Annotated in this window: 32 protein-coding genes, 1 tRNA gene, 2 rRNA genes and 2 pseudogenes (1 of these 37 running past the window's edge); 16 read left to right on the top strand and 21 right to left on the bottom strand. The window is 63.1% G+C overall.

What is annotated here, in order from left to right; all coding sequences use genetic code 11:
* From BMG03_RS00180 to BMG03_RS00170, 3 genes are all read left to right on the top strand, one after another.
* A 23S ribosomal RNA gene (locus BMG03_RS00180) occupies positions 1–2,648 on the top strand; it begins 185 nt to the left of the window's first position.
* An 88-nt stretch (positions 2,649–2,736) separates the two neighbouring features.
* Positions 2,737–2,851, top strand: a 5S ribosomal RNA gene (rrf, locus tag BMG03_RS00175).
* 195 nt (positions 2,852–3,046) lie between these two features.
* Positions 3,047–3,123: transfer RNA gene (locus BMG03_RS00170), tRNA-Met, on the top strand.
* Between the two features lie 87 nt (positions 3,124–3,210).
* On the opposite strand, the pseudogene BMG03_RS00165 reads toward BMG03_RS00170, so the two are convergent.
* From BMG03_RS00165 to tkt, 5 genes and pseudogenes are all read right to left on the bottom strand, one after another.
* A pseudogene (locus BMG03_RS00165) lies at positions 3,211–4,404 on the bottom strand (IS3 family transposase).
* A gap of 49 nt (positions 4,405–4,453) precedes the next feature.
* The gene (locus BMG03_RS00160) at positions 4,454–4,591 is read right to left on the bottom strand and encodes a dihydroxy-acid dehydratase domain-containing protein (protein WP_279627825.1); all 138 of its coding nucleotides are present in this window, start codon (positions 4,589–4,591) and stop codon (positions 4,454–4,456) included.
* A gap of 397 nt (positions 4,592–4,988) precedes the next feature.
* A complete protein-coding gene (locus BMG03_RS20580) occupies positions 4,989–5,297 on the bottom strand; it encodes a CbbQ/NirQ/NorQ domain-containing protein (protein ID WP_244270974.1) in 309 nt (102 codons plus the stop codon).
* Positions 5,298–5,404: 107 nt separating this feature from the next.
* Complete coding sequence (locus tag BMG03_RS00155; RefSeq protein ID WP_244270973.1) at positions 5,405–6,397, bottom strand: nucleotidyltransferase family protein; 993 nt, start codon at positions 6,395–6,397, stop codon at positions 5,405–5,407.
* A gap of 253 nt (positions 6,398–6,650) precedes the next feature.
* Complete coding sequence (gene tkt, locus BMG03_RS00150; RefSeq protein WP_075777655.1) at positions 6,651–8,657, bottom strand: transketolase; 2,007 nt, start codon at positions 8,655–8,657, stop codon at positions 6,651–6,653.
* A gap of 134 nt (positions 8,658–8,791) precedes the next feature.
* On the opposite strand from tkt, the gene BMG03_RS00145 reads away from it, so the two are divergent.
* From BMG03_RS00145 to fba, 4 genes are all read left to right on the top strand, one after another.
* Positions 8,792–9,577: a triose-phosphate isomerase gene (locus tag BMG03_RS00145; protein WP_075777654.1), complete on the top strand. Its 786-nt coding sequence runs from the start codon at positions 8,792–8,794 to the stop codon at positions 9,575–9,577.
* Entirely contained in the window at positions 9,574–10,038 is a 465-nt protein-coding gene (derI, locus tag BMG03_RS00140) for a D-erythrulose-4-phosphate isomerase (RefSeq protein WP_075777653.1), read from the top strand. The genes BMG03_RS00145 and derI overlap by 4 nt, the downstream gene beginning before the upstream one ends.
* A 61-nt stretch (positions 10,039–10,099) precedes the next feature.
* Positions 10,100–11,068, top strand: a complete 969-nt coding sequence (locus BMG03_RS00135) for a class 1 fructose-bisphosphatase (RefSeq protein WP_077701022.1) — start codon at positions 10,100–10,102, stop codon at positions 11,066–11,068.
* A 3-nt stretch (positions 11,069–11,071) separates the two neighbouring features.
* Positions 11,072–12,103: a class II fructose-bisphosphate aldolase gene (gene fba, locus BMG03_RS00130; RefSeq protein ID WP_075777530.1), complete on the top strand. Its 1,032-nt coding sequence runs from the start codon at positions 11,072–11,074 to the stop codon at positions 12,101–12,103.
* A gap of 161 nt (positions 12,104–12,264) precedes the next feature.
* Here fba and BMG03_RS00125 read toward each other — a convergent pair whose 3' ends face one another.
* The 4 genes and pseudogenes from BMG03_RS00125 to BMG03_RS00110 all read right to left on the bottom strand — a co-directional run bounded on the left by BMG03_RS00125 (position 12,265) and on the right by BMG03_RS00110 (position 16,520).
* A complete protein-coding gene (locus BMG03_RS00125; RefSeq protein WP_075777529.1) occupies positions 12,265–13,215 on the bottom strand; it encodes a D-ribose ABC transporter substrate-binding protein in 951 nt (316 codons plus the stop codon).
* A 92-nt stretch (positions 13,216–13,307) separates the two neighbouring features.
* Positions 13,308–14,342 (bottom strand): ABC transporter permease, encoded by a 1,035-nt coding sequence (locus tag BMG03_RS00120; RefSeq protein WP_078542361.1) that lies wholly within the window; start codon positions 14,340–14,342, stop codon positions 13,308–13,310.
* 11 nt (positions 14,343–14,353) lie between these two features.
* Positions 14,354–15,904: a sugar ABC transporter ATP-binding protein gene (locus tag BMG03_RS00115; RefSeq protein WP_075777527.1), complete on the bottom strand. Its 1,551-nt coding sequence runs from the start codon at positions 15,902–15,904 to the stop codon at positions 14,354–14,356.
* Positions 15,901–16,520: pseudogene (locus BMG03_RS00110) on the bottom strand (DUF2291 family protein). The gene BMG03_RS00115 and the pseudogene BMG03_RS00110 overlap by 4 nt, the downstream one beginning before the upstream one ends.
* Before the next feature lie 549 nt (positions 16,521–17,069).
* Here BMG03_RS00110 and BMG03_RS00105 point away from each other — a divergent pair.
* The 6 genes from BMG03_RS00105 (at position 17,070) to BMG03_RS00080 (ending at position 24,136) form a co-directional block, all read left to right on the top strand.
* The gene (locus tag BMG03_RS00105; RefSeq protein ID WP_075777525.1) at positions 17,070–18,671 is read left to right on the top strand and encodes an FGGY-family carbohydrate kinase; all 1,602 of its coding nucleotides are present in this window, start codon (positions 17,070–17,072) and stop codon (positions 18,669–18,671) included.
* Position 18,672: 1 nt separating this feature from the next.
* Entirely contained in the window at positions 18,673–20,181 is a 1,509-nt protein-coding gene (locus BMG03_RS00100; RefSeq protein WP_075777524.1) for a glycerol-3-phosphate dehydrogenase, read from the top strand.
* Complete coding sequence (locus BMG03_RS00095) at positions 20,181–21,113, top strand: sugar phosphate isomerase/epimerase family protein (RefSeq protein WP_075777523.1); 933 nt, start codon at positions 20,181–20,183, stop codon at positions 21,111–21,113. Before BMG03_RS00100 ends, BMG03_RS00095 begins: the two co-directional genes overlap by 1 nt.
* 95 nt (positions 21,114–21,208) lie before the next feature.
* Entirely contained in the window at positions 21,209–22,144 is a 936-nt protein-coding gene (locus tag BMG03_RS00090) for a sugar-binding transcriptional regulator (RefSeq protein WP_075777522.1), read from the top strand.
* Between the two features lie 22 nt (positions 22,145–22,166).
* A complete protein-coding gene (locus tag BMG03_RS00085; protein WP_075777521.1) occupies positions 22,167–22,934 on the top strand; it encodes a DeoR/GlpR family DNA-binding transcription regulator in 768 nt (255 codons plus the stop codon).
* A gap of 212 nt (positions 22,935–23,146) precedes the next feature.
* On the top strand, positions 23,147–24,136 hold the full coding sequence (locus BMG03_RS00080) for a LysR family transcriptional regulator (RefSeq protein ID WP_075777520.1): 990 nt from the start codon (positions 23,147–23,149) through the stop codon (positions 24,134–24,136).
* 62 nt (positions 24,137–24,198) lie between these two features.
* Here BMG03_RS00080 and BMG03_RS00075 read toward each other — a convergent pair whose 3' ends face one another.
* The 6 genes from BMG03_RS00075 to BMG03_RS00050 form a co-directional block, all read right to left on the bottom strand.
* On the bottom strand, positions 24,199–25,455 hold the full coding sequence (locus BMG03_RS00075; RefSeq protein WP_075777519.1) for a TRAP transporter large permease: 1,257 nt from the start codon (positions 25,453–25,455) through the stop codon (positions 24,199–24,201).
* An 11-nt stretch (positions 25,456–25,466) separates the two neighbouring features.
* Positions 25,467–26,045, bottom strand: a complete 579-nt coding sequence (locus BMG03_RS00070) for a TRAP transporter small permease (protein ID WP_075777518.1) — start codon at positions 26,043–26,045, stop codon at positions 25,467–25,469.
* The gene (locus BMG03_RS00065; protein WP_075777517.1) at positions 26,042–27,016 is read right to left on the bottom strand and encodes a TRAP transporter substrate-binding protein; all 975 of its coding nucleotides are present in this window, start codon (positions 27,014–27,016) and stop codon (positions 26,042–26,044) included. Before BMG03_RS00065 ends, BMG03_RS00070 begins: the two co-directional genes overlap by 4 nt.
* Positions 27,017–27,159: 143 nt before the next feature.
* On the bottom strand, positions 27,160–27,915 hold the full coding sequence (locus tag BMG03_RS00060) for an SDR family NAD(P)-dependent oxidoreductase (RefSeq protein WP_075777516.1): 756 nt from the start codon (positions 27,913–27,915) through the stop codon (positions 27,160–27,162).
* Positions 27,916–27,942: 27 nt separating this feature from the next.
* Positions 27,943–28,971, bottom strand: coding sequence for a transketolase family protein (locus tag BMG03_RS00055; protein WP_075777515.1), 1,029 nt, complete (start codon positions 28,969–28,971; stop codon positions 27,943–27,945).
* The gene (locus BMG03_RS00050) at positions 28,968–29,819 is read right to left on the bottom strand and encodes a transketolase (protein ID WP_075777514.1); all 852 of its coding nucleotides are present in this window, start codon (positions 29,817–29,819) and stop codon (positions 28,968–28,970) included. Before BMG03_RS00050 ends, BMG03_RS00055 begins: the two co-directional genes overlap by 4 nt.
* Before the next feature lie 227 nt (positions 29,820–30,046).
* Here BMG03_RS00050 and BMG03_RS00045 point away from each other — a divergent pair, with 227 nt between their 5' ends.
* The 3 genes from BMG03_RS00045 (at position 30,047) to BMG03_RS00035 (ending at position 34,386) form a co-directional block, all read left to right on the top strand.
* On the top strand, positions 30,047–30,865 hold the full coding sequence (locus BMG03_RS00045) for a sugar phosphate isomerase/epimerase family protein (RefSeq protein ID WP_075777513.1): 819 nt from the start codon (positions 30,047–30,049) through the stop codon (positions 30,863–30,865).
* Between the two features lies 1 nt (position 30,866).
* A complete protein-coding gene (dhaL, locus tag BMG03_RS00040; RefSeq protein WP_075777512.1) occupies positions 30,867–32,609 on the top strand; it encodes a dihydroxyacetone kinase subunit DhaL in 1,743 nt (580 codons plus the stop codon).
* 617 nt (positions 32,610–33,226) lie between these two features.
* Positions 33,227–34,386, top strand: a protein-coding gene (locus tag BMG03_RS00035) for an IS3 family transposase (protein ID WP_244270937.1) whose coding sequence is annotated in 2 segments (ribosomal slippage) — positions 33,227–33,476 and positions 33,476–34,386 — 1,161 coding nt in all. Because the reading frame shifts where the segments join, the coding sequence is not laid out codon by codon here.
* Positions 34,387–34,815: 429 nt separating this feature from the next.
* On the opposite strand, the gene gyrB is transcribed toward BMG03_RS00035, so the two are convergent.
* The 6 genes from gyrB to dnaA all read right to left on the bottom strand — a co-directional run bounded on the left by gyrB (position 34,816) and on the right by dnaA (position 42,128).
* Positions 34,816–37,266 carry a DNA topoisomerase (ATP-hydrolyzing) subunit B gene (gene gyrB / locus BMG03_RS00030; protein ID WP_075776770.1) on the bottom strand — a complete coding sequence of 817 codons (2,451 nt, stop codon included), beginning with the start codon at positions 37,264–37,266 and terminating at the stop codon, positions 34,816–34,818.
* 81 nt (positions 37,267–37,347) lie between these two features.
* Positions 37,348–37,968 (bottom strand): LysE family translocator, encoded by a 621-nt coding sequence (locus BMG03_RS00025; RefSeq protein ID WP_075776771.1) that lies wholly within the window; start codon positions 37,966–37,968, stop codon positions 37,348–37,350.
* Positions 37,965–38,393, bottom strand: coding sequence for a VOC family protein (locus BMG03_RS00020; RefSeq protein ID WP_075776772.1), 429 nt, complete (start codon positions 38,391–38,393; stop codon positions 37,965–37,967). Before BMG03_RS00020 ends, BMG03_RS00025 begins: the two co-directional genes overlap by 4 nt.
* Positions 38,390–39,448 (bottom strand): DNA replication/repair protein RecF, encoded by a 1,059-nt coding sequence (gene recF / locus BMG03_RS00015; protein WP_075776773.1) that lies wholly within the window; start codon positions 39,446–39,448, stop codon positions 38,390–38,392. Before recF ends, BMG03_RS00020 begins: the two co-directional genes overlap by 4 nt.
* Positions 39,449–39,500: 52 nt before the next feature.
* Positions 39,501–40,619, bottom strand: coding sequence for a DNA polymerase III subunit beta (dnaN, locus tag BMG03_RS00010; protein ID WP_075776774.1), 1,119 nt, complete (start codon positions 40,617–40,619; stop codon positions 39,501–39,503).
* Positions 40,620–40,733: 114 nt separating this feature from the next.
* Complete coding sequence (gene dnaA, locus BMG03_RS00005; RefSeq protein WP_075776884.1) at positions 40,734–42,128, bottom strand: chromosomal replication initiator protein DnaA; 1,395 nt, start codon at positions 42,126–42,128, stop codon at positions 40,734–40,736.
* Between the last annotated feature and the right edge of the window lie 372 nt (positions 42,129–42,500).

Here is a 42,500-nt window from a genome sequence, read left to right as displayed (position 1 = left end):
TTTTAACCTGAATACATAGGGTTATAAGAGCGAACCCGGGGAACTGAAACATCTAAGTACCCGGAGGAAAGGAAATCAACAGATACTCCGCTAGTAGTGGCGAGCGAACGCGGACCAGCCGAGCCATGAGAATGACCAGAATGATCTGGAAAGATCAGCCAGAGCGGGTGACAGCCCCGTATGGGAAGTTCAATTGGACGTATTAAGTAGGGCGGGACACGTGTAATCCTGTCTGAAGATCGGGGGACCACCCTCGAAGGCTAAGTACTCCTTACTGACCGATAGCGAACCAGTACCGTGAGGGAAAGGTGAAAAGCACCCCGACGAGGGGAGTGAAACAGTTTCTGAAACCGGACGCCTACAAGCAGTCGGAGGAGCCTCGAGCTCTGACGGCGTACCTTTTGTATAATGGGTCAACGACTTGGTCTATCGAGCAAGCTTAAGCCGTTAGGTGTAGGCGTAGCGAAAGCGAGTCTTAACAGGGCGAATTTAGTTCGATGGATCAGACCCGAAACCAGATGATCTAGCCATGTGCAGGCTGAAGGTGAGGTAACACTCACTGGAGGGCCGAACCGACACCCGTTGAAAAGGGTCCGGATGACGTGTGGCTAGGGGTGAAAGGCCAATCAAATCTGGAGATAGCTGGTTCTCCGCGAAAGCTATTTAGGTAGCGCGTCGATTGTATTCTCCCGGGGGTAGAGCACTGCATGGATGATGGGGGCCCACAGCCTTACTGAGTCTAAGCAAACTCCGAATACCGGGAAGAACTGATCGGCAGACACACGGCGGGTGCTAACGTCCGTCGTGGAGAGGGAAACAACCCTGACCAACAGCTAAGGCCCCCAATTCATGGCTAAGTGGGAAAGCATGTGAGACTTCCAAAACAACCAGGAGGTTGGCTTAGAAGCAGCCATCCTTTAAAGATAGCGTAACAGCTCACTGGTCTAGTCAAGAGGTCTTGCGGCGAAGATGTAACGGGGCTCAAGCCATGAGCCGAAGCTTTGGATGCACAGTGATGTGCGTGGTAGCGGAGCGTTCTGTGATATAGAACGCTGCCTCCTTACTCCCCTCGGGGATATTGGAGGCAATGTTCTGACTGTGAAGCCGGGCCGTAAGGCATCCGGTGGAGTGATCAGAAGTGAGAATGTTGACATGAGTAGCGACAAACAGGGTGAGAGACCCTGTCGCCGAAAGTCCAAGGGTTCCTGCTTAAAGCTAATCTGAGCAGGGTAAGCCGGCCCCTAAGGCGAGGCCGAAAGGCGTAGTCGATGGGAACCAGGTTAATATTCCTGGGCCATGTGGTGGTGACGGATCTGAGCCGTTGTTCGATCTTATCGGATTGATCGGGCAGCCAACAGGTTCCTGGAAATAGCCCCACTATCGGACCGTACCCGAAACCGACACAGGTGGACTGGTAGAGAATACCAAGGCGCTTGAGAGAACCACGTTTAAGGAACTCGGCAAAATGCCTCCGTAAGTTCGCGAGAAGGAGGCCCGCTTCGTACGCAAGTATGGGGCGGGGGCACAAACTAGGGGGTGGCGACTGTTTACTTAAAACACAGGGCTGTGCGAAGCCGTAAGGCGACGTATACAGTCTGACGCCTGCCCGGTGCCGGAAGGTTAAAAGGAGGAGTGCAAGCTCCGAATTGAAGCCCCGGTAAACGGCGGCCGTAACTATAACGGTCCTAAGGTAGCGAAATTCCTTGTCGGGTAAGTTCCGACCTGCACGAATGGCGTAACGATCTCCCCGCTGTCTCAAACGTGGACTCAGCGAAATTGAACTGTGTGTCAAGATGCACACTACCCGCGGTTAGACGGAAAGACCCCATGAACCTTTACTATAGCTTCGCACTGGCATCAGGCATGTGATGTGCAGGATAGGTGGTAGGCTTTGAAACGGGGACGCCAGTCTCCGTGGAGCCATCCTTGAGATACCACCCTTCGCCTGCTTGATGTCTAACCGCGGTCCCTTATCGGGATCCGGGACCCTGCGTGGTGGGTAGTTTGACTGGGGCGGTCGCCTCCCAAAGTGTAACGGAGGCGCGCGAAGGTTGGCTCAGACCGGTCGGAAATCGGTCGTTGAGTGCAATGGCAGAAGCCAGCCTGACTGCAAGACTGACAAGTCGAGCAGAGACGAAAGTCGGCCATAGTGATCCGGTGGTCCCGAGTGGAAGGGCCATCGCTCAACGGATAAAAGGTACTCTGGGGATAACAGGCTGATGATGCCCAAGAGTCCATATCGACGGCATCGTTTGGCACCTCGATGTCGGCTCATCTCATCCTGGGGCTGGAGCAGGTCCCAAGGGTACGGCTGTTCGCCGTTTAAAGAGGTACGTGAGCTGGGTTTAGAACGTCGTGAGACAGTTCGGTCCCTATCTGCCGTGGGTGTAGGATACTTGAGAAGAGTTGCCCCTAGTACGAGAGGACCGGGGTGAACGGACCACTGGTGGACCAGTTATCGTGCCAACGGTAGTGCTGGGTAGCTATGTCCGGACAGGATAACCGCTGAAAGCATCTAAGCGGGAAGCCCCCTTCAAAACTAGGTATCCCTTGAGGGCCGTGGAAGACCACCACGTCGATAGGCTGGAGATGTAAGCGCGGCAACGCGTTCAGTTGACCAGTACTAATTGCCCGATTGGCTTGATTTGATCCGGTAGTAGCCAGACCTCTGGTAACCGATCAAACAGCATGCACAATACAAAGTGTACGACTTGAACTTCATCGCTTCTTCCTCGGTTTGGTGGTCATAGCACGAGCAAAACACCCGGCTCCATTCCGAACCCGGCCGTTAAGTGCCGTCGCGCCAATGGTACTGCGTCTTAAGACGTGGGAGAGTAGGTCACCGCCAAACCTAGAAAGAAGCGACGAAAAACTTCATCTCTCAAAAAACGATGACAAACAAAATCCCGATCGCAAACACTAAATGCCCTCGGGAACAAACGCGGGATCGAGCACCCCGCAAGCGAGACAAACTCTACTCGAGAGTTTGAAAAACGCGATCGCCGCGTCAGGCTCATAACCTGACAAAAGGCAAAAGCTCAACGGACGCGGGATGGAGCAGCCCGGTAGCTCGTCAGGCTCATAACCTGAAGGTCGTAGGTTCAAATCCTACTCCCGCAACCAAATCTTCTAAGTCATATCCATACGCTCACAGCCGCCTTCGGGCGGTCTCTTGCGTTGTGCTTGACCTGCTCCCCTTCGAGTCCGCGTTTATAGGTTAGCTCTGTTCAGGGTTTGGTCCTCTTTCGACCTTTGGTGATACTCCCACGGGGTGAGCCCGTCGAGGCTCGTGTGGGGGCGGTGATGGTTGTAGTCATCACGCCACGCCGCGATCAGACTGCGGGCATGACGCAGGTTGGCGAACAGATGCTCGTTGAGGCATTCGTTCCTGAGGCGGCCATTGAAGCTCTCGACAAAGCCGTTCTGCATCGGTTTCCCCGGCGCGATGTAGTGCCATTCGACCCGGCGCTCCTCCTGCCATTTGAGGATGGCGTTGCTGGTCAGCACGGTCCCATTATCGCTGACCTTCATGCAGGGATGGCCTCTGACCTCGGCGATCCGGTCCAGCTCCCGGGCGACCCGGATGCCGGAGAGCGAGGTGTCGACGACCGCAGCCAGACATTCCCGGCTGAAGTCGTCGATCACGCACAGGATCCGGAAGCGGCGGCCATCGCTGAGGCTGTCCGACACGAAGTCGAGGCTCCAGCGCTGGTTCGGCCCCTGCGGGATCGCCATCGGCGCCCTGGTTCCCAGTGCCCGCTTGCGACCGCCCCGTTTACGACTGTTAAGCCTTCTTCCCGGTAGATCCGGGAGAGCTTCTTCCAGTTCAACGCCCAGCCCTCCCGCCGCAGCAGGATGTGCAGACGCCGATATCCGAACCTCCGCCTCTCGCCCGACAACTCCTGCAGCCGCTCGCGCAACTCCCGGTCCTCCGGTCTGGTCGGCTGCCGCCGATACACGCGCGGGTCGATCCCGGCCAGCGCACAGGCCCGCCGCTGCGAGTAGCTCTTCTCCTTCATGGCCCAGTCCACGGCGCGCCGCCTCGAACCGGGCCTGAGAAGCGTCCGCAGGCTCTCTCGAACGCATGGCGTTCGCCTGCTCCCATTCCCAACATCTCCTTCAGCGTCGCGACGTCGAGCATCTGGTCGGCCAGCGTTGTTCGGGGCAAACGCCCCACTGGGGCCTTTGCTGATCCCTCCAACTCTTCAGCTTCGCGTTCTCGGCCTCCAGCGCCTTCAGCCGGCGGGCGTCCGACACCTCCATGCCGCCATATCTCGAGCGCCACTTGTAGAAGGTCGCGTCGCTGATGCCATGCTTACGGCACAGCTCCTTCGCGCCCAGCCCGGCCTGGTGCTCCTTCAGGATGCCAATGATCTGCTCTTCGCTGAACCGGCTTCTCTTCATCGTCTGTCTCCTCGTCTGGAGAACAGGCTAACCTCAAAACGAGAACATTTCAGGGGAGCAGGTCAATTGATTTGTGCATTGCCGAAAGCCGGATGCGGTCTCCATCTCGGACCAACGCCAGTGGCCCGCCAAGGTCTGCCTCTGGCGTCACATGTAGCACAATCGTGCCAAACGTCGTTCCCGACAACCCACGTAGGATTGCGCGCAACGTTGCGGGCTGTACGCTGAATTTGTTATTAGATTCTGGCGAGTTTCAAGCAAAGCTTTGCGGTTCTTTTGCGCATAGGTTTGCGCAAATTTCGCGTAACTTTGCATTTTAACTCAGTATCTTCCGAAGAAAATTCTTTCCGAGTTGACCTTAGCTTTTTTCTGTTTTGATGGAAAGAAAAACGGACGCATATTCTTAGCATTTTTTGAAAATGAGAAACTCGGCGGCTCCGATTCCGGGATCATTTTTCGTACCAGTCGCGAGAACGCGCGAAATCAAGATCGCTTCGTCAGCATTCCCGCGGAGGAACTGCTCACTGGGGGGCTGTCGGCGTCAAACCGGCCATTCAGCCCTGCCGCAGCTACCACTGCTTGGGCTACGACCCTGCAGGAGTCTCCTGCTGCCGGCCGTCCGAAGCATTGTATGGGCCGACGCTTTCCTCCATATCCATGCGCGAGAGCTTGCGGATATGCCCGGCGAGGCGCACCAGAGGCACCACCTGCGCGACCCGCAGGCCGGTCTCGGCGGCGATCACGCGGGTCTCCGCATCGGGTTCGGCGACGTCGAAGGCGATCGACAGGAACCGCCGCCGGGTCGAAGGCTTGAGCCGCTTGAGCGCGCTCTGAGAGCCTTGGGGTGTCGGGGACCGCGAGGATGAAGCCCTCGGGGGCCACCAGTTCCTCACCGGTGGCCCGCATATGCTGAACCAATTGTGCTCGCCTTGAGGCGTTCGGTCATCGGGTCGTCGCGCAACTCCTCAGCAGTCGCCGGATTTCGGTCTGGGTACAGCGGTTACGTATCCAAGTTCTCGAGTATGGATTTCGTCTCGGGCATGCGCTTCAACGAATTGCCGATATGCTCGCGCCAGCGCGGTCCGACCTCCATCGCGGTCCTGTAGGCCCGCGACAGATCATCGGGCCTGTCCTCTGCCATCGCTTCGATCAGGAAGGCTGCCTGTTCGCGATCCTTGGAAGATTTCAGGCTTCCTGATCCGTCCCGCCGTCGATCCGCGATGATCAGCTTGTGGATGGCGAAGCGCTCGGGGCGCGGCACCTGCACGAGAATGCCAGACCGATAGAGGGCCGCAGCAAAGATCGGTTCGGCAATCAGGAAGTTGAGGTAGTTCAGCGCCTGCGCCCCCACGCCCAGTGCGGGCAGGTCGCGGATGGTCTCGCTCCCGAAGGCGGGCGTCAGAAACTCGACGAGCTGGCCGCTGCCACCCTGCGCCCATCGCCAGGTCCGGCCCTTGTCGAGCCCGGGCACGGAATCGAACTTCAGCGCCGAGAACGTCTCGGCCAGCCCCGGCTCGACCTGATCCTGCAGGGCGATGCTCAGCTTTTCGAACTGCGCGATGTCGATATCGCCAGTATTGGCCATCCCACCCAAAGGGAGGCGAATGCCCAGCTCACCTTCATAAAGTCGAAACGCATTCGTTCCGACAATGGTGCCGCCCAGCCGGAATGTCCCGGCCGCCGCCATGGCGGAGAGGATGGAGCCGGTCGCCCGGTCCGTTGGCGTCATGCCCTCGGCGCGCAAGAGCCGGACCAGCCGCGACCGCTCTGCCTGTCGGTCCTTCGCGGTCGCGCGGAGTTCCTCGATGCGTTCGATCCGCGCCCGCGTCTCATCGCTGTCTTCGCCGATATAGATGAAGCGCATCTCGGTTCCGACGCGACGGGCCGCGTACCAGTAACCCTTCTCGCCGCGTTCTTTGAGCGCCGGTTTACCCTCCACACCGGACAGGGCGTCATCCCTGAGAAGGCGCACCAGATCTGTATAGGCGCTCATGGCGATGCTGCTGAGAGGCGTCATGCCTATCATCTCCATATTTTGCTTGGCACATTTATGTCTATCAAAATAGTAAATTGATAGGCAACATTGAAATTAGCTTTGCCGAAATATGGATTGCCCCCGATACCAAGCAGAAACCGGGACTCGCTTGAACTGGCGGTATTCACCAATACCGCCAGCGCTTGGCTGCCTCTGTGTCGTCATCGATCGAGGGGAGGGCGCGAGCCCGTCTTTCGAGCCCGCGCCAGCTTTAGCCTGCGATCAACGCCTTGGCGCGTGCGGCGACCGCGTCTGCGGTGATGCCGAACTCCGCGTAAAGTTGCTCCGCCGGGGCGGAGGCGCCAAAGCCCGACATGCCGATCACATCCGCCTCGCGCGTGACGTAGCGGGTCCAGCCGAAGGCCGACGCGGCCTCGACAGCGATCCGCGGCGCGGTGCCGAGAACCTCGGCCCGGTAGTCCTCGGGCTGCGCGTCGAACAGCTCCCAGCAGGGCATCGAAACGACGGTGACGCTGTGGCCCTCGGCGTGCAACGCCTCGGCGGCTCCCACGGCCAGCGACACCTCGGTCCCGGTTGCAAGAAGCGTCACGTCGCGACCTTCCCCGAAGGAGCGGATCACATAGGCGCCGCGCGCGGTCAGGTTCTCATCTCCCGCGCTCCGCAGTTGCGGCACCCCTTGCCGCGACAGCGCGAGCAGCGACGGCGTGCCCGTCGACCGGATCGCGATATCCCAGGCCTCCAGCGTCTCTACCGCATCAGCAGGCCGGAACACGTTGAGGTTGGGGATCGCGCGCAGCGAGGCCAGATGCTCGACCGGTTGGTGCGTGGGGCCGTCCTCGCCAAGCCCGATGGAGTCGTGGGTCATCACATAGGTGACGCCCAGCCCCATCAGGGCGGAAAGGCGGATCGCGTTGCGCGCGTAATCAGAGAACACGAGGAACGTGCCGCCATAAGGCTTGAAGCCGCCATGTAGCGCCAGACCGTTCATCGCCGCTGCCATGCCGAACTCGCGCACGCCATAGCCGATGTAACGGCCCGGAGCCGCGGCGGTGAAGGTGCTGTCGACGGCCGCGACTCGCGTCAGGTTGGAGCCGGATAGGTCGGCGCTGCCGCCGATTATCGCGGGCACTGCCTTGGCGAGATGCTCCAGCGCGATCTGCGAGGCTTTGCGGGTGGCGACCGATTGCGGTTTCTCGAACAGCTCGGCGCGCGCAGCTTCGACGGCGGCGGCGTAGCCTTCGGGCAGCTTGCCCTCGACGCGGGCGGTGAACTCTTCGGCCTTGCCGGAGGCGGCGAGGGCGTTTTCCCATTCCGCGCGGGCTTGCGTGCCGCGGGCGCCGATGGCGGTCCAGGCCGCGGCGAGGTGCTCGGGAATTTCAAAGGGCGCAGCCTCCCAGCCGAGTGCCTGCCTGGCCAGCGCGCCTTCTTCCTCCCCGAGCGGCGCGCCATGCGCCTTCGCCGTGCCCGCCCGGTTGGGCGAGCCGAAGCCGATCACCGTTTTCATCGCGATCAAGCTGGGACGCGTCGTTTCCGCCTTTGCCGCCGCCATGGCCTCGTCCAGCGCCTTGGCGTCATGGCCGTCGCAGCGGATCACATGCCAGCCGCAGGCCGCAAGCCGCGCCGGGACATCTTCCGAGAAGGACACGGAGGTCGGCCCGTCGATGGTGATGTCGTTGTCGTCGTAAAGAAGGTTCAGCTTGCCCAGCCCGAGATGGCCCGCAAGCGAGATCGCCTCTTGCCCGATCCCTTCCTGCAGACAGCCGTCGCCCAGCATCACCCAAGTGCGGTGATCGACAAGGCCGGGAAACTCGGCGGCCAGCGCGCGCTCTGCCAGCGCCATGCCGACGGCGGTCGCCAAGCCTTGACCCAGCGGACCGGTCGTCGTCTCGACGCCCTTCGCGTGGCCCCATTCCGGGTGGCCGGCCGTGATCGACCCCCATTGCCGGAAATTGCGAATCTGGTCGCGCGTCATGTCTTCGTAGCCGGTCAGGTGCAGCAGCCCGTAAAGCAGCATCGACGCATGTCCGTTCGACAGCACGAAGCGGTCGCGATCGGGCCAGTCGGGGGCCGAGGCGTCGAATTTCAGATGATTTCGAAACAACACAGTGGCCGCATCCGCCATGCCCATCGGCGCGCCGGGGTGGCCGGAATTGGCGGCATTCACAGCATCGATGGCCAGCGCCCGCAGGCAATTGGCGAGGGCGAAGTTTTCTGGGTCGATAGCGGCTTTGGCCGCGACTTGAGTGTGATCGAGCATGGGATCCTCCTATGGCGCGCAGGCTAACAGCGGCACCATCATCTAACAATTGAAAATAACAAAATCACAAAAAATATGTTGAACATAACGTTATGCATGTTATTTATCGTGCACACGACGGAGGAGCGTTCGACATGCCCGAAGCCTGGATTGGCACCAGTTGGAAAATGAACAAGACACTGTCCGAGGCGATGGACTGGGCGGATGGTCTTGCGGCTGCGACCCTGTCGCCGCGCATCCAGAGCTTTGTCATTCCGCCCTTCACCGCGACGCGGCAGGTCAAGGCCGCGCTGGCTGACACGCCCGCGCTGGTCGGTGCGCAGAACATGCATTGGGCCGATGCCGGAGCCTGGACGGGCGAAGTGTCCGCGCCGATGCTGGTCGATTGCGGTCTCGACATCGTCGAGCTTGGTCATTCCGAACGCCGCGCCCATTTTGGCGAGACCGACGAGACGGTCGGCCTCAAGACCGAGGCTGCGGTGCGCCACGGGCTGATCCCGCTCATCTGTATCGGCGAGACGCTCGAGGATCGCGAAAAGGGGCGGGCCGCAGAAGTGCTGGCCACCCAGGTGCGCGGCGCTCTGTCGAAACTGTCGGACGAACAGAAACAGGCCGAAATCTGGCTGGCCTACGAGCCGGTCTGGGCCATCGGTGAAAACGGTATCCCCGCCACGGCCGATTACGCCGATGCCCGCCAGGCCGAGATCATCGCGGTGGCGCAAGAGGTGACGGGCCGCCGCGTGCCCTGCCTCTATGGCGGCTCGGTCAATCCCGACAACTGCGCAGAGCTGATCGCCTGCCCGCATATCGACGGGCTGTTCATCGGTCGCTCGGCTTGGAACGTGGCCGGATATCTCGACATTCTCGCGCGCTGCAATGCCGCGCTGGACGCACAAGTCAAAACGGAGGAACTGTCATGAAAATCGCTGTGGCCGGCGACAGCGCCGGCGAGCCGCTCGCCAAGATCCTGGCCGAATATCTCAGCCAGAACCCGGATTACGAGGTGACCGAAGCTTCGCGCACTGAGGCCGGGCCGGACGACTTCTACGCCAATCTCGCGGATCGCGTCGCATCGGGGGTGAAGGACGGAACCTATGACCGGGCGATCCTGTGCTGCGGCACCGGGATCGGGGTCTGCCTCTCGGCCAACAAGGTGCCGGGTATCCGTGCAGCCCAGACCCACGACACCTATTCGGCGGGCAAGGCGGCGACTTCGAACAACGCGCATATCATCACGATGGGCGCGCGGGTCGTGGGGGCGGAGCTCGCAAAAGACATCGCCGATGCCTTCCTGTCCTCGTCCTTCGATCCCGAGGGGAAATCGGCGGGCAACGTTCAGGCCATTGACGCGGTCGACGCCAAGTATCACACGACGGCCTGAGCGAACTCCCGAGGGTCGGGCGGTTCGCCGCCCGGTCCCAACTCACTGACGGAATTCCCACATGCTGACCTTGCCGAACGACCGTCCCTCGCAGGCGGCGCACCTGCGTGACTGCCTGCCTGCTGGCGGGCTTGGAGAGATCATCGCCGCGCTGGCGAATGCCTTGCCGCCGATCGAGCAGCGGCTCGCGGCGGGCAAGTTGCCCGGCGATCCGGCCGCGCCCTGTGGTCAGAATGAGAGCGGCGATGTGCAAAAGGCGCTCGATGTTGGCGCGCATGACCACATCATTGCGGCGCTTGCCGGGCTGGGTGTGCGGCACATGCTGTCGGAAGAGGCCGAAGAGGTCGGACTGCTCGACCCGGAAGGCCAATTCGATCTCGCGATCGATCCGATCGACGGGTCGGGCTCGATCGGTATCGGCGCGCCGCTCGGCATGCTGTTCGCGATCTATCCGACCGGACCTGCCGATTTCCGGCGTCCGGGCTCGGAGGCGATCGCGGCGGGTTATGCCTCCTTCGGGCATTCGCTGGATTTCGGGTTCACGGCCGGGCAGGGGGTGCAGATCGCCACCTATGACGGCGAGGACTTCCGCATGACGGCGCAGGATGTCCGGCTGTCGCCCAAAGCGTCGACCATTGCCTACAATGCCTCTAACGAGCGCCATTGGAGCCCGGGGCTGCAACGCTGGGCCGCCGAGTTGCGCGCCGGGGCAGAGGGCCCGCGCGGGCGCGATTTCAACATGCGTTGGCTGGCGGCGGCGGTCGGTGAATTGCACCGTATCCTGCTCAAGGGCGGTGCGTTCCTCTATCCGGCGGATCGGCGCGAGGGGTATCGAGGGGGACGGCTGCGGCTGGCCTATGAGGCGGTGCCGATCGCCTGCCTGATCGAAGCGGCAGGCGGCCGCGCCACCGATGGCACAACGCGCATTCTCGATCTCGTGCCGGAGGCGCCGCACCAGAATGTGCCGCTCGTGTTCGGCGCGGCGGAAGAGGTCGAGATCATCAAGACATATCTTTCGGAGGAGACCTGACCTATGGCCCGCATCACGCTACGCCAGCTGCTCGATCACGCGGCGGAGAACGGCTATGCCGTGCCCGCCTTCAACATCTCGAACATGGAGATGGGACTGGCAATCATGACCGCTGCGCGGGAGGCCGATGCGCCGGTGATCCTTGCCGCCTCGCGGGGCGCGCGGGCCTATGCAGGGGATCGCTTGCTGGCGCGGCTGATTGACGGGCTGGTCGAGACTTTCCCCGAAGTGCCGGTCTGCATGCATCTCGATCACGGCAGCGATCTGGCGACCTGCGCGACCGCGATCCAGCATGGCTTCACCTCGGTGATGATGGACGGCTCGCTACTGGCCGATGGCAAGACCCCCGCCGACTATGCCTATAACCGCGACATCACCGCGCGCGTGGTCGAGATGGCGCATGCCTGCGGTGTTTCGGTCGAGGGCGAACTGGGCGTGCTTGGCTCGCTCGAGACCGGCATGGGCGATCAGGAAGACGGCCACGGTGCGACCGAGAAGCTCTCGGAAGAGCAGCTTTTGACCGATCCAGAGGAAGCCGAACGCTTCGTGCGCGAAACCGGCGTCGATGCGTTGGCTGTGGCGATGGGCACCAGCCACGGCGCCTACAAGTTCACGCGCCGGCCCGATGGCGACATCCTCGCGATGAATGTCATCGAAGAGATCAACCGCCGCCTGCCCAATACGCATCTGGTCATGCATGGCTCGTCCTCCGTTCCTGAGGATCTGCGCCAGATGATCAACGGCTATGGCGGCGACATGCGTCCGACCTGGGGCGTGCCGGTGGAAGAAATCCAGCGCGGCATCCGCTCGGGCGTGCGCAAGGTGAATATCGACACCGACAACCGCATGGCGATGACGGCAGGCGTGCGTAAGGTCCTGTCCGAGACGCCCGGCGAATTCGATCCGCGGAAGTATCTCACCGAAGGCAAGGCGCTGATGCAGGCGCTTTGCAAGGCGCGGTTCGAAGCCTTCGGCACCGCCGGTCACGCCTCGCGCATTACGCCCCTGCCGCTCGAGGCGATGGCGGCACGCTGAGCGCGTCACCCTCCGCAGAACACAAGAAAGGGCGCCCCTGCGGGCGCCCTTTCTTCGTTCCGAAGTGGCGTTCGGCGTGACGTCCCTGAAACGCCTACGCGTCTGTTAAAACGAAAAAGGGGGCCGCGCGGCCCCCTTTCCCAGTGTCCCATTGCGCCGGATCAGGAGGATTGATCCAGGGTGAATGGGCCGGTGTAGGCGTCGACATTGCTCGAGTCGATCAGCATGCAGTCGAAGAGTTGCTTCTCTTCCGCGACTTGCAGCTCGCCGGTCTGAATGAAGTGATCGGCCTGACGCACGGCCTGCTCGGCGAAGATCGCGACCGGCTGCAGCACGGTGTAGGTCATCTCGCCTGCCTTGACCGCGTCGACCGCATCGGGCGAGCCGTCGAACCCGCCTACGACCATGCCGTCGAGCTTGCCAGCTTCCTTGAGCGCGGCGATCGCGCCAAGGGCCATTTCGTCATTGCCCGAGATCACGCCGGTGATGTCCGGATTGGCCTGCAGCATCGACTGCATCTTGGAATAGCCCTGCGTGCGATCCCAGTTGGCCACTTCCTGTGCTTTCTTGTCGAGGTCGGGATACTGGCTCAGCACCGTCTCGAAGCCGTTCGAACGGGTCTGCGCGTTGTTATCCGACGGGGCGCCGAACAGCTCGACATAGGAGCCTTTTTCGCCCATCGCCTCGACCCATTTCATCGCGCCGAGGGCCGCGCCTTGCGCGTTGTTCGACACCAGCTGCGCCTTGGCCAGACCCGACTGGTTGATCTCTGCGTTGACGATGAAGACCGGGATGCCAGCCTCAACCGCTTTCTTCACGGCGCCGACCGAACCGTCCGCGTTCGCCGGGTCGAGGATGATCGCCTTGGCCTGGTTGGTGATCGCGGTGTCGACGAGGTTGCTCTCGGTGTTGGTGTCGCCCTTGTGAGCGGAGACGTTGGCGTCATAGCCAAGCTCTTCGGCGGTGGCCTTGGCGACCTCGCCCTCGGTGTACCAGTAGGGGTTCGAAGGATCGTTGACGATGATCGAGATCAGACCGTCAGCCATCGCGGCCTGTGCCATCAACGGCATCATTGCGACGGTCGCGAAAATGGTGCGCCTGGTGAATTTCATGTTGGGTGTCCTCCCGTTGGGTTGTTGTTGGTGCCGGATCACTCCGGCGGGTATTCGGGCGCGGGACCTCCCTGTCCCGCGTCCTCGAAGTCTCAGCGGCGCGCGCGGCCGTATTGCAGGCTGTTGAGCAGCACGGCGAGCACGATCACGGCGCCCGTAAAGACGGTCTGCCAGTAGGCGGAGACGCCGATGATGACGAGCCCGTCGCTCAGGAAGCCGATGACGAAGGCGCCCAGCATCGTGCCGCGCACGTTGCCGCGCCCGCCGGTCAGGGCGGCGCCGCCGATCACGACCGCTGCGATGGCGGTCAGTTCGTAGGTGGTGCCCGCGGTGGGGCCCGCCGAGGTCAGCTGCGACGACAGCACGAGGCCGGCGATGGCGGCACAGATGCCCGACAGCACGTAGACCGAGATTTTCACGCTGCGGGTCGGCACGCCGGAGAGTTCCGCGGCACGCTCGTTGCCGCCCGAGGCGTAGAGCCAGCGACCGAAGGCGGTGCGCGCCAGCACGAGGCCCACCGTCAGCGCGACCAGCGCCAGCACGATTACCCCGATCGGCACCCCGGCGATGCGGTTGAAGCCGAGCCAGTCGAAGCCGGTATTGCCGAGGGCCTCTGCGCCGCCAAGGTTGTTGTAGGTCAGCCCGTTGGTCATCAGCAGCGCGACGCCACGCGCCACATAGAGCATCCCCAGCGTGGCCACGAAGGCGGGCACGTTGAAGAATGCGATCAGCACGCCGTTGATCAGGCCCACGAAGGCGCCCAGACAAATCGTCAGCACCACCACGGCCCAGACCGGCGGGTAGAGCACGACACCGGCAGCCGGGATCTCGACGCCTTGCATCAGGTAACCCGCGACTACCCCGGCGAGGCCCAGCGTCGAGCCGACCGAAAGGTCGATGCCGCCGTTCAGGATCACCAGCAACATTCCGATCGCCAAGAGACCGAAGATCGCGACATGCGACGACATGATCAGGAAGTTGCCGATGCTAAAATAGACCGGCGACAGGATCGAGAAGACGGCGATGATCGCGACGAGGGCGAAGAATGCGCGCCCCTCCAGTAGGATCTTGCCGATGTTCAGGCCCATGCCGCCCGATGCGGGCTTGGAATTCGTAACGTCCGCCATGTTGGCCTCCATTAGTGGTGCACGGCTTCGCCAGAGGCGGCCATGATCTGCTCTTTGGTTGCGGTGTGATCGAACTCGGCCGCGATCCGGCCCCTGTTCATCACGATGATCCGGTGCGCGATGCTCAGGCATTCGCCTACTTCCGAGGTCGAATAGAGTACGGCCAGCCCACGCTCCTGCGCGGTGCGCGCGAGCAGCTTGAAGACTTCGGCCTTCGCGCCGATGTCGATGCCGCGCGACGGTTCGTCGAGTAGGATCACTTCGGGGCGGGTGGCGAGCATCTTGCCGATGACCACCTTTTGCTGGTTGCCGCCCGAGAGCGAGCCGATCATCGCGCCGCCGCCATCGGTTTTGACGGTCACTTCGCGGATCGAATCGTCGATCACCTTGCGCTCGTCCTTGCGGCTGGTGAACAGGCCGCGGGTGAACGCGCCGATCGAGGACAGCGACAGGTTTTGACCCACGGTCATCGTCTGCACCAGCCCGTCGCGCTGCCGATCCTCGGGGACGAGCACAAGCCCGGCCTCGATGCGCTCGGCGATCGACAGATGCGAGATGTCGTGCCCGTGCAGTTTCACCGCACCGCTTTTCGCCCGCAGGCGTCCGGCGGCGCATTCCATCATTTCGGTGCGCCCGGCGCCCATCAGCCCGTAGATGCAGACGATCTCGCCGGCGCGCACGCTGAGGCTCATGTGATCGACCACCAGTCCGTGACCCGACGGATCCGGGACGCAGAGGTCTTCGATGATCAGCGAAGGCCCACCCATCTCGCTGTCGGGAGGCGTGCCGAGATCGAAGCCTTCGCCGACCATGTTGCGCACGATCCATTCGAGGTCGATCTCGTCGCGCGGCGCATTGGCGGTCATTTCGCCATCGCGCAGCACCACCGCGTGATCGGTCACTTCCAGCGCCTCTTCGAGGTGGTGCGAGATATAGACGATGCTGACGCCCTTCGCGGTGAGGTCGTTGATCACCTTGAACAGCACTTCGACTTCCGAGGCCGACAGCGCGGAGGTCGGCTCGTCCATGATCAGGATGCGGCTTTTGGCCTGCAGGGCGCGGGCGATCTCGACGATCTGCTGCTGCCCGAGGCGCAGTTCCTCCACCGGGGTGAGGGGGTCGATCTCTTCTTCCAGCTCTTCCATCAGGGCGCGGGTGACCCGCTCTTCCTCGGCGAAATCGACGCCGCGGCGGGTGCGAATTTCGCGCCCCATGAAAATATTGTCGCGCACGTTCAGGTTCGGCGCGAGCGCGAGCTCCTGGTGGATGATCGAGATGCCCTGCGCCAGCGCGTCATTGGCGCCATTGAAGGTCACCGGTTCGCCGTCGAGCAGAATCTGCCCCGAGGTCGGCGTCACGATCCCCGCGAGGATCTTCATTAGTGTCGATTTGCCCGCGCCGTTTTCGCCGAACAGCGTCGTCACCTGACCGCGATGGATGTCGAAGTTCACGCCCTTGAGGGCCTTTACCGCACCGTAATGCTTGGCGACATGGCGGGCCGACATGACGACCTCGCCGGTCCCTCGCGGCGCCTCGGGGCGGATGCTTTGTTGCACGGTCATTTGACTTTCACCTCGACCGGGGTGATCAGCCACATCTTCCGATTGATCAGCTTGAAGGCACCGGTGACGGTCACCGTCTTGCCGGTCAGGTTGGAGGTGTCGAGCCCGTCGAGCACCTCGGCCTTCATTGCGCGGTTAATGCCCGCGCCCGCATCCTGATATTCGATCTGGTTTTGAAGTCGCCGAAAGAGACGTCGCCGGGGGCGTCGCGCAGGTCGGTGCCGTTGATCGCGGGGCCGGTCTGGACGCGGATGCGCACGTTGTCGAGCCCATCGACATTGATATCGTAAATGCCCGATTTGCCTTCGCCGACCGTGCCGGTCACGCGTACGGGCAGCACAGGCATCGCGCCACCGGTGCCGTATTTCTTGGCGGCTGCGGATTTGTCCTCGGCCAGTGCGGCGGCGAGCGTCTTGGCGTCGACGGCACGCTTGGCCACATCGTCGCGGATGCGCGGGAATTCCTTGGCGCCATAGGCGTCGGGCGAGAATCCGTCGACGCGGGTATCCTGCTCCGAGCCGATGGTGACGACGGTGGTATCGAACCCGATCGCTGCGAGGGTGCACAGGGCTACGACACCAATGATGATGCCCCGTCGGCCGACACGCGGTTTCATGGAAATATCGGTGGCGCTCATGGCCTGTCGCTCCTCCCCTCGGGCCCCGGCGGGGCCTGTTGATCCTGTCTCGGGGGATGCTGTCCCGGCGCGAAGAATCGCCGGTCCGCTCGATCTCGGCGCGCTTGTGACGAGCACCCGTCGCACGCCGCGTGGTGCGGCGTCGTCAAGGTGCGTGTCGCGGCTGAGATCTGGCGCGGCCCACATGGGTGCAAGCCGCCATCCTCCCTTTTGCAAGACGAATCGTGCCGATGCGCGTTTCGCCTGCCGCTTTCCGAAAACCATCTGATTTGCCTGCCTTTTCCTCCGTCCGGCGGGCGATGGCTTTCGGTCCGTGTTGATCACCATAACTGAAAAAAATTACAAAGAAAGAAAAAAAATACACTCGACATGTGATCGGGCTTGGGTATGCTTGGTGCGTCCCGAGGGCAGATTTGTCCCCGAGAAGACCGTTTTGGCTGGAGGGGCCGCGGTCGCAAATCAAGGGAGGAGGTCGCATGGCACAAGCGCCTTGCGTGGCTCGCCATCTGCGTCCCGGAGCGGTGCAGCATGGCTGATCGCGACATCATTATCGGCATCGATGCGGGAACCTCCGTCATCAAGGCCGTAGCCTTCGATCTGTCAGGGCGACAGATCGCGGCGGCGGCTGTGCCGAACCGCTACGACAGTGGCCCGAGCGGGGCCGCTACCCAGAATATGGACCGGACATGGACCGACTGCGCGAATGCCTTGCGCAGCCTTGGCGAGCGTGTCGAAGGGCTGGCGGGCCGCACCGCCGCGCTTGCCGTGACCGCGCAGGGCGATGGCACATGGCTCGTGGGGCGGGGCAATCGCCCGGTCGGTGATGCCTGGCTCTGGCTCGACGCGCGGGCGGCGGAGACGACCCGCAGGCTGGCCGGGCATGGCCGCGACGCAGCCCGCTTCCGCGCCACCGGCACCGCGCTAAACACCTGCCAGCAGGGCGCGCAGATGGCGCATATGGACCGCCATTGCCCCGAGCTTCTGGACAGCGCCGAGGTGGCGCTGCATTGCAAGGATTGGCTCTATCTGAACCTCACAGGCGTCCGAGCGACCGATCCCTCCGAGGCGAGCTTCACTTTCGGCGATTTCCGCACCCGTAGCTATTCCGACCTCGTGATCGAGGCGCTGGAGCTGCGTGGGCGCAGCGGTCTTTTGCCGCCGATCCTCGATGGCAGCCGCGACACCCATCCGCTGAGCGCGGCCGCCGCCGAGGCGACGGGCTTGCTCGCCGGCACGCCGGTTAGCCTTGGCTATGTGGACATGGTGATGACCGCGCTCGGTGCGGGCGTCCATACCGGCACGCCGGGCGCGGCCTGTTCCACTATCGGCTCGACCGGGGTGCATATGCGCGCGGTGCGCGACGAGGACGTCACGCTGAACGGGCGCTCTGGCTATGTGATCTGCCTTCCCGCAGAGGGCATGGTTACTCAGGTCCAGACGAACATGGCCGCCACGCTGAACATCGATTGGGCGCTGCGCGTTGCAGCCGATCTGATGAGCGAGACCGGCCATCCGCATGATTACTCCGATCTGGTGGCGCGGATCGACGGCTGGCTGGCACGCTCCGAACCGGGCGCGCTGCTCTATCAACCGTATGTCTCCGAAGCGGGCGAGCGCGGGCCGATGGTCAACGCGAATGCCCGCGCCGGATTTATCGGCCTCTCCGCAGGTCATCGTTTCCCGGACATGATCCGCGCCGTGGTCGAAAGCCTCGGCATGGCCGCCCGCGATTGCTACGGCGCGATGGGAGAGCTGCCGCGCGAGTTGCGACTGACCGGCGGCGCTGCGCGCTCCGGCGCGTTGCGTGGAATTCTCGCCGCGTCTGTCGGTGCCCCCGTGCGGATGTCGGCGCGCGAGGAGGCCGGGGCCGCTGGCTGCGCCATGATGGCCGCCGTTGCGATTGGCGCCTACCCGGATATGGAAAGCTGCGTCGCCGAATGGGTCACGCCGCTTCTGGGCGAGGCCGAGGCGCCGGACCCGGCGCTTCAGACCACCTATGCTGACCTTTACCCCGCCTATGCCGAAGCCCGCGAGGCGCTCGAACCGGTCTGGGACCGGCTCGCAGATCATCGCGACCGGCGGACCACCCCAGAAATCGATGCGCCGCGCACTGCGCAAGGAGGATCGTGACATGAGCACGCAGGAACTGGATCTTTTCGTCATCGGAGGCGGCATCAATGGCGCGGGCTTCGCGCGCGACGCGGCGGGCCGTGGCCTGAAGGTGGCGCTGTGCGAGAAGGACGACCTCGCCGAGGGCACGTCGTCGCGCTCGGGCAAACTGGTGCATGGCGGGCTGCGCTATCTCGAATATTACGAGTTCCGGCTCGTGCGCGAGGCGCTGATCGAACGCGAGGTGCTGATGAATGCCGCGCCGCATATCATCTGGCCGCTGCGCTTCGTGCTGCCGCATTCGCCGCAGGATCGCCCGGCCTGGCTGGTGCGGTTGGGACTGTTCCTCTACGACCATCTCGGCGGGCGCAAGAAACTGCCGGGGACGCGCACGCTCGATCTGCTTCGCGATCCCGAGGGGGCGCCGCTCCTCGACAAGTACACACGCGGCTTCGAATATTCCGATTGCTGGGTCGACGATGCCCGTCTCGTGACGCTCAATGCGCTCGATGCGGCGCAGCGCGGGGCCATCGTGATGACCCGCTCGCCCGCGATCAGCGCGCGGCGCGAGGACGGCAAATGGCGGGTGGTGACGCAGAACAACCTGACCGGAGAAAAGCGCGAATTCCTCGCCAAATGCCTGGTGAATGCCGCCGGGCCCTGGGTGACCGACGTGCTGACCCGGGTTGCAGGCGCCAATTCGACGCGCAACGTCCGGCTGGTCAAAGGCAGCCATATCATCGTGCCGAAATTCTGGGAGGGGCCGCATAGCTACCTCGTGCAGAATACCGACAAGCGGGTGATCTTCATAAACGCTTACGAGGGCGACAAGGCGCTGATCGGGACGACAGATATCGCCTATGAAGGCCGGGCCGAGGATGTCTCGATCGATGACGGCGAGATCACCTATCTGCTCGACTGCGTGAATCGCTACTTCAAGGAGAAGCTGCGGCGCGGGGATATCCTCGAGACCTTCTCGGGGGTGCGGCCGCTCTTCGACGACGGCAAGGGCAACCCGTCCGCGGTGACCCGCGACTATGTCTTCGATCTCGACGAGACCGGGGGCGCGCCGCTGCTGAACATCTTCGGCGGCAAGATCACCACCTTCCGCGAGCTGGCCGAACGGGGCATGCGCGAAATTCGCCATGTCTTCCCGAAGATGGGCGGCGACTGGACCGAAGAGGCGGCGCTGCCGGGCGGCGATATGCCGGGGGCCGATTTCGATGCGTTCCGCGAGGCGCTGAAGGAAGAATATCCGTGGATGTCCCGGGGCTTGCGCGAATATTACGGGCGCCGCTACGGCACGCTCACACATCGGATCGTGGGAACGGCCAACGGCCCCGAGGGTCTGGGGCGTCATTTCGGCGGGCATCTCTACGAGGCCGAGGTGACGTGGCTGGTCGAGAACGAATGGGCGGCCACGGCCGAAGATATTATCTGGCGACGCACCAAGCATCGGCTGAGCATGTCCGGCGCCGAGATCGCAGCCTTCACCGAATGGTTCGACACGGCGCATGCGGTGGCAGCCTGATGGGACTGACGCTGTCTTTGAACACCAATCCGCTGGTGAACCGCTTCGCCGATCCGGATGATCTGATCGATTGCGTCGCCCGCGATCTGAGGGTCCGCGATCTGCAGTTGACGCATGAGTTCATCAACCCGTCCTGGCCTGCGCCGGTGACCCGGCGCCTGACCCGGCAGATGAGCGCGGCGCTGTCTCGGACCGGGGTGCGGGTGACCTCGGGGATGACGGGGCCTTACGGGCGGCTGAACCATTTCGGCCATCCCGACCGCGACGTGCGGCGCTACTATGTCGACTGGTTCAAGACTTTCGCGGACATCACCGCCGATCTCGGCGGCACGTCGGTGGGCACGCAATTCGCCATTCTGACCTATCGCGAGCAGGACGATCCGGCCAAGCGCGAAGAGATGATCAGGATCGCTATCGACTGCTGGGCCGAGGTGGCCGAGCACGGCAAGGCCGCCGGGCTGGACTATGTCTTCTGGGAGCCGATGAGCGTGGCGCGCGAATTCGGCGAGACGATCTCCGAGTGCATGGCGCTGCAGGACCGTTTGACCGCGGCGAATATGGCGATTCCAATGTGGATGATGGCCGATATCGATCATGGCGACGTGACCTCAGAAAAGCCGGACGATTTCGACCCCTATGCCTGGGCGCGGGCGGTGCCGAAGGTCTCTCCGATCATCCACATCAAGCAGAGCCTGATGGACAAGGGCGGCCATCGCCCCTTCACGGCAGAGTTCAACGCGCGCGGCCGTATCCAGCCCGAGCCGTTGCTCAAGGCCTTTGCCGAGGGTGGTGCTGCGGACAATGAGATCTGCCTCGAGCTGTCCTTCAAGGAACGCGAGCCGAACGACCGCGCGGTGATCCCGCAGATCGCCGAGAGCGTGGCATTCTGGGCGCCGCATATCGACACCGGCGCCTCCGACCTCAAGGTCTGAGGTCCGGGCAACATGGCAGGGCTTCCCAGAGTCTCGCCCGCAGCTTATCAATAACGTCGCGCAACGATCTTGCGCGGCCCGATCCGAAGGACAGCATGAACGACACTGATGAAACACTCGCCATCCGCGCGGCGTGGATGCACTACGTGGGCGGGCTCACTCAGGCCAAAGTGGCCAAGCGGCTCGGTCTGACATCGGTCAAGGCGCACCGGTTGATCGCCAAGGCGGTTGCCGAGGGCCGGGTGAAAGTGTCGATCGAGGGCGATATCGTCGAATGCGTCGAGCTGGAGACGCGGCTGTTCGAGACCTACGATCTCAAACTTTGCGAAGTCGCACCGGATATCGGCGAAGAGGGGCTACCCCTGCGCGCATTGGCGCTGGCAGGCGCGGCCTATCTCAAGCGTCAGTTCGAAGCGGGCGAGCACTCGATTATTGGGCTGGGGCATGGCCGCACCTTGGCCGAAGTGACCCGGCAACTGCCGCGCACCGATGCCAAGGGTCTGCATTTCGTGTCCCTGCTGGGCGGGCTGACCCGCAACTTCGCGGCCAACCCGCATGACGTGATGCATCGCATCGCCGAAAAGACCGGCGCACGCGCCTATGTCATGCCGGTGCCGTTTTTCGCCAATACGGTCGAGGACCGCGAGGTGCTACTCTCGCAACGCGGCGTCGACGAGGTCTTCCGCATGGCGCAGTCCGCGACGCTCAAGATCGTCGGTATCGGCACCGCCACGGCGGATGCGCAGTTGGTCTCGTCGGGGATGATCGAACCGGGTGAGATCGAGGCGATTGCAGCGGCGGGCGCGCAGGGCGAGATGCTTGGCGATTTCTTCGATGCCTCCGGGAATGTCGTAGAAACCACGCTTTCCGCCCGAACGCTCGCGGTGGGCTACGATCCCGAGCGCGAAGAGGATATCGTCGCGATCGCGGGCGGGCCGGACAAGGTCGAGGCGATCCGGGCAGTTCTGCGCTCTGGCAGGGTGGCCGGGCTGATCACCGACGAACGGACTGCGCGCGCATTACTGAGCTGACCGCACGCAAAGGACGACCCTGATGAAAAGAGACGACCGGAGGCAGAGCATCCTCGACGCACTGGTGCGCGATGGTGCTGTGCAGCTCGACGAGTTGGCCGAACGGTTCGGCGTCTCCAAAATGACGATCCACCGGGACCTCGACGATCTCGAAACGGAAGGGCTGCTGCGCAAAATCCGGGGCGGTGCCACGATCGAGCCCGGCTCGCAATTCGAAAGCGACTTCCGGTTCCGCCAGTTGCAGGGCCACGACCTCAAGGAGCGGATGGCTCGCGCCGCGCTCGAATGGGTGGAGCCGGGGATGACCGTGATGGTGAACGATGGCTCGACCGCCTCGGTGTTGGGAAGCCTTTTGCCAGAGAAACGCCCGCTGACGGTGATCACCAACAACGATGCGGTGATGGAGGCGCTGAAAGCCGAGCCCGGAATGACCGTCATCGCTCTCGGTGGACGCTACTCGGCGAAGTACAACGCATGGATCGGTCGGGTCACGGAAGGCGCGCTCGCGACGCTGCGCGCCGATTTAGCCTTCATCTCGACGCCGGCGGCGGGGGACGGGCGCGCCTATCACATGGACGACGATATCACCCGCGCGAAACGGGGCATGATGGACGCCGCCGCGCAGTCGGTGCTCCTGATCAACCATCTGCGATTCGATCGGACGGCGCTGCATGTTCTGGCAGACTTCTCGGAATTCGCAGCGGTCATCACCGATGCCGATCCGTCTGAGGCAGCCCGCGCGCAGATCGAGGCCACGGGGGCCGTGCTTCAGGTGGCGAAAAGCGGGTAGGGCGCCTCGGTTTCCGCCCTTTGTCACGACGGCGGGCTCATTGCGCCATCGGGGAGGTGCAGTGAATTAAAGCGGCGCTTCACAGGGTTTGCATCTGCCATTAAAGATTGTGGAAAGACTTGCCACGATGCCGGGCAGCGCCTGTGACGGCTTTCGCCACAGGACTTGCGCGCAATCCCATCCGGCACGGTCGTATTTCCAAGGCACAGGACATGCTCAAAGACATCAATCTCAACGCGATGAACCACTTCGAGGCCGTCGCCCGGCTGGGCGGTATCTCGAAGGCAGCCGAGGAGCTCGGCGTGTCGCCCTCTGCCGTCAGTCAGCAGATCCGCCAGTTCGAGCAGCAGATGGGTGTTCGCCTGTTCAAACGGGAGAAGCGGCGATTGTCGCTGACGCTGGATGGCGAGCGGCTGTTCCAGACGACGACGCAGGCGTTCCGAATGATGCGCGACGTCCGCTCCGCGATCCAGCGCCAGCGCGAGACGCGCCATTTCATCCTGCGGGTGTCGCCCTCTTTTGCGGTACGCTGGCTGTCTCCGCGGCTCAAGTCGTTTCTCGAACTGGCGCCGAATTGGGATATGCGGATCGATGCCGCGCCCGACTTCTCCGACTTCGAGACGGAGGTGGTCGATCTGGACCTGCGCTACGGCGAAGGCGGCTGGACGGGCCTGAACGAGGAACCGGTGGTCCATGACCTCGTGCTGCCGATGTGCTCGCCGGGCTATCTGGAGGAGTTACGCGAGCTCTCCGGCGACCCGATCGGGCAGTTGCGGCAGGCGCGACTGATCGACTCTGTGAAAACGCATTACCGCTGGGATTTCTGGCTGGCGCGGCACGGCATCATGGGAGAGCGGATGATCTACCCGATGCGATTTGATCGCTCTTCGATGGCGATTCAGCTGGCGACTGACGGGGCAGGGGTCGTTCTGGAAAGCACGACGCTCGCTCTCAACGAGCTGGAGCGCGGCGCTCTTGTCCCGCTCTCGACCGCCTTCGAAGCGATCCGCTTTCCCGCCTACTGGCTCGTCTCTCCGGCGCGCCATACCAGTCGCCGGATCGTGCGGATCTTCTCGGACTGGATGCGGGAGGAAGGCGCCGCCCATGATGCGCGCGCTGCGGCGCTGATCACCAGCTTTGGCTGCCGCATCCGCGAGCAGCGTGGCCGACAGCTCCCCGGCGAGGAATACCTGACCGAATGAGACGCGCGCGCCCGGTCACCAAGGCGCGCGCAACAGGCAGAAATACAGATACTGCAATCGGGTCAGTAGATCGTCAGTGCCGGCACGTAGGAGATCAGCGCCAGCACGAGGATCGCCACGAGGTAGAAGGGCGCCAGCGAGCGCACTACCTCCATCACGCCGACCCGTGCGATCGCGGCGGAGATGAACAGCGTGGTTCCGACCGGTGGCGTGTAAAGACCGATCGACAGGTTCACGACCATCATCAGGCCAAGCTGCACCGGATCGAGACCGATCGTATGCCCGATCGTCACGAAAAGCGGCCCGAGCAGCAATACCGCCGCCGGTAGATCGAGGAACGCGCCCACGATCAACATCACCACGTTCAGCGCGAGGATCACCAGCCAGCGCTCCTGAATGGTCGCAGCCACCCATGCGGCGAGCTCTTGCGGCACGCGCTCTGCGGTCAGCAGCCACTGGATCGTGGAGGACGCCATGATGATGAACATGACCGCGCCGGTCATCATCGCCGTGTCGACCACCGCCTCCCACAGGGATTTGGGATTGAGGTCACGATAGATGACACCGCTGACCAAAAGGGCATAGGCGACGGCCATCACGCTGACCTCGGTGGGGGTCGCCACGCCGAAGCGCAGGGTGCCGATCACGAAGACGGGCATGAGCAGGGCCGGGATCGCGCTGAAGATCTGGCTGCGGAAAGCGGCGAAGCCTCCTTCCAGCGGCGAGCGCGGCAGATTGCGGCGGCGCGCCACGATTGCGACGGCGATGAACATGCCCACGCCCAGCATCACCCCGGGCAGGATGCCCGCGACGAAGAGGTTGATGATCGAGGTTCCCGAGACCAGCCCATACAGAATGAGCGGGATCGACGGCGGGATCAGGACCGAGACGGTCGAGGAGGCAGAGTTGATCGCCCCCGAGAAACCGCCCGGATAGCCTTCGGCTTTCTGCACCGGGATAAGCGCGTTGCCCATCGCGGTCGCATCGGCTACGGCCGAACCGGAGACCCCTCCGAACATCACCGATCCAAGGATCGAGACCTGTCCCAGACCGCCCTTGAAGTTCCCCACGACGAGGCGGGCGATATTCACCAGATAGGTGCCGAACCGCCCCGCCATCATCAGGTTGCCGGCAAGGATGAAGAACGGCACCGCGAGCATCGGAAAGCTTTGGGTGGGCGTGTAGAGACGCTGCACGATCACCGCCAGCGGTTTGTGATCGAGCCACAGCGCGGCGGCGACGCCGCCCAGCATCGCATGTGCCACCGGCACGGCAAGCGCGAGCAGCACGAAGAAGACGAAGATCATGACACCGGCCATTGCGGGTCTCCTCAGCTCAGGCTTGCATGGGCGGGATCGTCATCCATCACGGACTTGCCCCCCAGCAGCAACACGATGTCGAGCGCGGCGATGATGGCCATCGCTCCGAATGAATAGACCATGCTGGAATAGCCCCAGATCGCCTTGACCCCGAGGGTCGACAGCGTCTGGAAGGTCGAGGCGCGCAGGATCGGCTGGCTGGACCAGAGGACCGAAATCGAGATCACAATGATCGCGGCTTCGACAAACAGCATGAATGCGCGCCGAACCCTGGCTCCGCCCAGCTCCGGCAACAAAGTGATCGCGATGTTGCGCGAACGCGCTGTGGCGATGACGATGCCACCCGCGACGAGCCACGGCAGCAAGATCGCGTGAATTTCATAGGCCCACGGGATGCCCTTGCCGGCCCCGTAACGCAGGATCACATTGGTCAGAAGTGCCACGAACAGCACCGAAAGCGTGCCTGCGGCGATGAGCTTTCCCGACCATTCCAGCAGGTCGATGACGCCCTGCGCGAGGCGCAGGAAGGGGCGCGCACGCCCCTCCCCTTCAGCTGATCCCGCTGCGTCGCTGCGGTCGGTCCCTTTCATTTCAGACCCGCCGCCTCTTTGAGCTTGGCGACCGTATCGGGATAGTCCTTGGCGTATTTGTCATAAACCGACTTGGTTGCCTCGATATAGGCCGCGCGGTCCGCCTCGGCGAACTTGGCGCCGTCCTTCTTCATCTTCGGCATCAGCTCCTTGTCGGCCTTGAGCGACATGTCGCGCTCCATCTTGCCCGCTTCCGAGGTCGCCTTGAGCGCGCAATCCTGCGTCGCCTGATCGAGCCCTTGCCACCAGGACAGGCTCGCCACGACCGGGGTGCTTTCGTACTTATGCCCGGTCATGGTGATATAGGGGGTGATCTCCTGCAGGTTGGCCGAGTTAATGTTGGTCAGCGGGTTTTCCTGACCGTCGAACACGCCCGACTGCAGCGCCGAGGGCAATTCAGACCACGCCAGCGGCGCGGGCGATGCGCCAAGTGCGTCGAAGATGTCGATCGTCATCTGGTCCGGCGGGGTGCGGATCTTCAGTCCCTTCAGGTCGGCCGGCTCTTTGACGAACTTGTTGACGGTGGTGATGTTGCGAATGCCGTTATCCCAGAAGCCCAGAATCTTGAGCCCGGCTTTCTGCGCATCCGCATCCAGCGAGTCGCCCACCGGCCCGTCGAGCACCTTCCACGCGGTCGGCAGATCCTTGAACAGGAAGGGCAGGCCCAGCAGGCCGATCTGCGGCACGATCTGCGCCATCGGACCCTGGCTATTCGCCGTGACCTGGATCACGCCCGCCGCGGTCGAGGTCAGCATTTCGGAATCGTCGCCCATGGTGGCCGAGGCCGCGACGTTCACCGTGTCCTTGCCGTTGGTGCATTGGGTGAAGATGTCGGCCCATTTTTCCGCCGCGATGTAGCGCGGGTTTCCGGGGTTCGCACCGTGCGCGAAGATCACCTCGTCAGCCTGCGCCTCCGAGGCCCCTGCAAGGGCCGTCGCGCCGAGAAGTGCGATGGTCAACATAGATTTCATTGGTCTCTCTCCCGATTGGTTCGGACGGCCTCCTCGCCGCCCTGCCGGATTTGGTCCCGGCTTCATCCGGCCCACCTCAATGCGGGCCGGACATTAGTTGCCTTGCGGTCAGGCACAACCGCGAACAGGCGTTTTCCTTCGACTTAGTGAATCAGCGAGCCGCCATTCACGTCGACTTCGGTTCCGGTGCAGTAGGCCGAAAGGTCAGAGGCGAGGAACAGCGCGCAGCCCGCGACATCCTCTGCCGTGCCAGCGCGTCCCATGGGGATCCCTGCGAGCACCAGCGTGCGCATCTCTTCAGTCAGCTTGCCTGCGGTGATGTCGGTGGCAATGAACCCCGGGCAGAGCGCGTTCACGCGCACCCCGTCGGGGGCCAGTTCGCGCGCCGCGGCCTTGGTCAGCCCCAGCACGCCCGCCTTCGCGGCCGAATAGTGCGGGCCACCGAAGATGCCACCGCCGCGCTGCGCGGAAACCGAGGACAGGTTCACGATCGAACCGGTCTTGCGTTCGCGGAAATGCGGCGTCAGCGCCTGCGTCATGTACAGCGTGCCACGCAGGCTTACATCGGTCACCGCGTCGTAATTCTCCGGCATGATGTCCATGAGCTTGAGCGGCTGGGTGATGCCCGCGTTGTTCACGAGGATGTCCACCGCGCCCCATTTCTCGATCAGAGTATCAGCCGCCGTCTGGCAGGCATCCTTGTCGATCACGTTGCACGCGAGACCGACATGCCCCTCGCCGGGCAGATCGGCGGCGGCGGCGGCCGCCAGCGCCTCGTCGAGATCGAGGATCGCGACGGTCGCGCCGTGCTCTGCGAACAGGCGCGCCGTTGCCTTGCCAAGTCCACGGGGGCTCGCCGCCCCGGTGATGATGGCGTATTTTCCGTCAAGAAGTCCCATTGTCGTCCTTTCCAAGTGTCGGGCCGGTCACAGCCAGCCGCGGATCTGTTGGGCGACCTTCGCGGTGCTCAGGCCATAGAGGTCATGAAGCGTGGGCAACGCGCCCGCTTCGAGAAATTCGTCGGGCAGTGCGATCTGGCGGAAAGCCGGCGTCACCCCTGCGCGCAGGAGCGAGCGGGCAACCGCTTCGCCCAGGCCGCCGACTTCGGAGTGGTTCTCGGCGGTGACGAGAAGTCGGCCCTTGCCTGCCTCGGCGAGGATGGTCTCGGTATCGAGTGGCTTGATCGTCGGGCAGTGCAGGACGGCGACGTCGATGCCGTCCTTGGCCAGCAACTCCGCCGCGTCGAGTGCGCGCATGGTCATGATCCCCGAGGAGACCACCAGAACGTCGCGCCCCTCGCGGATCATTTGCGCGCGGCCCAGCTCGAACTGGTAGCTGGGCCGATAGCGGGTAATCACCTCAGGAACCTTGCCCCGCAGAAGCCGGGCATAGACCGGCCCATCATGGGCGATCATCGCAGGCACCATCTGCGTTACGTCAGTCGCGTCACAGGGATCGAGAATTGTCAGGTTCGGCAGCCCGCGGAAGATCGCGAGATCCTCCGTCGCCTGATGGCTGGGCCCGTAACCCGTGGTCAGGCCCGGCAGACCGCAGACGATCTTGACCGGCAGGTTCTCCTCCGCGATCGCCATGCAGATGAAGTCATAGGCCCGGCGCGAGGCGAAGACCGAATAGGTCGTCGCGAAGGGAATGAACCCCTCATGCGCCATCCCGGCAGCCGCGGACATCAACAACTGCTCGGCCATGCCCATCTGGTAAAAACGGTCGGGATAGGCCTGCGCGAAGACATGCAGATCGGTATATTTCGCCAGATCCGCAGTCAGCCCCACGATGCGGGCGTCATCCTTCGCGGCCTCGACCAGCGCATGCCCGAAGGGGGCGGCAACAGTGTCGTAGCCCTCGGCGGCCAGCGAAGCGATCATCGCGCTTGTCGCGACCTTCGTTTCGGGTACGCGGCGGGGTTCGTATTTGCGGGCGCGGGCTGCGGCGGTCATGCGGGCACCTCTTCGTCGAGAATATCCAGAGCGCGCGTCCACTCATCGGGCTCGACGCGAACGAAATGGGTGATCTCGCGCTCTTCCAGGAAGGGCACGCCCTTGCACATCTTGGTATTGCAGATGATCACGCGGGGCTTTGCGTCGGGGCAGTTGCGGGCTCCGTCAAAGGCTGCGACCAGCGCATCGAGGTCGTTGCCGTCGACTTCCTGCGCGTGCCAGCCAAAGGCCTCCCATTTCGGTGCCTCGGCCCCGACGGCGAGCGCATCGCGGGTCGGACCGTCAGCCTGCTGGTTGTTGAAATCCACAATGCAGATCAGGTTGCTCAGGCGGTGCTGGGTGGCCGACATCACAGCCTCCCAGGTCGAGCCCTCGCCCAGTTCGCCATCGGACATCAGGTTGTAGACGAACTGATCGCCCCCCTTCGCCTTCAGCCCGAGGGCCATGCCGACCGCGATGCCCAGCCCATGCCCGAGGCTTCCGCCGGTGATCTCCATCCCCGGCGTGTAAGAGGCCATGCCCGACATCGGCATCCGCGAGTCGTCCATCCCGTAGGTGCCGATCTCGTCTTCGGGCAGGACGCCCGCCTCGATCAGCGCGGCATAAAGCGCGATCGCATAGTGGCCGATCGACAGCAGGAAACGGTCACGCCCTTCCCATTCGGGATCGTCAGCGCGCAGGTTCAATGCGTGGAAATAAGAGGTCGCCAGAACGTCAGCCACACCAAGCGCCTGACCGACATAGCCCTGACCCTGGACTTCGCCCATCTGTAGAGCTTTGCGACGGATGCCCCAGGCGCGGCGCGCCAACGAGACGTTCGACCGCAAATTTGCGGTAAGTTCTGACATGGTTCCTCCTCTGCGGCGATCCTCCATCGGCCGCGTCTTGGGACGAACACTGCCGCGGGAAGCCCGCCAAAAAAAGAAAGAAAACTTAAACGCGTTGTTAGTATTTCTTCACAACTTCTGGGCCGGTTTTGATGTCCGAGCGGTGATTTCCCCGCTACTCCTGTTGGGGAAGCTCTGCGCGCCACACTGAGGAGGTCGTGTGCGGAGCATGACTACGGGAGGACATCATGAAACTGGGTTTGGGCAGTTACGCCTATCGGTGGTCCATCGGGATCAAGGATCAGATCCCCTCTAAGCCTTTGACGGCATTCGACCTTCTGGATCGCGCGGAAGCGCTCGGACTTGAGGTCGTGCAATATGCGGACAACATGCCGCTGGATCGTTACACTGCGGACGATCATCACAAGCTCTATGAAATTGCCCAACAAAAGGGCCTGCAACTCGAGCTTGGGACGCAATGTTTCGATGCCGATGAAGTCGACCGCTATATCGAAATCGGCAAGCGCCTTCATACGAAGATCATGCGTGTCGCCCTCGATGCCGAGGACAGCCATATGCCGGTGCCCGAGCTGGCCGAGCAGTTGCGCCCGCGGGTCGATCGTGCGCGCGCCGCGGGCATGAAAATCGCGATCGAGAACCACTTCAACTACCCCAGCCCGCGAATGGTTGATCTGCTGGAGGCGGTCGGTGACGATCACCTCGGGGTCTGTCTCGACGTGGCGAATTCGATCTGCGCGAACGAGTGGCCGGAAGAGACGATCAGCCTCTTGGCCCCCTGGACGATTAACCTGCACCTGAAGGATTACGAGATCACGCCCGATCCCTACGGTGTGGGCTTCCGCATTCATGGCGTGCCCTTGGGCACCGGCCGCGCGCCGATCACGTGGACTCTCGACCAGCTGGCGCATTGCCCTGCCGACATGAGCGTGATCCTCGAACATTGGCTTATGCTGGAGAGCGATGGCCTCGAGGAGGCGATCGCCAAGGAGCAGCCGTGGATCGAACAAACCACCGCAGCCGCAAAAACTTTTACAAAGGGCCGCTGAGATGACTGACGATATTCGCACCAAGAAACTGATGAACGCGCCCGAGGACATCATACCCGAGGCGATCGAGGGGATGCTCTCCGCCCATCCCGACCTGCTGACCGTCGAGGGCGCCACCCGCCGCGCGATCGTAGCCAAGGACGGCCCGCGCGACGGCAAGGTGGGCATCATCATCGGCGGCGGCTCGGGGCACGAACCGGCCTTCGCGGGCTATGTCGGGCGCGGCTTGGCGGACGCGGCGGCGGTCGGCAACGTCTTTGCCTCGCCTTCACCCGAGCATATCCTCGATGCCGCGCGCGCGGTCGAGGGGGGCGCGGGAGTGATGTTCCTTTATGGGAATTACACTGGCGACGTGATGAATTTCGACATGGCAGCCGAGGAATGCGAAGCGATGGGGATTCCCGCCCGCTCGGTTCAGGTCACCGATGACGTGGCCTCTGCGCCCAAGGGCCGGGAGAAAGAAAGACGCGGTATCGCCGGGGATTTCTTCGTTTTCAAGATTGCTGGCGCTGCGGCCGAGGCCGGTCGCGACCTCGAAGGCTGCTATGCCGCAGCACAGCATGCCAATGACAATTGCCGCTCGATGGGCGTCGCGCTGAGCGCATGCTCCTTGCCCCAGACCGGCAAGCCGAATTTCGAGCTCGGCCCGGAGGAGATGGAAATCGGTATGGGCATCCATGGCGAACCGGGCATGCGCCGTGGTAACCTCGAAAGCGCCGACGCGGTCAGCGACGAGCTGATGGACGCCATCCTGACCGACATGGAATTGGGCCAGGGTGACGAGGTCGCGGTGCTGGTCAACGGTCTGGGCGCGACCGGGCAGCTGGAGCTTTACATCCTACACCGCCGGATCGCGCGGATTCTTGGCGAGCGCGGCGTGAAGATCCACCACAGCTGGGTCGGGGAATACTGCACTTCTCTGGAAATGGCGGGAGCCTCGGTCACGCTGCTCAAGCTGGACGCCGACCTCAAGACGCTGCTCGACATGCCGTGCCGCACGCCTGCGCTCACGGTCGCGGGAAGCCTTGCGCCGGCTGGAAAGCGCACCCGCCGCACCCATGCCCCCGCCTCCGGCAAGAGCGGGGTAGAGCGCTCCGCCCTCGCCACCGGCGGCCCGGTCACGCCCGAGCATTTTCGCCAGATGATGCTGGCGATTGCAGACGCGATCCACGCGAACCGCGACTGGCTGTCAGAGCTCGACGGGGTCATCGGGGATGGCGATCACGGCGTGACGATGGACATCGGTTGGACCGCGGTGCGCAAGGCCTTGAGCGATCCCGCAGATGAAACCGTTACCGAGACCTGCTCGCGCATGGCGAAGGCGTTTCTGGACGCGGTCGGAGCTTCGTCGGGCCCGCTCTATGCGAGCGCCTTCCGCAAGGCGGGTGAGGCGGTGTCCGATCGGCTCAATCTCGATGCCGGCGCGATGGTCGCGTGGATCGAGGGGATGTGCGCGGGCATTCAGTCCCGCGGCGGCGCACAGGTCGGCGACAAGACGATGATCGACGCATGGGTGCCCGCGATGGCGAAAGCGCGCGAGACGCTGCATTCCGGCGGCGACGTGATCGCCTGCCTCGAAGCCGCATGCGCCGGCGCGAAAAGCGGGCGTGATTACACCGCTGAAATCGAAAGCCGCCGCGGCCGCTCGGCAAAGCTTGGGCAGCGCTCCGTCGGACATATGGACCCCGGCGCGGCCTCGGCCCATGTCATGCTGGTGGCGATGACCGACGTTCTGCGCGACTGATCAGGTCCGGGGCGCCCTTCGGCGCCCTGACATTCGTCGTAACCGGTGGCGCGGAGAGCTCTTTTCTCATGATGGAGCATCCGCCCCCTGCATATTTTGCCGCGTGCGCGGTCGCCCTCGCCCTTCCGGAGATGTCGAACTTTTCGTTACCGAAAGCATGAGTTACGCAGTCGTTCGGAAGGTGGATATCCTTATGTTGCGGCGGATCAGGCCAAAGCGATGCGGAATCTTGAAAGTTGCGAGACCACGCGCGTGGATGACATATGCCACCCGCCTCACTCCTGATCTGATCCCCGGAGACTGGACCGTCTCCCTATTCTCACGGCAATGCTGAGATCTTATCGGGAGCTCGACCTTAGAGCAGGGTCCGCCCATTTACGCATGCTTCCCGCCCTTCCTGCTTGGGCGCAGTGAACGGCCCAAAGCGGACATTCAAGCCAGAGGTCCCGCGCCGCAGCGCGATTTCACCGAAGCGGTCGTTCGTGCATCGCGCAGCGTTTCATCAGACTGAAGGACCGGTGTGCGGGACAAAGCTTTTATTCGACGTCAGTGACCTGCCCCCCGCGGGATCCCTCAACGTAGTGTAGAGTCTGCGCCAACTCTGAAGGAGCAGACGAATGCGAAAAAGCCGTTTCACCGAGGCGCAGATTATTGGGATGATCAAGGAGCAGGAGGCAGGCATGCCGACAGCTGATGTGTGCCGCAGGCATGGCCTCAGCCCGGCGACCTTTTACAAGTTCAAGGCCAAGTATGGTGGCATGGAGCTCTCCGAGGCAGCCAGGCTGAAGGCGCTCGAAGACGAAAACGCCAAGCTCAAACGTCTGTTGGCCGACACCATGCTCGACAACGTGGTTCTGAAGGATCTGCTGGGAAAGAACTGACGACATTGACCAGGCGGCGAGAGGCGGCGCTCAGGGCGATGCGGGATCATGACATCTCGCAGCGTCGGGCCTGCCAGCTTGTCGGTGTCGACCCCAAGACGGTCCGGCGCACACGCCCGCCGGACTGCCCCGAGATCCGCGAGGAGATGAAGGAGATCGCCGGGAAGCGGCGCCGGTTTGGCTATCGCCGGATCGGCATCCTGCTTGAGCGCAAGGGCATGACCATGAACCACAAGAAGCTGTATCGGCTCTATCGCGAGGAAGGGCTATCGGTGAAGCGACGGCGTGGACGCAAGCGGGCTCGCGGGTCACGCACGCCGATGCCTGCGGCGGCGCATCCCAATGCGCGCTGGTCGCTCGACTTCCTGGCGGACAGCTTCGGCGCCTCGCGCAAGTTCCGTATTTTGGCCGTGATCGACGATTGTTGCAGAGAGAACCTGTGCCTGGTCGCCGATACCAGTATATCGGGCAAGCGTGTTGCCCGTGAACTCGATGCGCTGGTGCGGATCTACGGAAAGCCTGCTTGCATTGTCAGCGACAACGGGACGGAGTTCACCAGCCGGGCCATCCTGAGATGGGCCGACCAGAACGCCATTCCCTGGCACTACATCGACCCCGGCAAGCCGCAGCAGAACGCGTTCATCGAGTCCTTCAACGGAAGCCTGCGCGACGAATTATTAAACGAGGAGATCTTCGACACACTGGACGATGCCCGGCGCAAGTTGGCGCTCTGGCGCTACGACTACAACGCCGTCAGACCGCACTCGTCTCTGGGAAACCAGACGCCGCTCGAAGCGCGCCGGACGCTTGAGCAATTTGAGGGCTCCGCGCCCGGCGCGCTTGCCCACAACAACCGATCCGACTACCAATCTCAAACCTGCAGACTCTCGTTATGAACGAGGGCCCCAAGGGGGGCAGGTCACCGGACAAAGTCAATGCCTACGCATCGTATCTATCCGGCGTAAGCGAGCCCCCGATGTCAGCGAGGTATGCCACGCGGCAACTCGTCGGGCCTGCAGCTTATGGTGTGGGGAGGCCCATCCGCAGTGCTACGTGCGTATCGCCAGTTCGCGCCGATTGAGTGAGGTAGCGGCAATGATGGGATGGGCGAACTGCGCCGGCACCCAGATCGGCAAGAGGTCGTGATTGCGAGCGCCTGCCAGGATGTGACAGCCGCCGAGAGCGGAAAAACGTACGCGACACGGTCAGAAAATCAAAAAATTTCCGAGCAGCGAATCCCAACTACTTTTCCGTAGCGCAAACTTATGCGCAAATCACGCAAACCTTTGAGTAGAATGCAAAGCTTTGCGCAAACCTACAACCCATCAGAAATCGAGGTTCTCCACCGCCAGGGCGTTCTGTTGGATGAACTCGCGGCGGGGTTCCACGACGTCGCCCATCAGCTTCGAGAAGATGTCCTCGGCCTCGGCCACGTCCTCGACTCGCACCTGAAGCAGGGTCCGCGCGGAGGGGTCGAGTGTGGTTTCCCACAGCTGCTCGGGGTTCATTTCGCCCAAACCCTTGTAGCGCTGCAGGCTCAGGCCCTTTTCACCCTCGTTCAAGATCGCGTCGAGCAGTTCGAGCGGGCCGTGGATCAGGATTTCGCGCTCTTTGCGCACCAGCTTCGCCGGGCGGTCGTAGACCTCTTGCAGCTGCTCGGTCTGGCTGCCGAGACGGCGCGCTTCGCCCGAGCGCAGCACGGCACCGTCGAGCGTGCGGACCTCTTCCACGCCGCGCAGAACGCGGGCGAGGCGGATGCCGTGATCCTGCGTCGGACGGCCCTGCCAGCCGCGCTCGTATTCCAAAGCGACGAGGTCGAGGCGCTCGGCCACCGAGTTCGCGACGCCCTGCGCGTCTCCGTCGATCTTGCCCGGCACCATAGCGCCCGCGATCGCGGCCTGTTCGAGGATGTGATGCGGGTAATGGGTCGGGAAGGTTGCGAGGATCCGCTTGATCAGGCGGGCCTCTTCCACGACGCGCTTGAGATCCTGACCGCTGATCTCCTCGCCGGTGTTGAGCCGCAGAATCGCCCCTTCGACGCCCATATCGATCAGGTAATCCTCCAGCGCGGTCTGATCCTTTAGGTAGACCTCGGATTTGCCGCGCGCGACTTTGTAAAGCGGCGGCTGCGCGATGTAGAGGTAGCCGTGCTCGATGATCTCGGGCATCTGGCGAAAGAAGAAGGTCAGCAGAAGCGTTCGGATGTGCGCACCATCGACATCCGCATCCGTCATGATGACGATCTTGTGGTAGCGCAGCTTGTCGATGTTGAATTCGTCACGACCGATTCCGGTGCCGAGCGCGGTGATCAGCGTGCCGATCTGATCCGAGCTGAGCATCCGGTCGAAGCGCGCGCGCTCGACGTTGAGAATCTTACCGCGCAGCGGCAGCACCGCCTGGTTCTTGCGCTCGCGGCCCTGCTTGGCTGAACCGCCCGCGGAGTCACCCTCGACGAGGAAGACTTCGGAGAGCGACGGATCCTTCTCCTGACAGTCGGCGAGCTTGCCGGGCAGGGAGGCCACATCCATCACCGTCTTGCGGCGCGTGAGTTCGCGTGCCTTGCGAGCAGCTTCCCGGGCCAACGCAGCCTCGATAATCTTGCCGACGATCTGCTTGGCCTCGTTCGGGTTTTCCTCGAACCATTCGGCGAGCTTCTCGTTCACGAGGTTCTCGACCGCCGGACGGACCTCGGAGGAGACCAGCTTGTCCTTGGTCTGGCTGGAGAATTTAGGATCGGGCACTTTCACCGATAGCACGCAGGTCAGACCTTCGCGCGCGTCGTCGCCGGTGAAGTCGACCTTCTCGCGCTTGGCGATGCCGCTTTCCTGCGCGTATTTCGTGATCGTGCGGGTCAGCGCCCCGCGCAGGCCCGCCATATGGGTGCCGCCGTCACGCTGCGGAATGTTGTTGGTGAAGGGCAGAACGGTTTCGTGGTAGCTGTCGTTCCACCACATCGCGCATTCGACGCCGATGCCGCGCACCTCGCCGACCATGTAGATCGGGTCCTCCATCACGGCGTTTTTCGAGCGATCCAGATATTTCACAAATTCCCGAACGCCGCCTTCATAGTGCAGCTCGGTCTTGAGCGGCTCCGCGGGGCGCTCGTCTTCGATGATGATACGGACGCCGGAGTTCAGGAAGGCCAGTTCGCGCAGACGCTTTTCCAGCGTGGCGAAGACGAATTCACGGTTCGAGAAGGTGCCCTCGGGATCGTCTTCCTTGCTCGACGCGAGGAAGCGCACCTCGGTGCCGCTCTCGTTCGGTGCCTCGCCCACGACATGCACATGCTCGACGCATTCGCCATGCTCGAAGCGCGCCTTGTGGATCTTGCCGTCGCGCCAAACCGTCAGTTCCAGCCAGTCCGACAGCGCGTTCACCACCGAGACGCCAACCCCGTGCAGACCGCCCGACACCTTGTAGGCGTTGCCGTCGTCGTCGGTGTTGTTGAATTTCCCGCCGGCGTGCAGCTGGGTCATGATGACCTCGGCCGCGGAGACGCCTTCTTCGGCGTGAATGTCGACGGGAATCCCGCGCCCATTATCACGCACGGAGACCGAAGAATCCGCGTGAATTTTCACGGCGACGTAGTCGGCGTGACCCGCCAAGGCTTCGTCGATGCCGTTATCGACGACCTCGTAAACCATGTGGTGCAGGCCCGAGCCGTCATCGGTATCGCCGATATACATGCCGGGCCGTTTCCTAACGGCCTCCAAGCCCTTGAGAACCTTGATGGAATCGGCGCCGTATGCGTTCTTCTTCGGGGTGTCGTCGGTCATGCCTGCCCGTCCTTTATCTGTTGCCGGTTTTATATCGGCTGGGCCCGGGAATGTCACGCGTCAGACACAAGATTTAGGGGGTCACGTCACGGCGATAAGAAGGCCGACGAGGATCATCAGCCCACCCGCGATCCGGTTGAGCTTTGCGAGCTTGCCGCGGCTTTGTACAAAGGCGCGGATGCGGCCCACGAAGGCGGCGAGGATAAGGTTGCCGGTCAGCGGTACGATGGCCGAGATCAGACTGACCGTGGCGATGTCGATCCAGGTCATCGTGGCGATCGGAAAGAAGCCCGGCAGGATGCCCATGTAGAACAGGATCGCCTTGGGATTGCCGATGATCACGATGAGCCCGGCGACGAAGCCCGCCCACATGCCCGGGCGCGTCAGGCGGCTGTCGGAGCTGATCTGATGTTCGGCATGGCGGATCAGGAGCGCCCCCATCCCCACGAACATCGCGACCGCCACCCAGCGCAGCGCATCGAGGAACCAGCTGAATTCGCCGACCAGCCACGATACGCCCAAGATTGCGAGTGCGGGCCAGACCATGTCGCCCACCGTCACGCCAAGCGCGAGCGGCCATGCAGAGGCGAACCCGCCGGCCATCGCGCGAGCGAGAAGGGCGAGCCAGACCGGCCCGGGGGTGAGGAAGAGAACCAGAAGCGCGCCGGTGTAGAGCGCGATCTGCGATAAGGTGAGGGTCATGGGAGGGTAAGGCTTCCGTCGTCGGCCAGCGGCCAGAAGGGATTATGGGCAAGTTCCCAGACATGGTGGTCGGGATCGGCGTAATAGCCCGCATAGCCGCCCCAGAAAGTCTTCTCGGGGGCTTTCAATTCGGTTGCGCCTGCCTTGAGGGCGGCAGCAAAAGCGGCATCCACGTCTTCGGGGCTGTCGAAGTTCTGCGCCAGCGTCATCGCACCTGTGCCCAGCCTTGCGCGGGTAAGGCCCTGATCGGCGGCCAGCGCCGGCAAGGAGAACAGGCTCAGCGCCATCCCGTGCAACTGGTAGAAGGCGACGTCCTCCTGCTCGGCATGGGGCTGCCAGCCGAGCGCTGCGTAGAAGCGCTTCGACTGGTCGAGATCGGCCACGCCCAGCGTGATCAGCGTCACACGTTGCTGCGGATAGCTCACGGCATAGCCTCCCTCACCTCAGAGCCCTGCGGCCCCTCGACCACTTCGAGATATTGTCCCCGGTCCCCGAGCGCGTCGAACAGCTCAGCTCCCGTGCCGGTCATCAACACCTGCGCGCCCATCGCGCAGATTTCGTCATAAAGCGCCGCGCGCCGGCCGGAGTCCAGATGGGCGGCGACCTCGTCGAGCAAAAGCACCACATCCTCGCCCGCAAGCGCCCGCGCATTGGCGAGGATCAGCGAGATCAGCAGCGCCTTCTGCTCCCCGGTAGAGCATTGCGCGGCGGGGGCATCTTTCTCGACATATGTGGCGAGAAGATCGGCCCGGTGCGGCCCCTCCAGCGTGCGGCCCGCTGACATGTCGCGCGGGCGATTGGCGTCGAGGGCTGCGGCCAGATCCCCGGGGCCTTCGTTCTCGAGGACCAGATGCGCTGCTGGAAACGCCGTCGCCGCATCCGCCTGCGCCTGCATGATCCGCGTGAGGGCTTCGGCCCGGTTCGCCCGGATCGCAGCGCCAGCTTCGGCCATCTGCGCCTCCAGCGCGTGATACCAGTTCGGATCGCGGACCATGTCCTTGAGCAAGCGGTTCCGCTCGCGCATCGCCTTTTCATAGGCCAGCGTGACCTCGGCATGGGCGGGGGTGAAGCTCATCACCATCCGGTCGAGAAACCGCCTGCGCCCTTCGGCCCCTTCGATCCAGAGCCGGTCCATCGAGGGCACCAGCCACAGCACCCGCAGAATCTGCGCCAGTGCCACCTGCGGCGCGGCTTTGCCATCGATCTCGACCCGGCGGGACTCGCCGGGCAGGGCGGAGGTCTCGATCTCATGGGTGTCGGTGACGGCGCGCAGCTTCCAGCCAACGGCTTCGGCGCGGCGCATCAACTCGTCGGCCTGCGCCCGGCGCAGCCCACGCCCGGGTGAGAGCAGCGACACCGCCTCGAGGATATTCGTCTTGCCCGCGCCGTTGGGCCCGTAGATTGCCACGGGCCGCCCGTCGAAAGCGATTTCGGCACGACGATGCGAGCGGAACTGCAATATCTTCAGTTCACGCAGCATCGCGCCTCTTCTTCTCGATGGAAATATCCCCGCCGGAGGCTTCCGTCAGGCCTCACACGCGCATCGGCATGACCACATAGACCGCCGAAGTGTCGCCACCTTCGCGCATCAGGGTCGGATCGCCCGAGGAGTTGAACAGGAAGACGGCATTTTCGCGATCGACCTGGCTCGCGATCTCGAGCAGGTATTTCGCGTTGAAACCGATCTCCAGCGGCTCGTCGGCATAGGCCACGACCAGCTCTTCTTCCGCGGCACCGGCATCGGGTGCGTTGACCGAAAGTACCAGCTTGTCGGCTTCCAGAGCCAGTTTCACCGCGCGCGACCGCTCCGACGAGACGGTCGCCACACGGTCCACCGCTTTTGCGAATTCCGATGCGTCGACTTCCAACTGGCGGGTGTTCCCGGTCGGGATGACGCGGGTGTAATCGGGGAAGGTGCCGTCGATGACCTTCGAGGTCAGCGTGATCACCGGGGTCGCGAAACGGACCTTGGTTTCCGAGACCGAGACCGCGATTTCCTGATTGTCGTCCTCCAGCAGCTTGCGCAGCTCGTTCACCGTTTTGCGGGGCACGATCACGCCGGGCATACCCGAGGCGCCTTCGGGCAGGCCGGAATCGATACGCGCCAGACGGTGACCGTCGGTGGCGACGCAGCGCAGCACCTGACCGTCTTCGCCGGTCGCGATATGCATGTAGACGCCGTTGAGGTAATAGCGGGTCTCTTCAGTCGAGATCGCGAATTTCGACTTGTCGAACAGGCGCTTGAGCACCCCGGCCTTGGCCGTGAAATTCGCCGTGTATTCCGAAGAAGCCATCACCGGGAAGTCTTCCTTCGGCAGCGTGGCGAGGTTGAAGCTCGACCGACCGGCCTGCACGTTCAGACGCCCGGCGGCCGGGTCGTCCGAGATCGAGACCAGCGCGCCATCGGGTAGCTTGCGCACGATTTCATGCAGCATGACCGCCGAGACCGTCGTGGCCCCGGCCTGTTCGACCTGCGCGGGCGCCTTGTCGACCACCTCGATATCGAGGTCGGTCGCGCGGAACTGGACAGTGTCGCCTTCGGCTTCGATCAGCACGTTAGCAAGGATCGGGATCGTGTTGCGGCGTTCCACAACGGATTGCGCTTGCGAGACGGCCTTGAGCAGCGCGGCGCGTTCGATGCTGAATTTCATGTCGATCCCTCACGACTTTCCGGGGCTGGCAAGGTAGCACCTCGCACCACCGGCACAACGGTTTTCGCAGACATTCGGTCGCTTTGTCCGGAGCGTCAAGCCCAGCGGGCCAGATCAGCTTTCAAGGAGGCGGCGGAGCAACTCGATATCTTCGGCGAGCTGCGAATCCGTGCCGCGCAGTTCCTCGATCTTGCGGATGCCGTGCATGATCGTGGTGTGATCGCGCCCGCCGAAGCGGCGCCCGATATCGGGAAGCGAGCGGGTGGTCAGCGATTTCGCGAGGAACATCGCCACCTGGCGCGGACGAGCGATGGCGCGCAGGCGCTTGGGCCCCACGAGATCGGAGAGACGGACGTTGTAATGCTCCGCCACCTTGCGCTGGATTTCTTCGACGGTGACCTTGCGCTCGGACTGACGCAGCTGGTCCTTGAGGCATTCCTGCGCCAGATCCATCGTGATCTCGCGCCCGATCAGCGAGGCATAGGCGAAGAGGCGGGTCAGCGCGCCTTCGAGGATACGCACGTTCGAGGTGATCCGGTGTGCCACGAATTCCAGAACGCCGGGGGCGATCTGCAGGTCGGGATACTGAACCTTGTAGGCTTCGGTCTTGGTCTGAAGAATACCGAGGCGCAGTTCGTAATCGGTCGGGTGCAGGTCGACGACGAGACCGCAGGACAGGCGCGACTTGATGCGCTCTTCGAGGTCCTTGATCTCGCCCGGGGCACGATCCGCCGAAATGACGATCTGTTTGCCCTGATCCACGAGCGCGTTGAACGTGTGGAAGAACTCTTCCTGCGTGGAATCTTTCCCGGCGATGAACTGCACATCGTCGACCATCAGAACGTCGATCGAGCGGAACATCTCCTTGAAGTCCATGATCTGCTTTTCGCGCAGCGCCTGCACGAAGCGATACATGAACTGCTCGGCCGACAGGTAGAGCACGCGCAGATCCGGACGCTGATGCTGCAGGTCATGCGCGATCGCATGCATCAGGTGGGTCTTACCAAGCCCGACGCCGCCATAGAGGAACAGCGGGTTGAACGTGACCGGGCCGCCTTCGGCAACGCGCTTGGCGGCGGCATGGGCCAGTTCGTTCGGCTTGCCGACGACGAAGCTGTCGAAGGTGAAGCGCGAATCTAGCGGCGCGCCGGGAAGCGGCTCGTCGGGACGCGGGGTCCTGCGGAGCTTGGCGGCTGCAGCGGGAGCCGGGGCAGGGGCCGGAACCGCAGGGCGGGTCGCGCCATTCGCCGTGCCGTTCATCGGACGACGGGCCGGGACCGAGATGTCGACGCGCTCTGCAGAGATGCCCGCCCGACGCAGTTCGCTCAGGATCGGTTCCGCAAAGTTGCGCGAGACCCAGTCGCACATGAATTTCGTCGGTGCTTGGAATGAGGCGATGCCGTCCTCGAGGTCGATCAGCTCGAGCGGAGCGATCCAGGTCGTGTAGTTGTTTTGCCCAACAGCTTTTTGAAGCTCATTGCAGACCTGCCCCCAAGTTTCGTCCGTCATTTTTCCGCCCATCGCCAAACACAAATAAGTTGCGTCTTCGTCCCTTGGGATTGCGGCAAGCCCGGCTGGCAGCTCGGCCTCGATTACAAACAGACACGACCTACCTGCCGGGATTGAAACCCGGTTTCAGGCAGAGTTGCCGAAAGTGAGGAGTTGGACCCCCTCGAGAATCGGAATCGCATTTCGCTGGTCGCCAACAGGCTTTTTCATTTGTCGTGGCAGACTTATTTGCCCCCGACGGCCAGATAAATGCGTCATGTCCCCCAAGGCGACGTGAATCGCAGGTAGAAGCTAGCAAGCTGGCGAGCCAGCAGGCAACCGACCTTTGCGCTTGACGTGAGATTCCCCGAAACGAATCTGAGGGGGCTGCGC

This window comes from Thioclava nitratireducens (assembly GCF_001940525.2).
Classification (GTDB): domain Bacteria; phylum Pseudomonadota; class Alphaproteobacteria; order Rhodobacterales; family Rhodobacteraceae; genus Thioclava; species Thioclava nitratireducens.
The sequence above is the reverse complement of the archived record's forward strand: the minus strand, read 5'-3'. Positions and strand labels throughout refer to the sequence as shown.

What these genes read in the sequence shown, in the direction of transcription:
- BMG03_RS00155 (WP_244270973.1), bottom strand. Translation starts at nt 6,397, where the DNA reads ATGAGCGCCTATACAGATCTGGTGCGCCTTCTCAGGGATGACGCCCTG.
- BMG03_RS00090 (WP_075777522.1), top strand. Translation starts at nt 21,209, where the DNA reads ATGAACGACACTGATGAAACACTCGCCATCCGCGCGGCGTGGATGCAC.
- BMG03_RS00105 (WP_075777525.1), top strand. Translation starts at nt 17,070, where the DNA reads ATGGCTGATCGCGACATCATTATCGGCATCGATGCGGGAACCTCCGTC.
- derI (WP_075777653.1), top strand. Translation starts at nt 9,574, where the DNA reads ATGAAAATCGCTGTGGCCGGCGACAGCGCCGGCGAGCCGCTCGCCAAG.
- BMG03_RS00065 (WP_075777517.1), bottom strand. Translation starts at nt 27,016, where the DNA reads ATGAAATCTATGTTGACCATCGCACTTCTCGGCGCGACGGCCCTTGCA.
- fba (WP_075777530.1), top strand. Translation starts at nt 11,072, where the DNA reads ATGGCCCGCATCACGCTACGCCAGCTGCTCGATCACGCGGCGGAGAAC.
- dhaL (WP_075777512.1), top strand. Translation starts at nt 30,867, where the DNA reads ATGACTGACGATATTCGCACCAAGAAACTGATGAACGCGCCCGAGGAC.
- BMG03_RS00080 (WP_075777520.1), top strand. Translation starts at nt 23,147, where the DNA reads ATGCTCAAAGACATCAATCTCAACGCGATGAACCACTTCGAGGCCGTC.
- gyrB (WP_075776770.1), bottom strand. Translation starts at nt 37,266, where the DNA reads ATGACCGACGACACCCCGAAGAAGAACGCATACGGCGCCGATTCCATC.
- BMG03_RS00095 (WP_075777523.1), top strand. Translation starts at nt 20,181, where the DNA reads ATGGGACTGACGCTGTCTTTGAACACCAATCCGCTGGTGAACCGCTTC.
- tkt (WP_075777655.1), bottom strand. Translation starts at nt 8,657, where the DNA reads ATGCTCGATCACACTCAAGTCGCGGCCAAAGCCGCTATCGACCCAGAA.
- BMG03_RS00055 (WP_075777515.1), bottom strand. Translation starts at nt 28,971, where the DNA reads ATGACCGCCGCAGCCCGCGCCCGCAAATACGAACCCCGCCGCGTACCC.
- BMG03_RS00115 (WP_075777527.1), bottom strand. Translation starts at nt 15,904, where the DNA reads ATGACCGTGCAACAAAGCATCCGCCCCGAGGCGCCGCGAGGGACCGGC.
- recF (WP_075776773.1), bottom strand. Translation starts at nt 39,448, where the DNA reads ATGCTGCGTGAACTGAAGATATTGCAGTTCCGCTCGCATCGTCGTGCC.
- BMG03_RS00025 (WP_075776771.1), bottom strand. Translation starts at nt 37,968, where the DNA reads ATGACCCTCACCTTATCGCAGATCGCGCTCTACACCGGCGCGCTTCTG.
- BMG03_RS00125 (WP_075777529.1), bottom strand. Translation starts at nt 13,215, where the DNA reads ATGAAATTCACCAGGCGCACCATTTTCGCGACCGTCGCAATGATGCCG.
- BMG03_RS00145 (WP_075777654.1), top strand. Translation starts at nt 8,792, where the DNA reads ATGCCCGAAGCCTGGATTGGCACCAGTTGGAAAATGAACAAGACACTG.
- BMG03_RS00120 (WP_078542361.1), bottom strand. Translation starts at nt 14,342, where the DNA reads ATGGCGGACGTTACGAATTCCAAGCCCGCATCGGGCGGCATGGGCCTG.
- BMG03_RS00100 (WP_075777524.1), top strand. Translation starts at nt 18,673, where the DNA reads ATGAGCACGCAGGAACTGGATCTTTTCGTCATCGGAGGCGGCATCAAT.
- BMG03_RS00060 (WP_075777516.1), bottom strand. Translation starts at nt 27,915, where the DNA reads ATGGGACTTCTTGACGGAAAATACGCCATCATCACCGGGGCGGCGAGC.
- BMG03_RS00075 (WP_075777519.1), bottom strand. Translation starts at nt 25,455, where the DNA reads ATGGCCGGTGTCATGATCTTCGTCTTCTTCGTGCTGCTCGCGCTTGCC.
- BMG03_RS00085 (WP_075777521.1), top strand. Translation starts at nt 22,167, where the DNA reads ATGAAAAGAGACGACCGGAGGCAGAGCATCCTCGACGCACTGGTGCGC.
- dnaN (WP_075776774.1), bottom strand. Translation starts at nt 40,619, where the DNA reads ATGAAATTCAGCATCGAACGCGCCGCGCTGCTCAAGGCCGTCTCGCAA.
- BMG03_RS00070 (WP_075777518.1), bottom strand. Translation starts at nt 26,045, where the DNA reads ATGAAAGGGACCGACCGCAGCGACGCAGCGGGATCAGCTGAAGGGGAG.
- BMG03_RS00045 (WP_075777513.1), top strand. Translation starts at nt 30,047, where the DNA reads ATGAAACTGGGTTTGGGCAGTTACGCCTATCGGTGGTCCATCGGGATC.
- BMG03_RS00050 (WP_075777514.1), bottom strand. Translation starts at nt 29,819, where the DNA reads ATGTCAGAACTTACCGCAAATTTGCGGTCGAACGTCTCGTTGGCGCGC.
- dnaA (WP_075776884.1), bottom strand. Translation starts at nt 42,128, where the DNA reads ATGACGGACGAAACTTGGGGGCAGGTCTGCAATGAGCTTCAAAAAGCT.
- BMG03_RS00135 (WP_077701022.1), top strand. Translation starts at nt 10,100, where the DNA reads ATGCTGACCTTGCCGAACGACCGTCCCTCGCAGGCGGCGCACCTGCGT.